The organism is Ruminococcus sp. YE282 (assembly GCA_900101355.1).
Taxonomy (GTDB): domain Bacteria; phylum Bacillota; class Clostridia; order Oscillospirales; family Acutalibacteraceae; genus Ruminococcoides; species Ruminococcoides bromii_A.
In genome coordinates this window covers 57,672-115,342 of the sequence record FMUV01000002.1, presented here as the reverse complement: position 1 = coordinate 115,342, position 57,671 = coordinate 57,672, and the positions used below count along the sequence as shown (strand labels likewise).

Genomic DNA, 57,671 nt, shown 5'->3' with positions numbered 1-57,671 from the left:
ATATGCCCGTAAGATGTAAAGAACTTCAAAAGAATCAGCATTTCACGCAACCGCCCGCACGCTATACCGAAGCGTCGCTGATTAAGACTCTTGAGGAGTACGGAATCGGCAGACCTTCAACTTATGCGGCAACAATCACAACAATTACAAGCCGTGAATATGTAAAGCGTGAGGCAAAAAGCCTTGTTCCTACCGAGCTTGGCGAAGTAATTACACAGCTTATGAAGAAAAGATTTCCGAATATAGTTAATGTAAAGTTTACTGCACAAATGGAAGAAAACCTTGATGAGGTTGAAAACGGCAAGGAAGAGTGGCAGGAAGTTCTTGAAGATTTTTACGGCGATTTTGAAAAAACTCTAAAAGAAGCAAAGACTGCCATGGAGGGTGTAAAACTCAAACTCAAAGAGGATGAAACCGACATCATCTGCGAAAAATGCGGAAGAAGAATGGTTGTAAAAACAAGCAGATACGGAAAATTCATTGCTTGTCCCGGATATCCCGAGTGCAAAAATATTAAGAAATATGTTGAAAAAACCGGAGTGAAATGCCCTAAATGCGGCGGCGACGTAATTGTTAAACACACTAAGAACAAGAGAGTGTTCTATGGTTGTTCAAATTATCCGGAATGTGATTTTGTCAGCTGGAATGAACCGACTAACGAACGCTGTCCAAACTGCGGCGAAGTGCTTTACAAAAAGAAAGGCAAAAAGCCTGCATTGTATTGTGCAAAAGAGGGCTGCGGTTATACTAAAACGATAACAACGGAAGATAAATAATGTATATAAATGTAATAGGCGCAGGTCTTGCCGGGTGCGAAGCCGCAATGCAGATTGCATCACGAGGCATAGAAGTTCATTTATACGAAATGAAGCCTGCAAAAAAATCTCCTGCACACAAATCAGATATGTTCGGCGAACTTGTTTGTTCAAATTCCTTAAAGGCAATGCGGCTTGAAAGCGCAGCAGGACTTTTAAAGGAAGAAATGAGACGCCTCAATTCGTTTCTTATGAAGTGCGCTGACAAATGTCAGGTTCCCGCAGGCGGTGCGCTTGCCGTTGACAGAAACTTGTTTTCTGCTTATGTAACCGATGGCATTAAAAACAATCCGAATATAAAAATATACAGTGACGAAGTAACCGAAATCCCGTCGGACGCAATTACCGTCATTGCAACGGGACCTTTGACTTCCGACGCTCTTGCAGAGACGATAAAGCAAAGATTTGGCGATTCACTCTCGTTTTTTGACGCTGCGGCACCGATTGTAACCTCAGAAAGCATTGACCGTGACTTTTCTTTTTGCGCTTCCCGATATGACAGAGGCGGAGAAGATGATTACATTAACTGCCCTATGGACAAAGAAGAGTATCTAAGATTTTACAACGCTCTTGTCAATGCCGAGCGTGCACCTTTACATGATTTTGACGTTAATAATCCAAAGGTTTATGAGGGTTGTATGCCTGTTGAGGTAATGGCTCAGCGTGGCGAAAACACCTTGCGGTTCGGTCCTATGAAACCGGTCGGACTCGTTAATCCAAAGACAGGTCATCGTCCGTGGGCTGTTTTGCAGCTTCGCAAGGAAAATTCATCAGGCTCAATGTATAATCTTGTGGGATTCCAGACAAATCTCAAATTTCCTGAACAAAAGCGTGTATTTTCGCTTATTCCCGCACTTCACAAAGCTGATTTTGTAAGATACGGCGTTATGCACCGTAATACATTCCTAAATTCGCCAAAGGTTTTAAATGCTGATTTTTCTACAAAGGAAAATAAAAAACTTTTCTTTGCCGGTCAAATTACCGGTGTAGAGGGATATATGGAGAGTGCGGCGTCAGGTATAATCGCCGGAATAAATGCGTGCAGAGTTCTTGAAGACAAACAAACGTTAATTTTTCCACGGCAAACTATGCTTGGTGCATTATCGGATTATATTTCTGATTCAAGCGTAAAGAAGTTCCAGCCTATGGGAGCAAACTTCGGTGTGCTCCCCGAGTTAGAGAACAGACCTCGTGACAAACGTGAACGTGGTGCCGCTTATTCGGAACGTGCAATTAACACAATGGAAAGATTTATTTCCGATAACAATATTGAGGTATAAAATGAAAATTATTGTTGACGCATTCGGCGGCGATAATGCCCCTCTTGAGATTATAAAGGGCTGCGCCGATGCGGTAAAAGAGTTTAATATTGAAATTATTCTTACAGGTAACAAACGCACAATAAAAGAAGTTGCCGCTAATAATAAAATATCTCTTGAACATATGAGTATTGTCCATTGTGATGAAGTTATTACGATGGATGACGATGCCGAATCCGTCCTTAAAGCCAAGAAAAACAGCTCTATGGCGGTTGGCTTAAAGCTTTTAAACGAAGATGCAGGTCAGGCATTTATAAGTGCCGGCAACAGCGGAGCACTGTGCTTTGGCGCTACCCTTGGCATAAAGCGAATTAAAGGCATAAAGCGCCCTGCGTTTGCCCCTGTAATGCCATCTGAAAACGGCTTTTTTATGCTTATAGACGGCGGGGCAAATGTTGAATGTCGCCCTGAAATGCTTCACCAGTTTGCCGTTATGGGTTCGGTTTATATGGAAAAGGTTATGAAAATCCAAGATCCGCGCGTGGGGCTTGCAAATGTCGGTACCGAGGAGCATAAGGGAAACGAGCTGTATCAGAATACCTATAAAATCTTGGCTGGCAGCAAGCTTAATTTTATCGGCAACGTTGAGGGACGTGATATTCCAAAGGGAGCATGCGATGTTTTGGTGTGCGATGGCTTTACCGGTAATCTTATTTTAAAGATGTATGAGGGTGTGGCGTTGACTCTGATGAAGCAAATTAAACATATTTTTGCCGATTCAGCCAAAGGTAAGCTTGCCGCAGCACTTGTTATGAATGACATCAAGGATTTTAAAACCCGTTTTGATTACAATACGTACGGCGGCGCACCGATTCTCGGGACGTCAAAGCCCGTTTTTAAGGCTCACGGAGATTCAAAGGCAAGAACAATCACGAATGCGATAAGACTTATGATTGACTATGTAAATGCCGAGGCTATTGATGAAATTTCATCATCCTTAAAATCTGTTAAGGAGAAGTAATATGACTGAATTAGAAAACAAAATCGGATATACCTTTAAAAACAGTGCATTGCTTAAAGAGGCGCTTACTCACTCCTCGTATGCAAACGAGCACAAGTCAAGACACATAAAATACAACGAAAGACTTGAATTTTTAGGCGATGCAGTGCTTTCGATAGTAGTTTCCGATTACATTTTTAAACATTGTCCCGAACTGCCCGAGGGCGAGCTTACAAAACTCAGAGCTTCTTTGGTGTGTGAAAAGACCTTGTTTGAATTTGCAAAAAAAATTGAACTTGGAAATTATCTTGTTTTAAGCAAAGGCGAAAGAAACAACGGCGGCGCAGAGAGACCGTCAATTCTGTCAGATGCTTTTGAAGCATTAATAGCCGCAATTTATATTGACGGCGGAATTGAACCGGTGTCAAAGCACATTTTGAATTTTGTTATTCCGGCAATCAAAAATTCAAAGAAGAAGATTGTAAAAGATTATAAAACTACTCTTCAGGAAATTGTTCAGAAAAACCCCGGAGAAAAATTAGAATATGTTCTTGTCGAAGAAAGCGGTCCTGACCACAATAAGCATTTTGTTGTTGAAGTTCACCTAAACAGCAATTCCATCGGCAAGGGCGGCGGAAGAAGCAAAAAAGAAGCCGAGCAGCAGGCGGCAAGAGAAGCTTTGGAGCTGATGGGCTATTAAACACGCTAATATTTCAATATTCATTCCGCATAACGGTTGTCCGCATCAGTGCAGTTTTTGTAACCAAAGAAATATCACGGGTCAACAGTATCAGCCTACCGCAGATGATGTGAAAAATACAATTGAAAAGGCAATCGGTGATTTAAAGCAAAATACCGCCAACACTGAAATTGCATTTTTCGGAGGCAGCTTTACCGCCATTGACAGGGAGTATATGTTGTCGTTGCTTGATGCGACAAAACCTTATATCGATAAACTTAAGGGCATACGCATATCCACTCGCCCTGACTATATTGATGATGAAATTCTGTCGGTCTTAAAAAGCTATAATGTAACTTCAATTGAGCTTGGTGCACAGTCTATGGACGATACCGTCCTAAAAGCCAACGAACGCGGGCACAGCTCCGATGATGTTGTAATTTCATCGAACAAAATAAAAAAATACGGATTTTCTCTTGGGTTGCAGATGATGACAGGCTTGTATATGTCAACGCCCGAAAAGGATTTACTTACAGCGAAAAAATTTATTGATTTGCAGCCCGATACCGTAAGAATATATCCTACCGTTGTTATGAAAAATACAAGGCTTGCCGATTTGTATCTGGAAAACCGATACAGACCGTACACTCTTGATACTTCGGTTGACTTATGTTCAAAGCTGATAACGCTGTTTGAATCAAATAATATAGCCGTAATTCGTCTTGGGCTTCACTATTCCGACAGCCTTGTTTCAAACAGCCTTGAGAGCGGATATCATCCTGCATTTAAGGAGCTTTGTGAGAACAAGATTTTTTATGATAAATTCCTTGAATCTGTCAAAAACACTGACGGTAAAATTACGGATGTGTATATTAACGAAAAATCTCTTTCAAAATTTTTGGGACAAAAGAAGTCAAATCTAAATAAATTGAAAGAGCTTGGGTATGAGATTAAAATTAATTTTGATAATACGCTTGCAAAATATGATTTATATATAAAATAGGGGTTATTGAATGCGTTTAAAATCATTGGAAATTCAGGGATTCAAGACATTTCCCGATAAAACCAAATTATCGTTTGAACAGGGTATTACTTCTGTTGTAGGTCCGAACGGTTCGGGCAAAAGCAACATAAGCGACGCAATACGCTGGGTTCTTGGCGAACAATCTCCAAAAAGTCTCAGATGTTCTAAGATGGAGGATGTCGTATTCAACGGAACCGATAAACGTAAAAAACAGGGTTATGCAGAGGTCACTCTCAATATTGATAATTCCGACAGGTTTCTTGATTTTAACGGCGACGAAATTGCCGTAACCAGACGTTATTACAGAAGCGGTGAAAGCGAATATTTAATCAATAAGGCTGCCGTAAGATTAAAAGATATAAACGAATTGTTTATGGATACGGGTCTTGGACGTGACGGCTATTCAATAATCGGACAGGGCAAGATTGACAGCATTGTTTCTTCTAAAGGAGAAGACAGAAGAGAAATTTTTGAAGAAGCGGCGGGAATTTCACGATACAGATACAGAAAAATCGAAGCTGAGCGAAAGCTTAAAAGCACAGAAGAAAATCTTTTGAGACTCAGAGACATTGTCACCGAGCTTGAGGGCAGAGTTGAGCCGCTCAAAAAACAATCCGAAAAAGCTCAGAAATTTTTGACCTATTCCGAAGAAAAACGAGGACTTGAAATTGCACTTTGGCTTTTGACCCTTGATAAATCACAGGAAAACCTTAAGCTTCAAGACGAAAAAATTTCAATTGTCAGGTCGCAGTATGAAGATGCGGTAAAGGCACTTGAAAATGTTGAGCAGGAAACGGAAGAAATTTATCAGAAGAACGGTGAGCTGTCCTCAAAAATTGAACAGTTAAGAACCGAAAGTAATCAGATTGAATCGGAAATAGCGCAAAAAAATTCGCAAATTTCCGTTGCCGAAAATGATATACTTCATAACAATGAAAATATTGAACGATTAAAAAATGAAATATCTCAGGCTGACCGCAATGCGGGCGAGCTTGAAAAATCAATTGCCGAGAAACAGGAGCAAATTGATATTCTTGATAAACAGGTTATTGAGAAGCAAAAACATTACAACGAGGTTTCGGAAAAGCTAAATATTATAAACCTTGACTCGAGCAAAAGCGGAGACAAGCTTCAGGAGCTTACATCAAAACTTTCTGTGCTTACTTCTCAGTCAGCCGATGCAAGAGTAATTGATATGACAAGCGAAAGCAGCATAAATGAACTTACTTCAAGAATTGCCGCTTTGAACAATTCAAACTCGGAAAGAAAAAGTCAGGTAGAAGATTTGAGCCAAATGCTTTCTGATTATCACCGTGACATAGAAACGGCTCAAAATGAAATAACTTCTTTCAAAAATTCAATTGACGGACTTGAACTTAAACTTTCTTCAAAAGAAAAAAAGCGCAATGAACTTAAAGCCGAAAGTGACAAGCTTGCACTTGATGTAAGAGAACATCAGAGAAAAATTTCGTTTCTCGAAAACCTTGAGCGCAATCTTGAAGGCTTCTCAAAGAGCGTAAAAATCATTGTTAACGCTTCTAAAAACGGTAAGCTTCACGGTATTTGCGGACCTGTTTCGCGAGTTATTTCGGTGCCGCCAAAATACGGCGTGGCAATCGAAACGGCTCTCGGTGCCGCAATGCAGAATATCGTTGTAAACAGTGATGAGGATGCAAAGCAGGCTATTCGTTACTTAAAATCAACCGACGGCGGCCGTGCAACATTTTTGCCTCTGAATACCATAAAACCACGTGAATTAAGAGAAAACGGGCTTGAAGATTGTTATGGCTTTGTCGGTGTCGCATCACAACTTTGCACTTGCGATGCAAAGTATAACGACATTCTCAGTTCACTTTTGGGCAGAATTGTAGTTGCCGATGATTTGAACAGTGCAACTTCAATAGCCAAAAAGTATTTTTACAAATTCAAGGTCGTTACGCTTGACGGTCAGGTGGTTAATGCCGGAGGTTCTCTGACAGGCGGTTCCTTAAACCGCAACACGGGACTTTTGAGCCGAGCTTCCGAAATCAAACAGTTAAAGGCTCAGACCGAGGACCTTTTGAAACTTGCAAAATCAGCCGAAAATCAAAGCGAAGATATTTCAAGAGAGTTTTCTGCAATTGAAGCAGAACTTTTGGGAATCAGAGCGGATTTGTCAAATAAACAGCAGGATTTTGTCAGACTTCAGGCTGAATGTCGTGCATGTGAAAATGAACTTGAAAATTCCAAAAAACTTTTGACAGGCTCGGCAAGCGAAGTTGAAGAATGTCAAAAGAAAATTGAAATTCTTAAAAAGAGCAGAGAACAGGCAAGAGAGAGACTTTCCGAACTTAACATAAAGATAGCCCAAGCCGAACAACACGTGAATGATGTGACAGGCAGCAGGGCAGAACTTACCAAAAGCAGAGAAGAACTTTCATCTTTACTTCAGAATATTCGTCTTGAAATTGTAACGGCACAAAAGGATATTGATGTACTAAACTCTGAAATTGTCTATGCCCGCAATACAGGCACAAACAATGATGAAAGAAAATCAGAGCTGTTTAATCAGATTCACAGCGTAGAATCTGTTATTAACGAAATAAGCGGCAGAATTGAATCTTATAAAAATGATGTTACATCACTTGAGAATACCCGTTCATCTGTTGCCGACAGAATCAACTCGTTAACTCAGCAAAAAGATTTGCTTGAAAAGCGCAGTATTGAGATGCGTGAGTCCGAAAGAAATAAGACAAACGAGCGTGAAACTTCAGGCAGAGAGCTTGCAAGACTTGAAGAACGCAAGCTGAACATTCAAAAGGAATACGATAATATTATTTCAAAGCTTTGGGAAGAATATGAACTTACAAAGCGTGAAGCCGAACAAACGGCAATTGAGATTGAAGACGCTCCAAAGGCTCAAAGACGTCTTAACGAGTTAAAGAAGAGTATTAAAAACCTTGGAAGCGTGAATGTTTCGGCAATTGAGGAATATAAAGAGGTTTCTGAGCGTTACCAATTTATGAGCGCACAGGTTAATGATGTCGAAAAGTCCAAAAAGGAGATTACATCGCTTATAACAAACCTTACAAAGCAAATGAAAGAGGTTTTTGTTGAAAGCTTTGACCAGATAAATAAAAACTTTACGTATACATTCAAGGAACTGTTCGGCGGCGGTACGGCTTCGCTCTCTTTGTCAGACCCCGAGAATATCCTAACAAGTGGAATTGACATCTTAGTTCATCCGCCCGGCAAAATCGTGGTACACCTTGACGCACTTTCGGGCGGAGAAAAAGCCCTTGTGGCAATCGCCTTATATTTTTCGATAATGAAAGTAAGGCCTGCTCCGTTCTGCGTAATGGACGAGATTGAAGCTGCCCTTGATGACGTTAATGTTTACAGATTTGCAAGCTATCTTCGCCGTATGACAGAGAAAACGCAGTTTATTCTTATTACGCACAGGCGTGGCACTATGGAAGAAGCCGACGTACTCTACGGTGTTACTATGCAGGACGAAGGAATTTCAAAACTTCTTGAACTTCGCTCAACCGAAGTTGCCGCAAAGCTTGGAATTGATACAAAGTAATTGTAAAGGAATGATATTATGGGATTTTTCAGTAAGATTAAAGAAGGACTAAAAAAGACAAGAGACGCAGTTATCGGTCAAATTGACAATATGCTGTGTTCGGCAACTGTAATTGACGAAGATCTTTTTGACGAGCTTGAAGAGATGCTTGTTATGGGTGATGTCGGAGTTGAAACATCACAAAAAATCAGACAAAAACTTGTTGAAAGAGTTAAAGAAGAGGGCGTTTCCGTTCCTTATCAGATTACAGGTCTGCTTGAAGAAATCGTAAGCGAGATGCTCAGCGGCGACAATGAGCTTAACCTTGAAACTCAGCCGTCAATTATTCTTGTTATCGGAGTAAACGGTGTCGGCAAAACCACTACAATAGGTAAACTTGCAAAAATACTTTCAAACCAGGGCAAAAAGGTTCTTCTTGCGGCAGCTGATACTTTCCGTGCCGCAGCAATAGAACAGCTTGATATTTGGGCAGAACGCAGCGGTTGCGAAATTATCAAACAGAGCGAGGGCAGTGACCCTGCGGCTGTAATTTTTGACGCAATATCCGCCGCAAAGGCAAGAAATGCCGACGTAATAATATGCGATACGGCAGGAAGACTTCATAATAAAAAATACCTTATGGACGAGCTTGCAAAAATAAACAGGGTAATAGACCGTGAACTTCCGAACGCTTCAAAGGAAAAACTCCTTGTGCTTGACGCCACAACAGGACAAAATGCGGTAAATCAGGCTGAGCAATTCAGAGATGCAACGGGAATCACAGGTATTGTGCTTACAAAGCTTGACGGAACAGCCAAGGGCGGCGTTGTGCTTGCAATCAGGGACGGACTTAATATTCCTGTTAAGTATATCGGCGTTGGCGAACAGATTGACGACTTGCAGCCGTTCAATGCAGAAGAATTTACAAAAGCTCTATTTACAAAAACGGAGAAGTAATATGAAGTTTATAATTGCAACAAACAATCCAAAAAAATTAGTTGAGCTTGAACGTATTTTAAATCCTCTCAGAATTGAAGCGGTTTCTGCCAAGGAAGCCGGCGTCGTTCTTGACGAGGTGAAAGAAACCGGAACAACATTTGCCGAAAATGCATTTTTAAAGGCTGACGCCGCTTTCAAAAAAACAGGTATGCCTGCGGTTGCCGATGATTCCGGACTCAGCGTAGACGTTCTTGACGGAAGACCGGGCGTTTATTCCGCCCGCTATGCCGGAGAAAACGCAACGGATAAGGACAGATACACAAAGCTTTTAAATGAAATGAAAGATGTTCCCGAAGATAAACGCAGTGCACATTTTACTTCTGCAATTTGCTGTATTTTGCCTGACGGTTCAAAGATAGAAGTAGAGGGCAGATGTGACGGTAAAATTGCATTTGAGCCTTTAGGAGACAAAGGCTTCGGCTATGACCCTGTATTCCTGTACGGGGATAAAAGCTATGCACAGCTTACAGCCGAAGAAAAGGACAAGGTAAGCCACAGGGGAAAATCTTTGAGAAAACTTCAGGTTGAACTTAAAAAATATTTTGAAAATTCGGACAAAGACTGAAAGGAATAAATATGTTAACAAGTAAACAGAGAGCTTATTTGCGCGGACTTGCAAATAAACTTGATACAATATTGATAGTCGGCAAGGGTGAAATCACAGATAACATTATTATGCAGGCTGACACAGCCCTGACGGCTCGTGAAATTATAAAGGGCAGAGTTTTGGAAAACAGCAGTTATTCGTCACGTGAATGTGCCGACTGCCTTGCCGAAAAATGCAATGCCGACGTAGTTCAGGTAATCGGTTCCAAGTTTGTTCTTTACAGACCAAATCCCGACGAACCCGTCATAGTTCTTCCTAAGGCAAAAAAGAAATGAAGAAAATTGGTATACTCGGCGGAACGTTTAATCCCATCCATAACGGACATATTCAACTCGCACGGTATTGTCAAAATAAGCTTGGTTTGGATAAAGTTATTTTTATTCCGACTTACACTCCGCCGCATAAAGCAAGTGTAAATCTTGCCGATTCCTCACACAGAATCAGTATGTGCAAGACTGCCGTTTTGCCTGATAATAATTTTGAAGTATCTGATATTGAAATAAGGCGTAAGGGAAAAAGCTATACGTTTGAAACTCTTAATTCACTTAAAGAATTATTTCCTGAGGATACATTGTATCTGATTATGGGAGCGGATATGTTTCTTACTCTTGCGGATTGGAAAAACCCGAAAGTAATCTTTAAAAATGCGATTATAGCCGCAATACCCCGTAATGATTCCGATAAGAGCGATATGACCGATTATTACAATAGGGTATTAAAACCTCTCGGAGCAAATGCCGTAATCCTTGACAACCCGGTTGAACAGGTTTCTTCAACATACATCAGGGATAACATTGACAAGCCTGAACTTGTATCGAACCTTTTGGACAAGAATGTTTATGAATATATAGCAAAGAATAATATATATCGGAAGTGATTTTTTGAGCAAGCAGAATTATTGTGAGATAATAAAGCCGATGATGGGCGACAAAAGATATACCCATTGCCTTAATGTTGCAAAAGAGGCGGTTTCTCTTGCAAAACAATACGGTGCCGACCCGGACAAGGCGTATACATCCGGTGTACTGCATGATATAACCAAGGAACTTAATCCCGATAAGCAGTTGCAAATTATACACGATGGTGGTATAATTTTAGACGATATTCAAAAAAAAGCGCCAAAATTATGGCATGGCATAAGCGGCAGTGTTTATGTAAAATCTCATCTCGGTATTACTGATGAAGATATAATTAATGCGATTCGGTACCATACCACCGGAAGGTCGGGAATGTCACTTCTTGAAAAAATAATTTTTATTGCCGACTTTACTTCGGCAGAGCGTGATTATAACGGTGTTGAAACTATGCGCCAAAAGTCTAAACTGAGCCTTGAAGAAGCGATGATTTTCGGCTTTCAGTTTACTTTTTCTGACCTTAGCTCACGTGAGCTTGCAATTCATCCCGATGAACTGAATTGTTATAATGAAATCGTTTTGAATAAACAGAAAGGATAAATATATGACTTCTTACGAACAGGCGATACTTGCCGCAAAGGCAATTGACAGCAAAAAAGGTCTTGATATTCAGGTTATTGAAATCAGCGATGTTTCCGTGCTTGCCGATTATATGGTAATTGCAACAGGTACAAGCTCAACACATGTCAAGGCTCTTGCAGATGAAATTGAGTATAAACTTGACGAGGCAGGCGTGTCTGTCAGTCATATAGAGGGATACAGGTCAAATACCTGGATATTGCTTGACTATGTTGATGTAATAGTAAACGTATTTTCCGACGAAGCACGCAAGTTCTATGACCTTGACAGATTGTGGCAAGACGGAAAACCGGTTGATTTGACGGGTATAATTGACTAATCGGAGGGATTAAATTGAAATACAATCATAAAGCAGTTGAACAAAAATGGCAAAAAATATGGGAGGATAAAGGTGTTTTCCACGCCGATCCTCACTCTGATAAAGAAAAATTCTATGCCCTTATAGAATTTCCTTATCCGTCGGGACAGGGACTTCACGTTGGACATCCGCGTCCTTATACGGCACTTGATACGGTTGCTCGTAAGAGAAGACTTCAGGGCTACAATGTTCTTTATCCAATCGGTTGGGACGCATTCGGACTTCCGACAGAAAACTATGCAATTAAAAATCATATTCATCCCGAAATCGTTACAAAGAAAAATATTGCCCGCTTTAAAAAGCAGATTCAGTCTCTCGGCATTTCCTTTGACTGGAGCAGAGAGATAAATACAACTGACCCTGATTATTACAAGTGGACTCAGTGGATTTTTATTCAGCTCTTCAAACACGGCCTTGCCTATAAAAAAGAAATGAATGTAAACTGGTGTACTTCCTGTAAATGCGTACTTGCAAACGAAGAGGTTGTAAACGGTGTTTGCGAACGCTGCGGAAGTGAAGTTGTTCACAAAGTAAAGTCTCAGTGGATGCTCAAAATCACCGAGTATGCCGACAGACTTATCAATGACCTTGACCTTGTTGATTATCCCGACCGTGTAAAGGCTCAGCAGAAAAACTGGATTGGCAGAAGTACGGGTGCCGAGGTTGATTTTAAGACAACAACAGGCGATACACTTACGGTTTATACCACCCGTCCCGACACACTCTACGGTGCTACATATATGGTAATTTCTCCTGAGCACCCGCTGATAGAAAAATGGTCAGGCATAATCTCCAATATTGACGCTGTAAGAGAATACCAGGCTGCCGCTGCACGTAAATCCGACTTTGAACGTACAGAAGTTGCAAAGGAAAAAACAGGCGTTAAACTTGACGGAGTAAAAGCTGTTAATCCTGTAAACAATAAAGAAATTCCCATATTTATTTCAGATTATGTACTTGTATCATACGGTACAGGTGCAATTATGGCTGTTCCTGCTCACGATACACGTGACTGGGAGTTTGCAAAGAAATTTGACCTTCCTATCATCGAGGTTGTAAAGGGCGGAAATGTTCAGGAAGAAGCATTTACCGACTGTGCGACCGGAGTAATGGTAAATTCAGGTATTCTTGACGGATTAAGCGTTGAAGACGCAAAGAAAAAGATAATTGAATGGCTTACCGAAAACGGCAAGGGTCATACAAAGGTTAATTACAAACTGCGTGACTGGGTATTCTCACGTCAGCGTTATTGGGGCGAACCTATTCCGATAGTACACTGCGATAAATGCGGTTATGTTCCGATAGATGAAAGCGAGCTGCCGCTGAGACTTCCTATGGTTGAATCATACGAGCCGACTGATAACGGCGAATCTCCGCTTGCAAAGATGACAGACTGGATAGAAACCACTTGTCCTCACTGCGGAGGAAAGGCATACCGTGAAACAGATACAATGCCGCAGTGGGCAGGTTCATCATGGTACTATCTGAGATATATGGACCCTCACAATGACAAGGCTCTCGCATCAAAAGAAGCTCTTGAGTATTGGTCACCTGTTGATTGGTACAACGGCGGTATGGAGCACACAACTTTACATTTGCTTTACAGCCGCTTCTGGCACAAGTTCCTCTATGACATCGGTGTGGTTCCAACAAAAGAGCCGTATGCAAAACGTACTTCACACGGTATGATTCTGGGCGAAAACGGCGAAAAAATGAGTAAATCAAGAGGAAACGTAGTTAACCCCGATGATATTGTAGATGAATACGGCGCAGACACAATGCGACTTTACGAGATGTTTATCGGCGACTTTGAAAAGGCTGCTCCGTGGAGCCAGGCAAGCATAAGAGGATGCCGCAGATTTGTAGAGCGTTATTGGAATTTGCAGACAATTCTCATTGACGGTGATAAAATTCGTCCCGAGCTTGAGAGTGCGTTCCACAAGGCAATTAAGAAGGTTGGTGAAGATATTGAAAATATTAAGTTCAATACTGCTATCGCAACCCTTATGGCATTAATTAACGATATTACAAACGTCAAGTCAATCAATAAAGAAGAGCTAAGAATTTTCTCGATTTTGCTTAACCCATTTGCTCCTCACGTAACCGAAGAAGTATATGAGGCTTGCAAACTCGGAAACGGTATTCTTGCAGAGGCTGAATGGCCAAAGTATGACGAAAGCAAATGCGTTGACGACACTGTTGAAATTGTTGTTCAGGTTAACGGAAAGATTAAGGCAAAACTTAATGTTTCTGTTGATGCAACAAAGGAAGAAATCCTTGAGCTTGCAAAAGCTGACGAAAAGGTTGCTAACGCAGTTAACGGAATGAATATAATCAAAGAAATTGTTGTTCCTAAAAAACTTGTGAACATTGTTGTTAAACCTTAATCTATTGGCTTAATTTAACAACAACATAAATTATTTTATTCTAAATTTCTACATTTCTATTGACAATATTCGCTACTTAATATATAATATATCTGCAATTATATGCATATTACCCATGCTGTATGGCAGATGGGAGGGAAAATAGATGGCTGAAATTAGATTAAAAGAGAATGAATCACTTGAAAGTGCTTTAAGAAGATTCAAGAAGCAGTGTGCCAGAGCTGGCGTTATTGCTGAGGTACGCAAGAGAGAAGCTTATGAAAAGCCCTCTGTAAAGCGTAAAAAGAAATCCGAAGCAGCTCGCAAACGCAAATACAGGTAATCAAACAGGCGGACAGAGCATTCTGTCCGCTTTTTGTTTTATTCAATTATAATTTGGGTGAGTTTATGAAAAAAATACTTGTTCTGCTCGGTCCGAACCTTAATATGGTCGGAGTACGGGAAAAAGGAATTTATGGCGAGGAATCTGCACAAAGTATAGATGCACAGATTAAAGACTATGCTGAAAAATGCGGCTTCTCCGCTGATGTCTTTCAGTCAAACCATGAGGGTGACCTCATAGATAAAATTCACGCTTCCAAAGACAGTTATGCAGGCGTTGTAATTAATGCCGGTGCTTTAACACATTACAGCTATGCTTTGCGTGATGCAATAGCTTGTGTAAAAATCCCCTACATTGAAGTTCATATGTCAAATATTCATGCAAGAGAAGAGTTCAGACATACTTCTGTTATAGCTCCGGTTTGCGTCGGACAAATTGCAGGATTCGGAAAGAACAGTTATTTTCTTGCAATAAATGCACTGAAGGACTTGATTTAATGGAAAAACAATTTGAATCCAGAGTGGATTCTTTAAGAAAAATTCTGAAAAATTCCGATGAAGCTGTTCTTTTAACAAACGAGGTCAATGTCGGATATTTTTCCGGCTTTTTACACAGTGAGGGCGTTATGCTCATCTCTTCAGACAAGTCATATTTGTTTGTTGATTTCAGATATTTTGAAGCTGCACAAAAGTGTGCCGAGAATTGCGAAGTGGTTTGTTTCAAGAAACTGTCATCGGATGTTTCCGATGTGTGCAAGTCGTTAAACGTTAAATCTTTGTATTTTGAGGCGTCCGCAATCACCGTTGCTCGTTTTGAGCTTTTTAAAAACGCCTTTGAAAAGGAAGGAATAGCTTCTTTTTCGAGTTCGGAGCTTGACAATTTGATTTCTGAAATAAGATGCATTAAAGATGAAGTCGAAATTGACAAAATACAAACAGCGCAGAATATTGCGGAAAATGCGTACTTGGAGACTCTCAACTACGTTAAGCCCGGCGCAAAAGAAAGCGATATTGCTGCCCGCCTTGAATATTATATGAAGCTTTACGGCGCACAAAAGGCTTCGTTTGATTTAATTACAATTACCGGAAAAAAGACTTCGTTGCCGCACGGTGTTCCGTCGGGAGACAGAATACAGGAGGGCGATTTCTTTACCTGTGATTTTGGCGCTGTGTATGACGGCTATTGCAGTGACACCACCAGAACTGTTGCGGTGAAAAGTGCAAGCGATGAAATGCGTTCTGTGTATAATATTGTGCTTAATGCTCAGCTGACTGCACTGAAATCCGTTAAGCAGGGAGCTTTGTGCAGCGATGTTGATAACGCCGCACGCAATGTGATAAAGCAGGCAGGATACGGCGATTATTTCGGTCATGCAACAGGACACGGTGTAGGACTTGAAATTCACGAGGCACCAACCGTATCTTACAGAAGCAATACGGTTTTAAAAAGCGGAATGATAATAACCGATGAACCGGGAATTTATCTTCCGAACAAATTCGGCGTAAGAATAGAAGATATGCTTTGCGTTACCGAATACGGCTGTCACAACTTTGTGAATTTGCCGAAAGAACTCATAATACTATAAAATGCTTGCATTTTTAATTAGTTTTATGTATAATGTTATTTGATATTGTTACAGTGAATTTTACTGTATAAAATATAATCAGGAGGTTATAATAATGATTTCAGCAGGTGATTTCAGAAACGGCGTTACATTTGAAATGGACGGACAGGTTGTTTCAATTATTGAATTCCAGCATGTAAAGCCGGGTAAAGGTGCTGCTTTTGTAAGAACTAAAATCAGAAATGTAATTACAGGTGCAGTTGTTGAAAAAACTTTCAACCCTAATGATAAATATCCTACTGCATTTATTGACAGAAAGGATATGGAGTACAGCTATTCAGACGGTGATCTTTATTACTTTATGGATACAGAAACTTGGGAACAGCTCCCTATAAACAAAAGTGTTCTCGGCGACAGCTTTAAGTTTGTTAAAGAAAATATGGTTTGTAAGGTGCTTTCATACAAAGGCAATGTGTTCGGTGTTGAGCCGCCAAACTTTGTAGAACTTAAGGTTACAAAGACTGATCCGGGCTTCAAGGGCGACACAGCCACAAACGCAACAAAGCCGGCTGTTCTTGAAACAGGTGCAGAAATAAAGGTTCCTCTCTTTATTGACGAGGGCGAAGTTATTCAGATTGACACAAGAACAGGCGAGTATATGGGCAGAGCTTAATCTCTGCGGGAGAAAAATATGAATTTAACTGAAAAAATTTCTTACATCAAAGGTCTTGCCGAAGGACTTAACCTTGACGAGTCAAAGCCGGAGGTTAAGGTTATCAACGCAATCCTTGATTTGCTTGACGATATCTCATATTCAGTAAATGATATGGAAGATTTGTATGACGATTTAAGCGGTCAGGTTGATGAAATTGACCAGGATTTGGCTGATGTCGAGACTGAGCTTTTTGATGATGATTGTAACTGCGGTTGCGATGATTGTTGTGATTGTGACGATGAAGAAGATTATGAAGACGAAGAAAATCCTTTTTATGAGGTAACCTGCGGTTCTTGCGGACAGAAGCTCAATGTTTCAGAAGATGTTCTTCTTGAAGGCGAAATTGAGTGTCCAAACTGTGGTGAACTTCTCGAGTTTGATTTTTCGGATCTCTTTGATGAAGATGAATGCGGCCACGGTTGTGATTGTGAGGAATGTTCTCATACAGCTGATGACGCTGAAGCAGACGTTGAATAAAACTTAACATAATTACACCCTTTGTATATTATATACGAGGGGTGTTTTTTTTGATTTATCGCTGTAAACGGAAGAAAAGGTTTTTCAGGCTTAAAAGATTTGTTTTCAGATTGTCTGTAATTCTTATTACCTTTACGGTAGGATTAATTGTTCTTTGCGAAAGTCAGCTTGAAGAATTTGTGCCTGAGTTTGTACGTGATCAATCGGAAATTATGTCCAGCAGAGCAATCAGCCAAGCAGTAAGTAATGCCCTTGAGAAACTAAATTACAGTTATAACGATATTGCATTGATAAAATATTCTGAATCAGGTAATGTGCAATCAATAGAGACCGATACCGTAAAGCTTGACAAAATCAAGGTAGCGGTCACTGAATCCGCTCAGGAAGAGATTGCAAAAATTTATGATTGCGAAGTAAATATTCCTTTTGGAGCCTTTACAAATATTTCGATTTTGTCGGGTGCAGGTCCTATGTTAAGTTTTAGCACGAGTATTACAGGAAGCTTCAATTCGGAAATTATCAGTACATTTGAACACGCAGGAATAAATCAGACCGTTCATCACATAAAGCTTCTTTTAACTTCCAAGATTAATACAGTTTCTCTTGATTATATGGGTTCCATTACTTACACAACAGACTATGAGATAGCTCAAACGGTAATTGTCGGTTCGGTTCCGTCGTCCTACGGCAATCTTTATCAGATGAAGTAATTAAATATTTTACTGCCAAATTAGGTTGAAAATCTATATATCTTGTGGTATAATAGCAAAGATAATACTAATAATGGGTTAGGAGGCATTTATTTGGCTGAAACTCTTGTCCAACCGGATAAACTGTCTGATTCGCAGTCAGAATATATGAAATTGATTGCGGAAATTATGGAAATACGAAAAAGGGGAGAAAAGCCCCTTGCTTATATTCGCACCTACGGTTGCCAACAGAATGTTGCCGACAGCGAAAAAATAAAGGGTATGCTAAGCGACTCAGGATTTGACTTTGCAGATTCTCCGGATAACGCCGATTTTATCCTTTTTAACACCTGTGCGGTTCGTGAACACGCAGAAGACAGGGTTTTCGGCAATGTCGGCGCACTCAAAAACCTAAAGCGCAAACATCCCCAGATTTTAATTGCGCTTTGCGGTTGTATGATGGAGCAGGAGCACGTTGCAAACAGAATTTATAAAAGTTTTCCTTTTGTCGGTCTTGTTTTCGGAACACATTCTCTGCATCATTTTCCTGAGCTTATGTACAATTCACTTGTAAACGGCAAGCGTGTGTTTGAACGCGGTAATGACGATAATAAGATATACGAGGGGATTCCCGTTCGCCGTGACGGCACTTTTAAGGGTTGGCTTCCAATAATGTATGGTTGCAATAATTTTTGCACATACTGTATTGTGCCGTATGTACGCGGCAGAGAACGCAGCCGTGAAAAGGATATTATTATAAGCGAAGCAAGTCAAATGATAAAGTCCGGGTATAAGGATATTACATTGCTCGGTCAAAATGTCAATTCTTACGGCAAAACCCTTGAAAACAAGGTGTCGTTCGCTCAGCTTCTTAAGAGCATTGATTCAATTGACGGCGACTATTGGCTCAGATTTATGACTTCGCATCCTAAGGATTGCTCAAAAGAATTGATTGACGCAATTGCCGACGGAACTCATATAAGCAGACATCTTCACCTTCCTTTTCAAAGCGGTTCGGACAGAATCTTAAAAGCTATGAACCGCCATTATGACAGAAAGAAATACCTTGAAACAATAAATTATGCCAAGGAAAAGATTGACGGTCTGTCACTTACAAGCGATATAATTGTCGGTTTTCCGGGTGAAACCTATGAAGATTTCAAACAAACTCTTTCGCTCATAAAAGAAGTTGAATTTACTTCATTGTTTACATTTATTTTTTCACCAAGAAAAGGTACTCCGGCTGAAAAAAAGGACGACCCGATTCCTTATGAAGAAAAATCGAAATGGTTCAGAGAATTGCTTGACGTGCAGGAAGAAATTGCTGCAAAACGCTGTTCTTCAATGGTCGGAAAAACCGAAAAGGTTCTTATTGAAAAGGAAACCGGTAAAAATAACGAGCTTGAGGCTCGTACAAGCGGTAACATAATTGTTGAGCTTGAAGCGCCGAAAGAATTAATCGGCACATTCCAAAATGTAAAAATCACAAAAGCCCGCAATTGGATTTTAAAGGGCGAATTAGTATAACGGAGGTATAAAATGAATATTATTGCATTGGCAAGAGAACTCGGAAAGGCTATTCAGCAGGAAGAAAGCTATATTAAGCTTCACGAAGTTCAGGATAAGGCTGACGCCGATATAGAACTTCAGAGCCTTATCGGTGAGTTTAACCTTAAAAGAATGTCAATAAACAATGAGGCTTCCAAAAAGGAAAGAGACCAGGACAAGCTTTCTCAGCTAAACACTGAGATGCGTGAGGTATACTCAAAGATTATGTCCAACGAAAATATGATTGCATACAACTCTGCAAAAGAAGAGTTTGATGCGGTTGCCAACAGAGTGCTTGCAATAGTACAGCAGTCTGCTGAGGGTGCAGACCCTGATACTGCCGATTATTCACAGTCGTCTTGTTCAGGCAGCTGTGAAACCTGCGGCAGCTGTCACTGATTAACGGCATTTAGTATAGTTTAGGGGAGTGAGAATATGGCGGAGTTATCTCCAATGATGAAACAATATTTTAAAATAAAAGAAGAAAACAAGGATAGTATCCTTTTCTTTCGACTTGGAGATTTCTACGAAATGTTCTATGATGACGCCAAGCTCGCTTCAAAGGAACTTGAACTCACACTGACAGGCCGTGACTGCGGACAAGAAGAACGTGCCCCGATGTGCGGAGTTCCTTTTCACAGTTGTGAGGGATATATTGCCCGCCTTGTTGCCAAGGGTTATAAGGTTGCGATATGTGAGCAGACCGAAGACCCTGCAAAGGCAAAAGGTCTTGTAAAGCGTGATATAATTCGTGTTATTACTCCGGGAACGGTTCTTGAGCAAAGTATGCTTGACGAGGGAAAAAACAACTACATTTGTTGTATGTTCTCCAAAGATAAAAAGCTTGGTTTGTGTTTTTGCGATATTTCCACAGGAGAATTATATGCTACCGAGGTTTCGGGAAAAGGCTTTTATAATGTTCTTACAAGCCAGCTTTCAAGTTATAATCCACGTGAAATTTTAATTGGCGGAGACATTGTAAATATTAAGGAACTTCCGTCGTTTATCAAGAACAAACTTTCCGCCGGTGTTGAGATGCTTGAGGATTCTAAATTTGACTTTGAAACTTGCCTTAACACCGTTCAGAATCAGTTCGGCGACGAATCGCAAAATGTTGCGGACAAAACCTCCCTTGTATCTGCAATCGGTGCACTTATTAATTATTTGAAAGACACGCAGAAAAGCGGTCTTGAGAGAATAAGTCATATTGAGCTTTTCAGTGAAAGCCAATATATGAAACTTGATTATAATACTCAGCGCAATCTTGAACTTACGCAAACAATGCTTACAAAAGAAAAAAAGGGTTCGCTGCTTTGGGTAATAGATAAAACAAAAACAGCAATGGGCAAGAGGCTTATTCGTTCGTGGCTTGAGCACCCGCTGATGAACATAACCTCAATAAATAACCGCCAGAGTGCTGTTGAGGAACTTGTAAATAACAATGTGCTAAGGCTTGAAATTACCGAGGAAATCACAGGCATATTTGATATAGAAAGACTTATGACAAAAATTGTCTACGGTTCTGCCAACGCAAGAGACTTGCGTTCTTTGTGTTCGGCAATTCAAACTTTGCCCAAAATTTCCGAGCTGACTTCGGGCTGTAATGCCGCATATCTGAAATATATACATAAAAATATTGACATACTTGATGATATTCATACTTTGATTGAAAGCTCAATTGTTGACGATCCGCCGTTTACCGTGCGTGAGGGCGGAATGATAAAGCGAGGATATAATACCGAGCTTGACAGCGTAACGAACGATATGAATAATTCAAAGGAAATCCTTGCCCAAATTGAGGCTGAACAGCGTGAGGCGACAGGAATTCCCAAGCTCAAGGTCGGATATAACAGAGTGTTCGGTTATTACATAGAGGTTTCCAATTCGTACAAATCTCAGGTTCCCGATACTTATATCAGGAAACAAACTCTTACTAATTGTGAGAGATATATAACTCAGGATTTAAAAGAAGTTGAATCCAGAATACTCGGTGCAAAAGACAGGTCTGTCGCAATGGAGTATTCAATTTTTGAATCCGTCAGAACCCAAGTTGCCGAAAATCTTGAACGTATTCAGAATACCGCAAAGGCAATCGCAACCCTTGATGTAATTACTTCGCTTGCAAATGTTGCTTCCGATAATTGCTATATTCGTCCGTATGTCAATCAATCGTCATCAATAAAGATTAAGGATTCACGTCATCCTGTGGTTGAGGCTCTGCTTAAAGACGCGCCGTTTGTACCGAATGATGTTTATCTTGACAGCAATTCCGACAGAGTGGCAATAATAACCGGACCGAATATGGCGGGCAAATCAACGTATATGAGGCAAATTGCCCTCATAGTTTTGCTTGCACAAATAGGCAGTTTTGTTCCTGCTTCGTCTGCCGAGATTGGTATTGTAGACAGCATCTTTACCCGAGTTGGCGCTTCCGATGACTTGGCTTCGGGTCAGTCAACGTTTATGGTTGAGATGAACGAAGTTGCAAATATTGTTAAGACCGCAACATCAAAAAGTTTGCTTATTCTTGACGAAATAGGCAGAGGAACTTCCACCTTTGACGGAATGAGCATTGCAAGGGCTGTTCTTGAATTTTGTGCAGATAAGAAAAAACTCGGTGCCAAGACTCTTTTTGCCACACATTATCACGAACTCACCGTTATGGAAGATTTGCTTGACGGGGTAAAGAATTACAGCATAGCCGTAAAAAAGCGCGGCGATGACATTACGTTCTTGCGCCGCATTGTAAAGGGCGGAGCAGACGACAGTTACGGAATAGAAGTTGCAAAACTTGCAGGCGTACCGCAGTCGATTATTAATCGTGCAAAAGAAATTTTGTCCGAGCTTGAAAGCGGAAAATCTGAAATTAAGACCGAAAAGTCTCATGAAAGTGACGATATGCAGCTAAGTCTTATATCGTCTGCACAGACGCCGATTATTGATAAGATTAATTCAGTTGATATAAACACGCTTACTCCGATTGAAGCTTTGAATTTGCTTTATGAACTTAAAAAAATGATTTAATTTCGATGGTCTATATAAAAGGTGGTGACGCATATGGGAGTTATTAATGTTCTTGATAAGCATGTTGCAGAATTAATTGCAGCAGGCGAAGTTGTTGAACGCCCGGCATCTGTCATAAAGGAATTGGTTGAAAATTCAATAGATGCAGGCTCAAAACACATTACGGTAGAAATCAAGCACGGCGGAACTACCTTTATGCGTGTTTCCGATGACGGCTGCGGAATTGCAAGAGATGATGTAAAGGTTGCTTTTTTGCGCCACGCCACAAGCAAAGTAAAAGTGGAAACCGACCTTGAAAGCATTTCAACACTCGGCTTCAGGGGTGAAGCGCTTGCTTCCATTTGTGCGGTATCACGCCTTCAACTTATAACTAAAAATATAAATGATGAAATAGGCACTTCATATATTATTGAGGGCGGAGAAGAAAAAAGTTTTGAAGAGGCAGGCTGTCCTAACGGGACAACATTTGTTATAAGAGACCTTTTTTATAACATTCCGGCTCGTGCCAAATTTTTGAAAAAGGATATTTCAGAGGGGAACGCCGTATCAAATATAATTGATAAAACAGCCCTTTCTCATCCTGAAATTGCATTCACATATATTCGTGACGGAAAACAGGTTCTTAAAACTTACGGTGACGGAAAGTTAATGTCTGCAATATATTCGGTGTTCGGACGTGATTTTGCTAATGGACTTATTCCTGTTGACTACCAGCTTGATTCAATTAAAATAACAGGCTATATTTCAAAGCCTGTCTATTCACGTCCCAACAGAAATATGCAGAATTTCTTTATTAACGGCCGTTATGTTAAGACCAGAACTGCAATGGCTGCAATTGAGGAAGCTTTCAAAGGCTCAATTATGGTTGGCAAGTTCCCGTCATGTGTTCTGAACATTGAACTGCCGTATGAGCTTATTGACGTAAATGTTCACCCTGCAAAAATCGAGGTTAGGTTTATTAACGAACGCCCCGTGTTTGACGCAGTGTATCATGCGGTAAAATCGTCATTGATGAAATTCGACGACAGAAAGCAGGCTGTGTTCAAAACAGACTCCGCTTTTAATTATATTAAAAAATTCAATCCGTTTGAAAATGCGGATGTTGTTCTTAAACATCAAAATACCAACAGAATCACAGAACAAAAACAAAATCAGGAAATCAAACTCAAAGCGCAAAATCTCAGACAGAATAATGAGTTTAATCCTTTTGAATCCGTTGAGTTTACCGAGCCTAAGCCAAAGCTTCAAAAAACGGTTAATATTGATAATTTAAAAGTTTCAGACAGTCAGGCTCCGTTTGATTTGTATTCAAAGCAGGCAATTAATAACGCAAAAAGAGAACAAAGCTACTCTAAAAATGCAGACATTAATATATTTGTTGATGAATCCGAATCAAATGAAGTTAAAAATATTGATATTCCTTACAATCCTCCTGTGATTACGCAGGAAAAGCAAGCTGAATCAAAAGTTGAAGTTAAAGATGATAACGAAATTAGGCTTATACAAAAAGACGAAAACGTAATCAGATATATCGGCGAGGTTTTCGGTACATACATAATTGCGGAAAAAAATAAAAACGAGGTTATTTTTATTGATAAACACGCTGCTCACGAACGAATGATTTATGAACAGTTAAAGGCAGAAAAAGCGGCATCCTTTTCTCAGATTCTGCTTCAGCCGGTAACGGTAACGCTTGGAAAGGCAGAATATGATGCCGCAATTAATAACCTTGAAATGTTCAAAAATTGCGCCTTTGATGTTGAAGATTTCGGAAACAGCTCCGTAATAGTACGCAGTGCTCCGCAGTATCTTGACGCTTCTGAAATAACCGACAGTATTGTTGAAATGTCTGATTATATTGCACAGGGCAAAAATGACATCTTTACAGAAAAAATGGATTGGTTTTATCACAATGTTGCTTGCCGAACAGCTATTAAAGCAGGCGACAGAAGCACTCCGGAAGAGTTGATTGATATTGTAAAAAGACTTGAAGATAATCCTAATATCAAGTATTGTCCTCACGGAAGACCTATTTGTTTTGTTATGAAAAAAAGTGAGCTTGAAAAACAATTTGGCAGGGTGTGATTTTTTTGGACAATTCAATAAATTTAATCTCTGTAATAGGTCCCACTGCATCCGGAAAAACCGGACTTGCGGTTGAGCTTGCAAAACATTTTAACGGTGAAGTGGTTTCTGCCGATTCAATGCAGATATATAAAGGTATGCAAATTGCAACCGCAAAACCTACTATTCAGGAAATGCAGGGAATAAAACATCATCTTATTGATTTTTTGCAGCCTGACCAAACCTATTCGGTGGCAATGTATGTTAATGATGCAAAAAAATGCATTAATGATATTCATTCGAGAGGAAAGCTGCCGTTTGTTGTCGGCGGAACAGGACTTTATGTGGATTCGCTGCTTAATAACGTTAAGTTTAGCGAGGAAGAAAGAGACCGCAAGATTTGTGACGAACTAAATGAAATTTACAAAACACAGGGTGTAGACGCCTTGCTTGATATTCTTTCCGAGTTTGATGATAAGTCGGCACATAGGTTAAAAGCCGAGAAAAATCCAAAGCGAATTATAAGAGCAATTGAATTTTATAAAACAACAGGAAAAACTATTACCGAACAAATTGAAAAATCAAAACTTGAACCGAGTCCTTATAATACAATAAAATTAGGTCTTAATTTTAAAGACAGACAGGTTTTGTATGACAGAATAAATAAAAGAGTTGACCTGATGCTTGATAACGGACTGCTTGATGAAGCGAAAAAAGTTTTGTCAAATGATTTGAGTCAAACTTCTGTTAAGGCAATTGGTTACAAAGAACTTATTCCATATTTTAATTGTGAAAAAGCATTGGAAGATTGCGTTGAAAATTTAAAACGTGAAACTCGCAGATATGCCAAACGTCAGATAACATGGTTTAAACGGGATAAAGAAATCAACTGGCTTTATGTTGATGAATTATCACCTGACGATTTGCTGTCAAATGCAATTGAAATTATTAGCAAAGGACATTTGTATGGATAAATTATTATTTAAAAGAATACTTGTTTTTGCGCTGACGGCTCTTGCAGTCATCTATGTTGCATATTTGCTGATAAGTGCAAATTTTGATATGTATCCTACCGAGAATGCTGTTTTGGCGACGGTAACAGATAAAATTGTTTCAAACGGTTTCATAATTCGTGATGAAAACGTAATTAACAATAGCTCGTCGGGAGTTTTGTCTTATTCGTGTTCCGAGGGTGAGCAGGTTCAGTCCGGCGGTGAGATAGCCAAGGTATATTCAAGTGAAAGCGATGCTGTTTCACAGACAACCGCCGCACAGCTCCAAAAGAAAATCGAAAGTTTAAAGGAACTTCAGCAGACAAGTCTTACCGGCTCGGTTGGAATAGATGTAATCAATAATATGATTGAAGACAAGATTATAACATATCTTGACGATATAAATGACTCTGATATAAATCTTGCAAAATCAGACAACGATAATTTGCTTAATTCCATAAATCAGAGACTGCTTTGCACAGGCAAAATTTCAAACTTTAATTCTGAAATTTCCCAGCTTCAGTCTCAACTTGATTCATTGACTAGCTCATCCGGCAAAAGCACGGGAACCATTACAACCGACAAAGCCGGATATTTTACCGAGTTTTGCGACGGTTATGAAAACGCTTTTGATTATTCAAAGGTTTCGGATATGACATTAGCTGATTTGAAGGATATAAAAAAATTATCTGTGTCTGACAATACCGCAGGAAAGGTTGTAAGTGACATCGTATGGTATGTTGCCTGCGAAGTTACATCGGACGAAGCTGCAAGCTTGTCAACATGGGACAGCCAGGTTTCTTTGCTGCTTTCAGAAGCGTCATCCGAATCTATGCCTGCACAAATTTATAAGATACATCATAATGCCGATGATGAAAATGCACTTGTGGTTTTAAAGTGCGACTATATGAACGAAAGTATTCTTGAGGCAAGACAAGAGCCTGTTGAAATAGGAATGGGAACATATACCGGACTGCGAATCAGCAGAAAAGCAATTCACGACGATTATGTAACCAAGGTTACCTATGATGACAACGACCAGCCGCATAAGGAAGAAAAGAAGGTTCAAGGCGTTTATGTCCTTTACGGAAGCGAAGTTCAGTTTAAGCAGATTTCAATCCTTCATTCCGATAAAGATTATGTAATTTGTGATACGTCACCGGCAGACGGAATTTTGTTTAACGGTGAAACAGTTTCGCTGTATGATAAAGTAATAGTTAAGGGGGACGATTTATATGACGGCAAGGTCATTAAATGATGTTGAATATAATTACAAACTGATAAACGAGCGAATTGCCGAGGCTGCTCAAAAAGCAGGCAAAAGCAGGGAGGACATAACCTTTCTTGCTGCCACCAAAACCGTTGAACCCGAGGTTATCAATCACGCAATTTCACTTGGGCTTGACCATATCGGCGAAAACAGGGTTCAGGAACTTCTTTCAAAATATGAAGCATATAATCTCAGCAATTGTTCACTTCAGTTTATCGGTCACCTTCAAACCAATAAGGTGCGCCAGATTGTTGACAAGGTAGATTTGATTCAGTCTGTCGATTCATTAAAGCTTGCAAAAGAAATTTCAACCCAGTCTTTGAAACATAACAAGACAACCGACATCCTTGTTGAGGTTAATATTGGCAGAGAAGAAAACAAATCGGGAGTTTTTGAGGAAAACTTGGTAGAATTGCTTTGTCAAATCGCTCAACTTGAGGGCGTTACGGTTAAAGGTTTAATGTCAATACCGCCAATTTGTGATAATAAACATAAAATTTCAAATTATTTTCATAATATGCACAAGTTATTTATTGACATATCGCAAAAAAAATTAGATAATATATATATGACTATTCTATCAATGGGTATGTCTGCCGATTATTACGAGGCAATACTTGAGGGCGCCAATATGGTTAGAATAGGTTCGGCACTGTTTGGCGCAAGAAATTACACATAATTTAGGAGGAAATATAATATGCCAGGATTTGTAGATAAGTTTAAACGTATGTGGGATGCTCCCGAAGACGAGTATGAGTACGATGAGTACGGATATGCTGACGAAGATGAAGATGATTATGAGGAGCCTGCTCCCAAGTCAAGAGATAGAGACAGAGTTCAGGGAATGGGTTCAAAAAATAAAGTTGTAAATATTAACGCAACAGCAAAGCTTCAGGTAGCAATTTTTAAGCCTGAGCGTTTTGGTGAAGAGACTCGCACAATTGCCGACGAACTTATGCATACAAATACTGTTGTTCTTAATCTTGAGGACACCAACAAAGATATGGCAAGAAGAATCCTTGACTTCCTCAGCGGTGTTGCATATGCTAACAACGGTAAAATTAAGAGAGTTGCTACTAATACATATATTATTATTCCGAGCAACGTTGATTTGACCGGTGATGACCTCCTTGACGAATTAGAAAATAGCGGTGTATATTTCTGATAAGGACAAGCTGTTTTGTTCAAAAATTGATGATGCAGTCGAGTTATGCCTAAAATGGCAAAAGCCGTATTTTTTCTCTTTTATGAGTGAAAGAAAGCAGTATATAGCTGATAATTATCTTAAATCAATATATTTTCAAAACTATTCTTTTTTTGGCGGTTACGAGAACAGCGAACGAAAGGTTCTCGGATTGTTCTATGATGATGCCGTGGATTTTCCCGTATCGGCGGTTGAGTTTGTATACAGAAAATGTGACAAGCTCAGTCACAGAGACTTTTTGGGAGCATTGATGTCATTAGGCATTGAACGAGAAACGGTCGGTGATATATTGGTTGAGGACGGCAGATGTGTTGTGTTTGTTAAGTCCGAGGTAAAGGATTATATAGTTTCCCAGGTTTCCAAGATAGGCAGGGTCGGCGTTAAGATTTGCGAAGCCGACCTTAACAATCTTCCAAAAGGCAGAGGCTTTGAAGAACTCGGATACATTGTGTCATCAATGCGACTTGATAATATTGTTGCGGCAATCACCGGACTTTCCCGTGAAAAGACCAAAGGTCAAATATTGTCAGGCAATGTATGTTTAAATTATTCGGAAGCCCGTAATATAAGCCAGAATGTTTGTCAGGATGACTGTATTACTATTCGGGGCAAAGGCAAATATATAATCAAAGCTGTTGTGGGATACACAAAAAAACAGCGTATAAGAATTTCGATAATTCATTTTAGATAAGGAGTGCATTTTAATGCTTACAATTGATGAAATTAAAAACATCAGCTTTAGAAAGGCTACCTTAAGCGGCGGTTATCGAGCTGAAGACGTTGACTCATTCATTGATGAAGTAATTGCTTCGTTTGAGCAACTGAAAAAAGAAAAGACTAATCTTGTTCACAAGATTGATGTGCTTGCAACTCGCGTTGAACAGTACAGAGCTGATGAAGAAACAGTAAGAAATGCACTTCTTGCTTCACAAAAGGTTTCTGATGCATGCATTAAGGAAGCCAAAGAAAAGGCTGCAAAAATCGTTAGAAATGCAGAAGAAAAGGCTCAGACTCTTGTTGCTGACGCAAACGCAATGACAGCGCTTGAAAAGGAAAATTACCTTAGCCTTAAAGCCGATGCAGTAGCTTTGCGCGGCGAACTCATTGAGTTGTATAAGAATCATATCAAAACCATTGATGATTTGCCGACTTCGGTAAATCTTGAAGATACTAAAAAAGCTCTTGATGACAAGTTCCCGACTAATGAAGTTGCACAGCCTGTACAGGAAACTTCTGACGAAGAAAATAAACAGCCGCAAGAAATCACCACAGAAACAAGTTCAGATGATGAAAAGCAGGCAACAATTCCTGAAAAAACTTCATCTGAACCGTCTGAAACTAAAGACGAACCGTCAGACGAAAATTCAAAGGATAACGCAAAAGCATCTCCTCGCCACGGCAAATTCAGTCAACTGAAGTTTGGCGACAACTATGATGTTTCTGCAGAATAAATAATTAAAATATACATTATACTATATCTGATTAATATAGCATAAATTATTGATATTGGAGAGAGTAGAAAATGTCCCAGGATTATAATTCAACACTTAATCTTCCGAAGACCGATTTTCCTATGCGTGCGGGATTGCCAAAGAGCGAACCTGTTACTCTTAAAAATTGGGAAGATGAAAAAGTATATGACAAACTTATGGAACTTAATGAGGGCAAACCTTTATTTGTCCTTCACGACGGACCTCCATATGCTAACGGCAGTATTCACCTTGGAACGGCGTTAAATAAAATTTTAAAAGATTTTATTGTAAGATATAAAAATATGTCAGGCTTCAAAGCCCCATATGTTCCGGGTTGGGATACTCACGGACTTCCGACTGAACTTAAGGCAAGAAAAGAAGCCGGTGTTGGCAGTTCTGCTGACATTTCGGTGCTTGAACTCAGAAAGATGTGCCAGAAGTTTGTTGAACAGTCGTTAGATGAACAAAGAACACAGTTCAAAAGACTTGGTGTAATCGGTGAGTGGGACAATCCGTACATTACTCTCACACGTGAATTTGAAGAAGAACAAATTAAGATATTTGCCGAAATGGCTTGCAAGGGCTATATATATAAGGGATTAAAGCCTGTTTATTGGTGCCCTGAATGTAAAACAGCTCTTGCTGAAGCAGAAATTGAATACGCAGAAGACCCGTGTCATTCAATTTATGTAAAATTCAAGGTAACCGATGATCTCGGAAAACTTTCAGCATTGGGTGCAGACCTTGACAAAACATATTTTGTAATTTGGACAACCACAACTTGGACATTGCCTGCAAACGTTGCAATTTGTGTAGGACCGTCTTTTGATTATGTTGTTGTTAAAGCTAACGGCGAATTTTACGTAATGGCTGAAGAGCTTTACAAGAAAGCTTTTGAAGATGCAGGCATTTCAGAATATGAAGTTGTCGGTACAATAAAGGGTTCTGAGCTTGAATATATGAAGACGGCACATCCGTTTATTGACAGAACATCTCTTGTAATTGTCGGCGATCATGTTACACTTGAAAGCGGTACAGGCTGTGTTCACACAGCTCCCGGACACGGTATTGACGACTATAACGTTTGCCTTAATTATCCTGAAATTCCGATAATTGTTCCCGTTGATGAAAACGGTATTTTAACCGAAGAAGCAGGCGAGTTTGCCGGATTGAAAACCGCCGATGCAAATAAACCTATTGCAGAACATCTTGAAAAAATCGGTGCGTTGTTTGCTATCAAGAAAATTGTCCACCAGTATCCTCATTGTTGGAGATGTAAACAGCCGGTATTGTTCCGTGCAACCAACCAGTGGTTCTGCTCAGTTGATGACTTTAAGGATGAAGCAGTAAAGGCAATTAATGATGTTGAGTGGATTCCGTCTTGGGGCAAAGACAGAATTACATCAATGGTAAGAGAAAGAAAAGACTGGTGTATTTCCCGTCAGAGAAAATGGGGTGTGCCGATTCCGATTTTCTACTGCAAAGAATGCGGCGAACCGTTGATTGATAAAGACGCTATGCTTGCAGTTGCAGATTTGTTTGGCAAAGAAGGCTCAAATGCTTGGTTTACACACAAAGCAGAGGAAATTTTGCCTGAAGGCACAAAATGTAAAAAGTGCGGCTGCCATTCTTTTGAAAAAGAAAAAGATATTATGGATGTTTGGTTTGACAGCGGTTCTTCACACGCTGCCGTACTTAAGAAACGTCCGTATTTAAAGTGGCCTGCTGACCTTTATCTTGAAGGTGCAGACCAGTACAGAGGCTGGTTCCAGTCATCACTTTTGACCTCTGTTGCTACCCAGGGCACAGCTCCGTACAAGGCTGTTCTTACACACGGCTGGGTTGTTGACGGCAAGGGAAGAGTAATGCATAAATCTCTCGGAAACGGTATTGACCCTCAGGATGTTATTAAGCAATACGGTGCCGATGTTCTCAGACTTTGGGTTGCTTCTTCCGATTACCACGCCGATATAAGAATTTCTCAGGATATTCTTAAACAGCTTTCAGAAGCATACAGAAAAATCAGGAACACAGCAAGATATATTCTCGGCAATTTGTCTGACTTTAATCCTGACACCGATATGGTAAGCACTGATGAGCTTATGTCAATAGATAAATGGGCTTTGGCAAAACTCAATGAGCTTATGGATAAGGTTAAGGTTTCTTATGATAAGTATGAATTTCATATAGTTTATCACAGTATTCATAATTTCTGCGTTGTTGATATGTCTAACTTCTATCTTGATGTACTTAAGGACAGATTATATACAGAAAAAGCAGACAGCAAAGCACGCAGAGCTGCTCAGACAACAATTTATATCATTCTTGACGCTATGACAAGAATGATTGCTCCTATCCTTGCATATACTTCTGATGAAATCTGGAAATATATGCCTCACTCCAATAATGATGTTCATGAGCACATTGTGTTCAATTGTATGCCTGAAAAAGTTGATGTTGCAATTGACAGTGACTTTATGGCTTATTGGGATAAAATTCATGAGCTGAGAGACGAGGTTAAAAAATCTCTCGAAACTTATATAAAGGATAAGACAATTAAGGGTTCGCTTGAAGCAAAGATTATACTTTCCGCAAACGGTGAAAATCTTGAGTTCCTTAAAAAGGCAAAAGATGAACTTGCAGCTGCGTTTATTGTTTCTGAAGTTGAGATTACCGAGGGCGGCTCAGAGCTTGAAATCAAGGTTGAAAAAGCTGAGGGAGAAAAGTGCGAACGTTGTTGGACAATCAGCAAGACTGTCGGTGAAAACAGCGAACACCCAACACTCTGCGCACGTTGCTGCGAAAATTTAAAATAAAATACAATCAATGTGTTCTTAGACATTGATTTTGGCAGCACCGCATTGAGTGCATTAATTAAATTTTGCGGTGCTGCCTTATTTATTTGGAGGATAATATGCCTTTTGTTGCATTGATAATCGGTGCTGTAATCGTGGCTGCCGATCAGATTATAAAATATTTTGTTTCGTCAAATCTTCAACCCATCGGTTCGGTCAGCGTGATTGATAATCTTCTTAAATTTACATACGTTGAAAATAATGGTGTTGCTTTCGGAATGTTTGCGGATATGAGGTGGATATTTGTTGCTCTTACATCTGCTCTGTTGATTGCAATTATAATTGTTATGTTTGTAAAACATCCAAAAGGAAAAATGTTTTATATTTCTGCCGGACTGATTATCGGCGGAGGTATAGGCAATCTTATCGACAGAATATTCTATGGTTATGTTATTGATTATATCAGCTTGTCATTTTTTCCTCCTGTATGTAATTTTGCCGATTATGCCATAACTATCGGCACAATTCTGCTTATTATATATGTGCTTTTCTTTTCAAACACTTTTGATAATTCTGAAAAGGTTGCGAAAAAATGACCGAGCATAAAATTATTTGTGCTGAAGACAACATAAGAATTGACAAGTTCATTTCTGCTTGTGATATAGGTCTTTCAAGAAATGCGGCAGTTAACCTTATTGATAAAGGCTTGGTTGTTGTAGACGGAAAAAAAGTAAACAAAAAGTATAAACTAAAGATAGGACAGACTGTCTCGGTAAGCATTCCCGAGCCTGTACCTTATGAGGCTAAACCCGAGAATATTCCGCTTGATATTGTGTACGAAGACAACGATGTTTTGGTAGTCAATAAGCCAAAGGGAATGGTTGTTCATCCCGCTGTGGGAAACTATGACGGAACTCTTGTGAATGCATTAATGTATCACTGCGGCGACAGCCTCTCCGGAATAAACGGGGTTATGCGCCCAGGAATTGTTCACAGAATAGATAAGGACACAAGCGGTTTGCTCATTGTTGCAAAGAATGACTTTGCCCATACTTCTATTGCTAAACAAATAAAAGAACATTCGTTCACAAGGGAATACGAAGCGGTGGTTTTCGGCAATATAAAGGATGAAGACGGAACAGTTGATGCGCCAATCGGAAGAAATCCCAACGACCGTAAGAAGATGTGCGTAATTGCAAAAAACAGCAAAAACGCTGTCACACATTATTCGGTAATCAAAAGATATAAGGGGTACACCCATATAAGATGCAGGCTTGAAACCGGGCGCACTCACCAAATCAGAGTTCATATGGCGTATATCGGTCATCCGGTTGCCGGTGACTTGGTGTATGGTGTAAAAAACGAAAAAGTTGATTTTGTGGGGCAGTGCCTGCACGCAAGAAAAATTGGCTTTGTACATCCTGTAACCAATGAATATTTAGAGTTTTGCTCCGATTTGCCGGACTATTTTATCAATTTTTTGAATAAACTTGATAAAATAAGCAAATAATTGATGTTTATATACCTTTTTTTGAAAAAGGACTTGAATTGTACTTGTTTTTATGATATTATATACAAGTATTTGAAACTGTCGTTACTCTCGACACGGTCAAATAACGGCAAATGCCGTATTTTGAAGCTGATAGTCCGCTGCATAATGCAAGAATATCGGGAAAATTAGGAGGATAAAAATGGACGCATTAAAAACAATTGCTGCCGGCTCAGTAAAAGATACAACTCCTGAGTTCGGTATCGGTGATACTGTAAGAGTATCAGTAAACATTCGCGAAGGCGAAAGAGAAAGAATCCAGATGTTTGAAGGCACTGTTATTGCTAAAAGAGGCAGCGGTGTTGCTGAGACATTTACTGTAAGACGTGTAGCCTACGGCGTTGGTGTTGAAAGAGTGTTCCCACTTCATTCACCAAACGTACAGGACGTAAAGGTAATTCGTTACGGTAAAGTTCGCAGAAGCAAGCTTTATTATCTCCGTGACAGAGTTGGTAAGGCTGCTAAGGTTAAAGAGCAGATTCGTAAATAATTCTCTAATAATTAAAAGGGGACTTTAATTAGTCCCTTTTTTATTAATTACAGCAGGTGAAGAAATTGAGCGATATAAACACAAATGAACACACTTCACAATCCAATAATGATTCATCAGAAAAAGTGATTGAAGAAAAAACTACTGATAACGTAACAAACAACAGTACAGTCAGCAAAATCAAGGTTCCTAATTTTACGGTTGTAAGACCTGACGGAATCGCTTCAAATATTTTTGATTTTATGCGCTGCCTGTTTTTTGCAATTTCAGTCGTTGTAATTTGTTTAACATTTATTTTCAGACTTGTGGGTGTTGAAGGCTCGTCAATGGAGGATACCTTATCAACAAACGATAAGGTTATTGTCACTAATCTTTTCTATACTCCGACTAACCATGATATTGTTGTTATTTCACATGGTGCGGAATATGAAAAACCGATTATCAAGCGTGTAATTGCAACCGAGGGTCAAACCCTTAAACTTGATTATGAAAACGAGAGAATAATTGTTGACGGCGTTGTGCTTGATGAACCGTATATCAAGGGTACAACTTTCTCAGACAACTACGGCAACTATGATATTCCCGAAGTTGTGCCAAAAGGCAAAATTTTTGTAATGGGCGACAACAGAAAGGTTTCTCTTGACAGCCGCAGCACAGAAATTGGGTTGATTGACGTTGACAATGTAATTGGCAAGGCTCAGTTTGTGGCTTTTCCGTTTAACAATTTCGGCTATCTCTATTAATTTTTTAGTGTTGTATAAAGCTTATTTCTGTTTTATAATAGAAATAGGCTTTTTTTATTTTTATTATTTTGAGGTAACTTTTATGAGTGAAATGCAAACTATACAATGGTTTCCCGGTCATATGACAAAAACCAAAAGGCAAATTCAGTCAAGCTTGAAACTTGTTGATGCCGTGGCAGAAATAATAGATGCAAGAATCCCAATCAGCAGCAGAAATCCTGATTTAAATAAACTTATTCAAAATAAGCCTAGAATAATTTTGCTTAATAAGTGTGATATGTCAAATCAGACTGCAACCAAGATGTGGATTGATTTTTATAAGAAGCAGGGGATAACAGCAATAGCAGTTGATTGTAAAAGCGGCAGGGGATTGAATAAATTCCCAATGGCGGTAAATACGGTTTTGAGTGAAAGAACTGCAAGACTGAAATCAAAAGGAATGGTAAATCCGATAATGAGGATTATGATTGTAGGAATACCAAACGTCGGCAAATCTTCATTTATTAATAGAATAGCAAAGCAAAATCGTGCCAAGGTTGAGGACAGACCCGGTGTTACAAGGGGCAATCAGTGGTTTACAATCAGCAAAAACCTTGAAATGCTTGATACCCCGGGCGTTTTATGGCCGAAATTTGAAGATAAAGTTGTCGGCGAACATCTTGCATTCACAGGTGCAGTCAAAGACCAGGTGCTTGACATTGAATTTCTTGCCGTAAGACTGCTTGATTTTTTGAAAGTTTTAAAGCCCGCAGAGTTTATTTCCAGATTTAAACTTGAAAGTGTTGATTTGGAATCACTTGAATCGTATGAACTTTTAAAATTGATTGGAAAAAAACGAGGTATGCTTGTTTCAGGCGGAGAAATTGATACTGAGCGTGCGGCTATAATGTTGCTTGACGAGTTTAGGTCTGCAAAGCTTGGCAGAATTACGGTTGAAATGCCTGCAAAGGACGGAGAATAATGTTGAATTGGCTTGAATATGAGATTGAGGCAAAGTCTAAAGGATATAAAGCTGTTTGCGGTGTTGATGAAGCAGGCAGGGGACCATTGGCGGGACCTGTTTGCGCCGCTGCTGTAATTTTGCCTGAGAACACAATAATTGACGGCGTTAACGATTCAAAAAAACTCAGTGAAAAAAAGCGTGAGGCGCTCTTTGATGTAATAAAATCTTCGGCACGTTCATATTGTATAGCGTATGCAACAGTTGAGGAAATTGAGAGTATGAATATATTAAATGCAACTATGCTTGCGATGAAAAGAGCTGTTGAAGGTCTTGATGTAAAGGCTGACTATGCAATGATAGACGGCAACCGTTTGCCTGATTTGAAAATTGACAGTGAATTTATAATCAAAGGCGATGCAAAGTCTATGTCAATCGCTGCGGCTTCAATACTTGCAAAGGTGTCGAGGGACAGGCTTTTGCGTGAAAATGCAAAAGAATATCCTGAATATCAGTTTGATAAACACAAGGGATACGGAACAAAAGCCCACATAGAGGCGCTAAAAAAATATGGCCCCTGCCCGTATCACAGAATGAGCTTTTTGGGAAAAATATTGGGAAATGATTAAGCATAAAACAAAAGAAATCGGTGACATCGGCGAAGAATTTGCGGTGAAGTATCTTAAAAAGAAAAGGTACAGGATTGTTGACCGAAACTTCCGTAAAAAATACGGCGAAATTGATATTATTGCAGAAAACAAAAATTATCTTGTTTTTGTTGAGGTTAAGACACGTCACTCAAATTCTATGACAACCGCTTCCGAGGCTGTTGATAAGCGAAAACAACTGAGAATAATTAAGACTGCATCGGCTTATCTTCTTGAAAACGATACCGAAAAATATTGTCGTTTTGATGTATGCGAAGTTTATGTAGACAAAGTCAGTTTAAAGCTTGAATCCATTAATTACATTGAAAACGCATTCGAGTTGGAGGATGGATATGCAGGTTGTTGATTTGCATTGTGATTCGCTATACAAGTCGGTGACTCAAAATATCGGGCTTGATTCCGATAAGCTTGAGGTGAAGCTAAACCTCAATAACGATGACAGAAGATTGCAGTGTTATGCAATCTGGCTGCCCGATAATTTAAGCGGAGAAGAAGCCGAGAGCCTATTTTTAAAGGCTCATAAAAAATTAAATGATGAGTGCAAAAGATGTCAAATTAATCTTTTAAAAAGAGGAGATAACATCCGAGCTTTACTTAAGCAGAATAAATATTGTGCCTATTTTACAGTTGAAAACGGCAGTGCTGTCAACGGCAAGCTTGAAAATATAAATAAATTTGCTCAAATGGGCGTAAAGATGATTACATTAACTTGGAACGATTCAAACATTATCGGTGACGGAGCCGAGGTTGCTAATCCAAAAGGTCTTACTTACTTTGGCAAGTCGGTAATCGGTGAAATGGAAAAATGCGGAATAATAGTTGATGTTTCTCACGCCTCCGAGAAATTATTTTACGACGTTGCTGAATTATCAAAGCTGCCTTTTGTTGCCTCTCATTCAGATTCAGCCAAAATTACGCCGCACAAGCGAAATTTGACAGATGAACAATTTAAAATTATTGCAAAAAGGGGAGGATTGGTTGGCATTAATTTTCATAGAGAATTTTTGTCACAATATCCTCAAACATCAAATAAGTATGATATCATAAGGCATATAGACCACTTTTTGTCGCTGGGAGGAGAAAATACAATTTGTCTCGGAAGTGATTTTGACGGCTGTGATTTGCCCGATGATATAAGCGGAAGCGACTTTTTTAGCGAATTATACGAACATTTGCTTAGGCATAATTACAAAGAACGTCAGATTGAAAAGATTTTTTGTGATAATGCTCTTAATTTCTTTGAAAACTTTGACAATCAGCGAATTATGTAGTAAAATATTTGATGTTTAAAGTCATTTGAAAGGAAGATTTCAATGTTATATAACAGTACCCAAAATAAGAATGAAGTAGTATCTTCTGCACAGGCTATCGCACAGGGAATTTCAAAGGACGGCGGTTTGTTTGTACCTCAGGAATTTCCGCAGTATGACGAAGCTGCGCTAAAGTTGTTTTTAAATACCGATTATAAGGGCAGGGCAAAGAAGATTTTTGCTGATTTTCTTTCTGATTTTACTGAGGAGGAAATTAACGATTGCGTAGAAAAGGCATACACAGCTCAGAAATTCGGCGGCGAAAATCCTGCACCTTTAGCCTTTTGTAATCTTGACGACAAGGCTCTTAATATATTGGAATTATGGCACGGTCCTACTTGTGCTTTTAAAGATATGGCTCTTCAAATTTTGCCTCACCTGCTTACAAAGTCATTAAAAAAGACTTATGACGGCAAAGATGCGGTTATTCTTGTTGCAACTTCCGGCGATACAGGCAAGGCTGCGCTTGAAGGCTTTAAAGATGTTGACCACACAAAAATTATTGTTTTCTATCCCGTAAATGGCGTAAGCCCAATGCAAAAACATCAAATGGATTCACAGGAAGGTCAGAACGTTAAGGTTTGTGCAATTGAAGGCAACTTTGACGATGCTCAGACCGGTGTAAAGAGAATATTCACAACTCCTGAAATTGCCAAGAAGCTTGAAGATAACAATATGCTGTTCTCTTCGGCAAACTCAATCAACTGGGGCAGACTTCTTCCTCAGATTGTATATTATGTATCTGCATACTGCGATATGGTTAACGAGGGCAAAATCAACTTTGGTGAAAAAATCAATGTGGTTGTTCCGACAGGTAATTTTGGTAATATACTTGCTTCTTATTATGCAAGCCTTATGGGACTTCCGATTAACAAATTAATTTGTGCTTCTAATTCAAACAATGTATTGACTGATTTTATCAGAACAGGCGTTTATGATAAAAACCGTCATTTCTATACAACTATGTCTCCGTCAATGGATATCCTTGTTTCAAGTAACCTTGAACGTTTGTTGTACAAGCTTTCCGGAAACAGCGATGCTTTCACCAAGGAATGGATGACCTCACTCAAGACAACAGGTAAGTACGAAGTAACAGATGAAGTTAAGGCTGTTATTAAAGACAAATTCTTCGGCGGATTCTGCGACGATGAGCAAACTCAGGCTACAATAAACAAATTGTTTAAAGAGAACGGCTATTTGTGCGACACACACACTGCAGTTGCAGTTAATGTTTATGAGCAGTATGTTAACGAAACAGGCGATAAAACTCCTGCTGTTATTGCTTCAACGGCAAGTCCTTATAAATTCTCAAGGTCAGTTCTTCAGGCGGTTGCTCCTGAAACCGAATTGCCAAATACTGAATTTGACACTGTTGATAAGCTTAATGAGATTACAAAAATGCCTGTTCCTGCTCCTTTGGCAGGACTTAAAGACAAAAAAGTTCGTTTTACAGATGTAACCGAAGTTGATAAGATGCAGAACTATGTCCTTTCTGCACTTGGAATCGAATAATGTCTCTGTTCGCAATTGCTGACTTGCATTTGTCGCTCGGCGAAGACAAGCCTATGGATATTTTTGCCGGTTGGAGTAACTATGTTGAGCGGCTTGAGGACAATTGGAGAAAATTAATAACCGATGATGATACTGTTGTTGTCGGCGGCGACATTTCCTGGGCAATGAAGCTTGAAGAAACTTTTGTTGATTTTAGCTTTATTGACAAACTTCCGGGGAAAAAGTTGTTTCTTAAGGGAAACCACGATTATTGGTGGGGAACAAAAAGCAAAATTGATTCATTTTTGAGTAAAAACGGCTTTGATTCAATTTCAATCATCTTTAATAATTCTTATGTTTGTGATTATTACGCCGTCTGTGGAACACGCGGATGGTTCCTTGAAAATGATACCGAACAAGACATAAAGGTGTTAAACCGTGAGGTCGGACGTTTAATAATGTCAATTGAATCTGCCCTTAAAACAGGAAAAGAACCGGTTGTATTTCTTCACTATCCGCCATATTATAATGGTATTGAATGTAAAGAAATTATGGATGTGCTGTTAAAATATAACGTAAAAAAATGTTATTACGGTCACATTCACGGGCGTAACAATTTTAAATATGCTTTTGAAGGAGAATACAAGGGAGTTAATTTTAGGCTCATTTCTTGCGACAAGGTCGGTTTTATGCCGGTTTTGGTGAGATGAAATAAAATAATTATTGTTTTCTATTGGCAAATCAATTTAATTATGATATAATTAACTGATATATTCTCAAAATAAAACTTTTGGAGGAATTTTAAATGGCATTAAAGGAAAGTACTAAAAAAGAACAGGCTAATTCTTACGAATTAGTAGTGTCGGTTGACGCTGATACCTTTGAAAAGGCAGTTAACGCTGTATATAAAAGACAGGTAAAGAAAATCAATATCCCCGGCTTCAGAAAGGGCAAAGCTCCCCGTCATATGATTGAGAAGATGTACGGCTCTGAAGTTTTCTATGAGGACGCTATGCAGGATTGCTACCCTGAGGCTCTTTATGAGGCTGCAAAGGAAGCTAATCTTAAGATAGTTGCCGTTGAGTCTCTTGAGGCTGTTGAAGCAGGAAAAGACGGTTTCACCTTTAAAACATCTATAATCGTAGAGCCTGAGATGGAAATCAAGGATTATCTCGGTATTGAAATTGAAAAGAAGTCAACAGAAGTTACTGATGAACTCGTTGACGAAGAGATTGAAAGGGTTAGAGACCGTAACTCAAGAATGGTTACTGTTGAAGACAGACCTGCCCAGGACGGCGATACTGTTGTAATCGACTTTGAAGGTTTTGTTGACGGTGTTGCATTTGACGGCGGCAAGGCTGAGAACTATAATCTTGCACTTGGTTCAGGCAACTTTATTCCGGGATTTGAAGAGCAGATTGTAGGTCATAATACCGATGAAGAATTTTCAATTAATGTTAAATTCCCTGAGGAATATCAGGCTGAGGAGCTCAAGGGTAAAGACGCTGAGTTCAAAATCAAGCTTCACGAAATTAAAGCCAAAGAGCTGCCTGAGGTTGATGACGATTTTGTAAAGGACGTTTCTGATAAAGAAACCCTTGATGAGTATAAAGAGGAATTAAAAGAAACTCTTGCAAAACGTCTTGAGGACGAAGCTGAAAAGGACGTTGACGATCAGATTGCCAACAAGCTTATTGACCTTGTTGAGGGTGAAATTCCGGAAGCAATGTATGACAATCAGGCTAACGAAATGATCAGAGATTTTGATATGCGTTTGCGTTCACAGGGTATGAGCATCGAAACTTATATGCAGTATATGGGAGTAGACCAAAACGCACTCAGAGAAATGTATAAAGAGGAAGCTAAGAGAAGAGTTAAACTCAGACTTGCTCTCGAAACTATTACTAAGAAAGAAAACATTGAGGTAACAGAAGACGATCTTAACGCTGAATACGATAAGATGGCTGAAAATTACAAGATGGAAGTTGAAAAGGTAAAGGCTGCTGTTCCTGCCGAGTCACTTTCAGATGACCTCAAGGTTCAGAAAGCTCTTGAGCTTGTTAAGGAAAAAGCAGTAATCAAATAATTTGTTTGTATAATATTCAATATTTTGCCAACTATTTATTAAGAAAGGTTTTGATATTATGGCATTGGTACCTTATGTAGTAGAGCAAACCAACCGTGGCGAACGCTCATACGATATTTATTCACGTTTGCTCAACGACAGGATTATTATGTTAACCGAAGAGGTAAATAGTGCCAGCGCAAGCGTTGTTGTTGCACAGTTGTTGTATCTTGAAAGTCAGGATCCCACAAAGGATATCAGTCTTTATATCAACAGCCCCGGCGGAAGTGTAACAGACGGTTTTGCAATTTATGACACAATGAATTACATTAAGTGTGATGTTTCAACTATTTGTATGGGTATGGCTGCAAGTATGGGAGCTTTCTTGCTTGCTGCCGGCACAAAGGGCAAGCGTCTTGCTTTGCCTAACAGCGATATTATGATTCATCAGCCCTCAGGCGGTGCCCAGGGCCAGGCAACTGATATGGAAATTCATACAAGACATATTCTTGATATTAAAAAGCATCTTAATCAAATTTTGTCTGATAACACCGGACAGCCGCTTGATGTTATTGCAAGAGACACTAACCGTGATAATTTTATGACTGCTCAGCAGGCACTTGAATATGGTCTGATTGATAAGGTAATCGAAAAAAGATAAGGTGAGGATTGGCTGATGGCTAATAAAAACAACGACAAGGATATTTATTGTTCCTTTTGCGGTAAACCGCAGGAAATGGTTGGCAGACTTATTGCCGGAAACGGCGTTTATATCTGTGACCAGTGCATTGAATTATGTATGAATATTCTTGAGCAGTCCGGAGAGCTTGAACATGAATGTGACAGAAATAACGGCGTTCATACAGATGAACCGACTGCTTCAATTGCCGAGCTTTTAAAACCAAAAGAAATTAAAGCCATTCTTGACGAGTATGTAATTGGTCAGGATTCTGCCAAGATTACATTAAGCGTGGCTGTATACAACCACTACAAAAGAGCGTTTTCACGTGATGACAGCGTTGATTTTGCCAAGAGCAATGTTCTGTTGCTCGGTCCTACCGGCGTTGGTAAAACTTTGCTTGCACAGACCCTTGCAAAGGCGCTTGACGTTCCTTTTGCCATTGCGGACGCCACTACTCTTACAGAAGCAGGTTATGTTGGCGAGGACGTAGAAAACATCTTATTAAAGTTAATACAAGCCGCTGATTTTGACATTGCAAAGGCTGAATGCGGTATCATTTATATCGATGAAATCGACAAGATTGCAAGGAAGTCCGAAAATCCGTCAATAACACGTGATGTCAGCGGTGAAGGTGTACAGCAGGCTTTACTAAAAATTGTTGAGGGTACTGTTGCAAATGTTCCGCCACAAGGTGGTAGAAAACATCCTCAGCAGGAATTTTTACAAATTGATACAAAAAATATTCTTTTCATCTGCGGCGGTGCTTTTGACGGTCTTGAAAAGATTGTTGAAAAGAGAAAGGGCTCGTCTGTAATCGGATTTGAATCCCTTGTCACATCAAAAGTTGAACTTGATGAAACCGACTGGATGAAAGAAGTAACAGCGCACGATCTTGTTAAATACGGCATAATACCTGAGTTGATTGGAAGACTGCCTGTAATTACAGCACTGAGTGGGCTTGATACAGAAGCTCTTGTTAAGATTTTGACTGTTCCCAAAAATTCTATTGTTCAGCAATACAAAAAGCTCTTTGAGCTTGACGATGTAGAGCTTTACTTTGAGGATGAAGCCCTTGAGGCAATTGCTCGCAAAGCACAGGAACAGCATACGGGAGCACGTGGACTCAGAGGTATAATGGAAGATATTCTTACAGACCTTATGTTTGAAACGCCTTCTGACAACACTATTGAGAAGATTATTGTTACAAAAGAAACCGTAACCGATAATGCCAAGCCGCAGATAATCCGCAGGAAAGAGAAAAAATCTTTGCCGCTTAATTTAACAAAAAAAGATGCAACGAAGCGTCCAAAACGTAACACAGCATCTTAATAATCTAAAATGAAGCTGTATTGCAAAATCAATACAGCTTTTACTTGTTATATTGGCATTTGAAAGGAAAACATATGGATATTGAAGCTAATAACATTTTGACAGTACCGGTTCTGCCTTTGCGAGGACTTGTGGTATTTCCAAAAACTCTTATCCACTTTGATGTAGGCAGAAAAAAGAGCATCACTGCAATTAATACTGCAATGAAAGATAATCAGACGATTTTTCTTGCTGCACAAAAGGACGCTGCAAAAAATGAGCCGTCAATAATAGATTTATATATAGTAGGAGTTATTGCAAAGGTTGTTCAGGTGCTTAAACAACCCGAGAATACTACACGAATTGTAATTGAGGGAATAAAAAGAGCGAGAATAATTTCTCCTGTGTTTGACGAAAATTGTCTTATGGCAAGCGTTGAACCTATTGAAGAAATAATAGAACCGGCTTCTGCAAGGGATTCTGCTGTTATAAGAACAGTTAAAAGTGAATTTGAAAAATATCTTGAGTTGTCTCCAAAAATGCCTCCGGATATTATTTTTAAGGTTGCTTTGTGCAAATCCTCGGGTGAACTCGCAGATTTTATTGCATCAAACTTAGTGATTGATTACCAGCAAAAGCAATCTGTCCTTGAAATTCTTGACCCTACCGAACGTTTGTCCTCATTGCTTGATGTTCTTGTAAATGAAAATTACATACTAAAACTTGAAAATGAGATAACACGCAAGGCAAAAATGCATGTTGACGACGGACAGCGTGAATATTTTCTAAGGGAGCAGAAGCGTGTAATTGAGGAAGAACTCGGCGAGGATGACAGTCCGTCAGATGAGGCGGATTCATATGCCCAGAGAATTGAAGAACTTCACCTTGATGAAAAATCTCAGGAGACACTTTTTAAAGAGTGCCGCAAACTTATGAAAATGCCGTATGGCAGTCAGGAATCGTCGGTCATCAGAACATATCTTGATACTGTTCTTGATTTGCCGTGGAATAAAAGTTCAAAGGAAAAGATTGTAATATCTAAAATTCGCAAAGAACTTGACAAAAGTCACTTCGGACTTGAAAAAATCAAAGAAAGAATTGTTGAACAGCTTGCAGTTAAAAAGCTGAGCGATAAGCAGAAAGGTCAAATAATTTGCCTTGTCGGACCTCCCGGTGTCGGTAAAACTTCCATTGCCCAATCAATTGCAAATGCAATCGGAAGAAAAAGCCAAAGAATTGCCTTGGGCGGCGTTAAGGACGAAGCTGAAATAAGAGGTCACAGGAGAACCTATATCGGTTCAATGCCCGGCAGAATTATGGCTGCAATTCAAAATGCGGGCACCAATAATCCGCTTTTAATTCTTGATGAAATTGACAAACTTTCAAGCGATTATAAGGGTGACCCGACTTCTGCGCTTCTTGAAGTGCTTGACAGCGAACAGAACAACAAATATGTTGACCATTTCATTGATATTCCGTTTGATTTATCAAATGTTATGTTTATTACAACGGCAAATGATTTGTCTGCAATTCCTGCGCCGTTGCGTGACAGAATGGAAGTTATTGAACTCAACAGCTACACACGTGAAGAAAAATATAATATCGCCAAAAAGCATCTTATTCCTAAGCAGCTTGATTTGTGTGGATTTTCTCCTAAAGAAATAAAATTCACTCAAAAGGGAATATATTCAATAATTGACTACTACACAAGGGAAGCCGGAGTACGTACCCTTGAACGCACAATAGCTTCAATCTTCCGCAAATGTGCCGTACAGAAACTTGAAAACGGCGTTGAATCATTTAAGATTGATGAAAAGGCAGTTGAGAAGCTGCTCGGCAATAAAAAGTATTTGCCTGAAACTTTTCTCAAAACCGATGAAGTCGGCGTAGTAAACGGTTTGGCGTGGACTCAGGTAGGCGGCGAATTGCTTCCTATTGAAGTTGCAGTTATGGATGGCAACGGAAAGTTGGTGCTCACGGGTTCACTCGGAGATGTTATGCAGGAATCGGCAAAGATTGCCATAACTTGTATAAGAAGCCACGCAGATGTGCTCGGAATTAATCCCGACTTCTATAAAACCAAGGATATTCATATTCACGCTCCTGAAGGCGCTGTACCAAAAGATGGCCCTTCTGCCGGTGTTACAATGGCTACGGCAATCTATTCGGCATTGTCGAATAAACCTGTCAGACACGATGTTGCAATGACGGGAGAGATAACGTTAAGAGGCAAGGTCTTACCAATCGGCGGTCTTAAAGAAAAAAGTATGGCTGCATACAGACATAAAATTTCTACCGTAATAATTCCTGAACAGAATAAAACCGACTTATCGGAAATTGACAACGCCGTAAAAGAAAACGTTGACTTTATTCCTGTTGATAATATAAAAGATATTATTTCAATCGCAACATTGGATTCCGAAAAAATATCAAATGCTAAGTGGAACAGAATTAACATTCCGTTTGAGAACCAAGAAAATACGCCGACTATAAGGCAATAGGAGAGATATAATGAATTTTAATGAGGTATCTTTTGAGTTTGCCGCCGGACAGGTTGCTCAGCTTCCAAAATCTGATTTGCCCGAAATTGTTTTTTCAGGTCATTCAAATGTCGGAAAATCATCGCTGATAAACAAACTTGTACAGCGCAAAGCCCTTGCAAGAGTCAGCGCACAGCCCGGAAAGACTGCGACAATTAATTTTTACAGGCTCAAAGAATTTAGAATGGTTGATTTGCCGGGATACGGATACGCCAAAGTTTCAAAAGCAGAAAAGGAACGTTGGGCAAAACTTGTTGAGGGTTATTTTGCTCAGGACAGAAAACGTGCTCTTATAATTCAGATTCTTGATTTGCGCCATCCGCCAACTGACGATGACCTGCATATGATAGACTTTCTTTACAGAAGCGGTTTTAACTTTGCTGCTGTTCTTACCAAAAGCGATAAACTCAAAAAGACGCAGTTTGAAGAACAATTGGAGTACTACAAAGATATTTTCAGCACAATCGAAGATATTAATCTTATTCCGTTTTCTGCAAAGACAGGTCTTGGCAATGAAGAAATAAGAAAACTGATAGAAGTTTCAATAAATGATTTAGTACAATCGGAGGTATGAAAAAATGTTTGTAAATGATTGTCTTAATACAAACGAAAAGGGACATCTTACTATCGGCGGATGCGACACCGTGGAGCTTGCAAAGGAATACGGCACACCGCTCTATGTTCTTGATGAAACAACAATCAGAAATACGATTCGTTCGTATGTAAGTTCATTCAATAAATTTTACGATGGCAACGGAATGCCTCTTTATGCGAGCAAGGCTTTATCATGCAAGGAGCTTTGCAGAATTGCAAAAGAGGAAAACATCGGTCTTGACGTTGTTTCAGGCGGTGAAATTTATACTGCTTTGCAGGCAGGTTTTCCTATGGAAAAAGTACATTTTCACGGTAACAACAAGACTGAGGATGAGATCAGATTTGCTTTAAAGTCTAAGGTTGGAAAGTTTGTTGTTGACAATCTTTATGAACTTGAACTTTTAAATAAAATTGCTGGTGAGATGAATATAAAGGCTGACATTTCATTCAGAATTAAGCCCGGTGTTGACGCACATACTCACAATTTTATCAGAACAGGTCAGATTGATTCCAAGTTTGGTTTTGCACTTGAAACAGGCGAGGCTTTTGAGGCTGTAAAAGAGGCTTTGAAGCTTGACAACGTTTGCCTAAAAGAATTGCATTGCCATATTGGTTCACAGATTTTCGATATTGAGCCGTTTGTAACCGCAGCCGAGATTATGATTGACTTTATGGCTAAAATAAAGTCCGAGCTTGGTGCCGTTATTTCTGAGCTTAACCTTGGTGGCGGCTTCGGAATTATGTATACAAGCGACGATGAGCCTGTACCGTATGAAAACTATATGGATAAGGTTTCTGTTGCAGTAAAAGCAAAGTGTGCCGAACACGGACTTCCTGTTCCGTTTATTTACATTGAGCCGGGCCGTTCTGTTGTCGGTGAAGCCGGAATCACACTTTATACAGTAGGCGGCAAGAAAGAAATTCCGAATGTCAGAACCTATGTTTCAATTGACGGCGGAATGACAGATAATATCAGATATGCTCTTTATCAGTCCGCATACACGGTTGTGAATGCTTCCAAGGCAGATAAGCCTGCCGACGAGATTGTTACAATTGCCGGCAAGTGTTGTGAAAGCGGCGATTTAGTTCAGGAGCATACAAAAGTAGCAGATGTTCAGGTTGGAGATATTCTTGCAGTACTTTCAACAGGTGCATACAATTACTCAATGGCTTCTAATTATAACAGAATCCCAAGACCTGCCATAGTTATGGTAAAGGACGGAAAGTCAAGAGTTATCGTTAAGCGTGAAAGCTACGAAGATATTGTCAGAAATGATGTTTAAAATCTGACATTTTATATAATACAAGTTAGATAATACAAAACAATGGCTGCCGCAAATCTTTTGATTTGCGGCAGCCATTAATTATAAGAAGTAAATTACGATTTGTTATTCATTCTGTAACACAAGGTCATCAGATTATCGCTTAAATGAACATTTTCAACAACAGTATCATTGTATCTTGCATTTATGTCGTAGTGACTGAAATTCCAGTAATTTTTAATTCCAAGTCCGTATAACGTATCAAGAACGTTTTCAACTGCGGTTCTCGGAATACATAAAAATGCTGTATCAACGTGATTTTGACTGCAAAAGCTTTCAATCTCAGAGTCGTGCTTTATGCTGATATTGTTCAACTGCTTACCGACCTTTTCTTTGTTTTTGTCAAAGCAGGCAACAAGCTCGAATCCGAGTTTTTCAAAGTTCATATGCATTGCAACAGCTTTTCCAAAGTTGCCAACGCCAATCAAAATAGCTTTATAGTTGTTGTTAAGTCCCAGAATATTCTTAATTTCATCCTTTAGCTGGCTTACGCTGTATCCGTAGCCCTGTTGACCAAATCCGCCAAAGCAGTTTAAATCCTGCCTAACTTGTGAAGCGGTCACATTCATTATCTGCGCTAACTTGGTTGAAGAAATTCTGTCTACATTTTGTTCATTAAGTTCCGACAAAAAGCGGTAATATCTTGGCAAACGCCTGATAACCGACATTGAAATGCTGTCACTCTTAGACATTACACACTAATCTCCTTTAGCAAAAAGATTAAAGGGTAGCCTTTAGACGCTCGTCAATTGCCTTGAGGAAGTCTTCTGTGTTGACCTTTTTCTTGTTTTCAAGTGAAGAAATAGCATACAGGTCACCTGTCATAACTCCGTCCTCAATTGTTTTGATTGTAGCCTTTTCAAGCTTATCGGCAAATTCCATAAGTTTAGGAAGCTTGTCGAGTTCTCCGCGCTTTCTGAGAGCTCCTGTCCACGCAAACAATGTGGCAACTGAGTTTGTAGATGTTTCTTCACCTTTGAGATACTTGTAATAATGGCGCTGTACAGTACCGTGAGCTGCTTCGTATTCATAAATTCCGTCAGGAGATACAAGCACGCTTGTCATCATAGCAAGAGAACCGAATGCGGTGGCAATCATATCACTCATAACGTCGCCGTCATAGTTCTTGCAAGCCCACATATATCCGCCTTCGCTGCGAATAACTCTGGCAACGGCGTCGTCAATAAGTGTGTAGAAGTACTCAATGCCTGCGTCGGCAAATTTATCCTTATATTCATTTTCAAATATTTCAGCAAATATATCTTTGAATCTGTGGTCATAAGTTTTGCTGATGGTATCTTTTGTTGCAAACCAAACGTCAAGCTTTTGGTCAAGTGCATAGTTAAAGCAAGAACGGGCAAATGAAGAAATACTCTTGTCAATGTTGTGAATACCCTGAATTACGCCGTCTGACTTAAAGTCAAAAATCAGGCTTCTTTCTTCAGTTCCGTCGGGCTTTGTAACGCAAAGCTCAGCTTTGCTGCCGCCCTCAACACGCATTTCAGTGTTCTTATATACGTCTCCGTAAGCGTGACGGGCAATGCAAATCGGTTTTTTCCATGTAGGAATATAAGGAGTAATGCCCTTTACAAGAATCGGGCTTCTGAATACTGTGCCGTCAAGAATAGCACGAATTGTTCCGTTAGGTGATTTCCACATACTCTTGAGGTGATATTCATCCATTCTTGCAGCATTAGGGGTGATAGTTGCACACTTTACAGCTACGCCGTATTTTTTGGTTGCGTTTGCACTGTCAACAGTTACCTGGTCATCGGTTTCATTTCTGTGCTCAAGACCAAGGTCATAATATTCACTCTTCAAGTCAACGTACGGAAGAATAAGAATATCTTTTATCTGCTGCCAGATAACTCTTGTCATTTCGTCTCCGTCCATCTCAACGAGGGGCGTAGTCATTTTAATTTTATCCATTAGCTGTTCTCCTTTGTGTAATCAAGTAGTCCGCCTGCAAGAATTATTGCTCTTGTTCTGTCAGAAAGGTCGCAATCTGCCTTAATGGTTTCACCGTTTGTCTTATTAATTACGGTAATGTCGGAACCGTTTGAAATTTCCTCTTTAACATTCGGAAGTTCAAGCATATCTCCGAGTTTAATCTTGTCATAATCTGCTGTATCCTTAAATGTAAGCGGCAGGATACCTGCGTTGATGAGGTTACTCTTGTGAATACGGGCAAAGCTCTTTACCAGCACAGCCTTAACTCCGAGGAAGAGAGGAGCAAGTGCTGCGTGCTCACGAGATGAACCCTGACCGTAGTTTTCTCCGCCTACAATAATGCTCTTGACAAGTGTTTTGGCACGTGTCGGAAATTCCTTATCGCATACTGTAAAGCAGTGTTCTGAGATTTTTGGAATGTTAGATCTCAACGGAAGAATCTTAGCTCCGGCAGGCATAATATGGTCGGTTGTAATATTGTCGCCAACCTTGAGTGAACATGAAGCTTCAATGCTGTCGGTAAGAGGTGAAGTCTTTGGATATGACTTAATGTTAGGACCTCTGAGAATTTCAATGTTATCCATCTCTTCAACAGGAGCCGGTGCGATAACCATATTATCGTTGATAAGGAATTTCTCCGGAAGCTCAATTTCTACTGCGTCGCCGAGCACTCTCGGGTCGGTAAATACGCCGTTGATTGCTGAAACGGCAGCTGTTTCAGGTGATACAAGATATATCTGACCGTCTGCTGTACCGCTTCTTCCTTCAAAGTTACGGTTAAATGTTCTCAGCGAAATACCTTTGCTGTTTGGTGATTGTCCCATACCGATACAAGGACCGCAGGCACTTTCAAGAATTCTTGCGCCTGCTGCAATAAGGTCACCCAATGCTCCGTTAAGTGCGAGCATATTAAATACCTGCTTACTGCCCGGTGCAATTGCAAGTGAAACATTGTCTGCAACTTTTTTACCCTTAAGAATGTGAGCTACACGCATAAGGTCAAGATAACTTGAGTTTGTGCATGAACCGATGCAAACCTGGTCAATCTTTTGACCTTCAAGCTCTCTGATAGGTTTAACGTTATCAGGAGAGTGCGGACAGGCTGCAAGAGGCTCAAGTTCTGACAGGTTAATTTCGATTACTTCGTCATAAACTGCATCTTCATCTGCACTGAGCTCACGATAATCTTCTTCACGATCCTGAGCCTTTAAAAATTCTCTTGTAATTTCGTCAGACGGGAATACAGAAGTGGTTGCGCCAAGCTCTGCACCCATATTTGTAATTGTAGCTCTTTCGGGAACGGTAAGAGTCTTTACGCCTTCTCCGCCGTATTCTACAATTTTTCCGACGCCGCCTTTAACGCTCATAACTCTGAGAACGGCAAGAATAATGTCTTTTGCCGAAACCCACGGGCTGAGCTTTCCTGTCAGGTTTACTCTGACCATTTTGGGCATAGTAATATAATAAGCGCCTCCGCCCATTGCAACAGCAACGTCAAGTCCGCCCGCACCGATTGCAAGCATACCGATTCCGCCGCCTGTTGGGGTGTGGCTGTCTGAACCAATCAGTGTTTTGCCTGGCTTGCCGAATCTTTCAAGGTGAACCTGGTGGCAAATGCCGTTGCCGGGTCTTGAAAAATATATTCCGTGCTTTTTGCACACAGACTGAATGAATCTGTGGTCGTCTGCATTTTCAAAACCTGTCTGTAATGTGTTGTGGTCGATATAAGCTACGCTTTTTTCTGTCTTAACACGTGGAATACCCATAGCCTCATATTCAATGTAAGCCATTGTTCCTGTTGCGTCCTGAGTAAGTGTCTGGTCAATCTTGATTCCGATGTCGTTACCGACAACCATTTCACCGCTCAGAAGATGTTCTTTAATGATTTTCTGCGCAATTGTGTATCCCATAAAATACCTCCAAATTTTAATGGATTTTGTTTTCATTTATATATTATAACAAAAACAACTATGTTAATTATATAACAATCTTTAGTGGATGTAAAGAAAAAATTGCGCCTGAAAGCACAAAATATTGAAAACCCGACTATTCAAAAGTTATATCGGAAAATTGTTCAAAATATATCGTATATTGTCATAAAAGGTGATGAAATTTACAAATTGAAATTGAAATGCTATAATGATATAATTATAACGTATGTAAAACAAATTGATTTTTAGGGGACGTAAATATTATGGACGTAAGAGAAGATTTAAGAAATATTGCAATTATTGCCCACGTTGACCACGGCAAAACTACTCTTGTTGACCAGCTTTTAAAGCAAAGCGGTGTTTTCAGAAGCAATGAAACGGTAGAAGACAGAGTAATGGACTCCAATGACCTTGAGCGTGAACGCGGAATCACAATTCTTTCAAAGCCGACAGCCATAATGTATAACGGTATTAAAATCAATATCGTGGATACTCCGGGACACGCTGATTTCGGCGGCGAAGTTGAGCGTATTCTTCAGATGGTTGACGGCGTTGTACTTCTTGTTGACGCTTTTGAGGGCTGTATGCCGCAGACTCGTTTTGTATTAAAGAAAGCTCTTGGATTAGGCAAAAAGCCTCTTGTAGTGCTTAACAAAATCGACCGTCCGGGTGCTCGTCCCGAAGAAGTAGTTGACGAGGTTCTCGACTTGTTTATTGAGCTTGGTGCTGATGAAGACCAGCTGGAATTTCCTGTAATATATGCTTCTGCACGTGACGGATATGCAAGCACGGATTATAACAACCCCGGCACTGATATGAAGCCGCTGTTTGATGCGATTGTAAATGAAATTCCTGCTCCTCAGGGAGAACTCAATGCAGGTTTGCAGATACTTATTTCTAACATTGATTCCGATAAATTCGTAGGAAGAATCGGCGTCGGCAGAGTTGAAAGAGGTATTGCTAAGAACGGTCAGACAGCTGTACTGTGCCATACCGACGGCACAACACAAAATGTAAGAATTGCAAAGCTGTATCAGTTTGAGGGACTTAAAAGAATTGAGTGCGACGAGGCAAAGCTTGGCGATTTGGTTTGCATAAGCGGTGTTCAGGACATTAATATAGGTGAAACCATTTGTTCAACAGATTGTGTAGAGCCGCTTCCGTTTGTTAAAATTGACGAACCTACCGTATCAATGAACTTTATTGTTAATAATTCTCCGTTTGCCGGCAGAGAAGGTAAATACGTAACTTCAAGAAATCTGCGTGACAGACTTTTTAAAGAAACAGAGACAAACATTGCGCTGCGTGTCGAAGAAACAGACAGTGCCGATACATTCAAGGTTTCGGGCAGAGGTGAGCTTCACCTTTCAATACTTATTGAAACAATGAGACGTCAGAATTATGAATTTCAGGTTTCACGTCCTCAGGTAATTACCAAAACCATTGACGGCAAACTTTGCGAACCGATGGAATTTCTTATCATCGAAGTTCCGGATTCATACGTAGGTGCCGTAATGGAAAAACTCGGTTCCCGTAAGGCTGAGCTTATTAATATGGGTACACGTGACGGCGGAGTTACTCACATTGAGTTTAGAATCCCTGCAAGAGGACTTATGGGTTATAGACCTGAATTTCTTACAGATACAAACGGCAACGGAATTATGAATCACGTGTTTGACGGTTATGAACCGTTTAAGGGCGAAATTATCACCCGTCATCAGGGTTCTTTGATTGCGTTTGAAACCGGCGAAACTGTAACCTACGGTTTGTATGCTGCTCAGGAAAGAGGCAGATTGTTTATCGGACCCGGTGTGCCGGTTTACGAGGGTATGATTGTGGGTGCAAGTCCAAAAGCAGAAGACATAACAGTTAACGTATGCAAGAAAAAGCATATTACAAATACGCGTGCTTCAGGTTCCGATGACGCTCTTAAGCTTACGCCTCCGACTCAGATGTCACTTGAGCAATGCCTTGAATTTATCGCTGATGATGAACTTGTTGAGATAACTCCTGAGAGCATAAGAATGAGAAAGCGCATACTTTCAAAGGAACAGAGAATGAAGCAGGCTTTCCGTAAAAAATGAACTATATAATACTTGATTTAGAATGGAACGGTTCATACAGCAAGTCTGAACGAAAATTTATAAACGAAATAATTGAGTTTGGTGCAGTTAAGGTTGATAATGATTTTAATATAATTGATACATTTTCAACCTTGATTATACCTCAGATAGGTAAAAAAATTTGTAACCGCGTCAGTGAACTTACCAAAATTACTAATGATGAACTTAAAGATAACGGTATCACCTTTCAGCAAGCATCCGAAATGTTTACCGAGTTTTCCTCAGATTGCGTAATTATGACTTGGGGCAATTCGGATATTCACGCTTTGATAGATAATTATATGTATTACTATAATGATTATCATGTGCCGTTTCTTAAAAAGTACTGTGATATTCAAAAATATTGCGAAAAGTCAATGGGTATATACAATGCATCTCAGCAGATTGGTCTTTCAACCTGTGCCGAAGAACTCAAAGTTGGTTTTTCAGAGGAAGAACATCACAGGGCGACCGCCGACGCGGTGCTCAGTCTCAAATGCGTTAAAAAGCTGATTGATAAGTATCATATACAGGATTACATTGAAGACACTGATAATGATGATTTTTATCATAGGATTAAATTTAAGGCTCATTTTATCACTGACTTAAATTCTCCTGAAATTGATAAAAGCCAACTTGAGTTTAATTGCAAACTGTGCGGAGGTACCGCCAAACGCACTTCAAAGTGGAAAAGCAGAAATAAGGGCTTTTCGGCAAATTTTGAGTGTAACGATTGCAAAAGAGCCTTTATAGGCAGAGTATACTTTAAAAAGAAATATGATGGTATACAGGTTAATAAAAAGGTGTATTACAAACCTGAGCCTGATGAAAATACCGATTGTGAGTCAAAGGGAAATAAGACCGGCGATAATTAAACAGATTGTGCGAGCAATCTGTTTTTATTTTAAAATGTATAATATCTCACAATATTCATAATCATTTCAATGTGAGTTCATATAATTTTCACTTTTCGGCTTTATTATTAAGCCATCATAAAGAACAACAAGTGCTGTTCAGACTGGAGGAATTAATTATGGCAGATTTTTATGAATTTGATAAAGACTTAAACGGCGAAAATATAGAACCTAACAGCGAGCCAAACGATAAGACAGATAATTTTGAAGACATCAAAAGTTCATCGGCTGATACACAGGAACAGTCTTCTGAGCAGGAGAATGCTTCGGGCGAAAGTTCCTATGAATGGAATTCCGATTCCACACAGCAGCAAACTTCAAGCAATGAATATCATTATTCATACGTAAACGGAAATAATGAAAACGCTTCTCATAACCCGAACAACTATGATAATGCGTATTCATCAACAAGCTACAATCCTTATTCATCATCCGACACATCTTCAACGTCAAACCAAAGTTCTTCATACGGCGACTCGTATAACTATAATAACCAGCAGAGCACATACAACGGATATTCTTCTAACCCCAATTACGGCGGAACAACATATTCTCAGTACAATGCTCAGTCGGCTCCCAAAGCAAAAGGCAAGCCAAAGAAGAACAAGGTTAAAAAGCCCAAAAAGCCTGTATCAAGAGGTTTTATCGCAGCAATGCTTGCAGTAACAGTTGTTGCTTCGGGTGCAGTCGGATTCGGCGGAGGATACCTTGCAAACAGCCTCGGCAACGGAAATTCAAACGGCTTGACAGTAAATCAGGTATCTGCAAGCAATACATCGTCTAATGCGTCAAATTCAACTTCTACCACATCTGATGTAGTAAAAAAGGTTGCTGACAGTGTGGTTGAAATTGCTACCGAAGCAGTTGTAACCGGAAATTTTGCCCAGCAGTATGTACAGCAGGGTGCCGGTTCGGGTGTAATTATATCTGATGACGGTTATATTATCACAAATTACCATGTAATTGAAGGTGCTAACAATATCACTGTTACACTCAGAGACGGTACAACAAATTATACTGCAACTCTTGTCGGCGGCGACAAGGACAACGATATTGCGTTGTTAAAGATTGACGCAACAGGTCTTTCCCCGGCAACATTCGGCGACAGTTCAAACCTTGCAGTCGGCGATTATGTTGTTGCAATCGGTAATCCGCTTGGCGAACTCGGCGGAACTGTTACCGACGGTATTATCAGTGCACTTGCACGTGAAGTAAAGATTGATGATAACAATATGACTCTTCTTCAAACAAATGCCCAGATTAGCCCAGGTAACTCAGGCGGCGGTCTTTTCAATTCAAACGGCGAGTTGATTGGTATAACAAATGCTAAGGACAGTGCAACAGAGGTTGAAGGTATTTCGTTTGCTATCCCGATTAACAATGTTCTTGATATAATCAACGACCTAAAATCATACGGATATGTTACCGGCAAGATTGACCTTGGTATGCAGCTTACCGATATAAACTCAAATACCGCTTTTTATTACGGTATGAGTCAGACAGGATGCTATGTTTCATCAGTAACCAAAGGCTCAAATGCCGAGCAGGCAGGTTTTAAGGCTGCTGATTTGATTACCAAAGTTAATGATACCGAGGTTTCATCAACAAGCGATGTTGATAAGGCTCTTAAGGATTGCAAGGTAGGGGATAAGGTTAAATTTACTGTTAGCAGAAGCGGTCAGACTACCGAGCTTACTTTGACTCTTGCCGAATATGTTCCTACATCAAGCAATACTAAAAATTCATCAAAAACTACGCAAAACAGCAGTGCCGATTCAGATGATTCTGATTCAAACAATGACTTTTGGTCACAAATGTTTGGTTGGCAATAAATTTTAATAAAATACAATAATGTGTTTAAAAAGCATACTTGAAGCTTAATTGTTTCAGGTATGCTTTTTTGTTTTGTAAAATATAGATAAAACTTCAACGAAATGTTTGTTGACTATTTTGGCAGGATAACGTAAAGTTCGACAAAATGTGTTCAAAATATGTGTTATAATTAAATCGAATGATAAATATTAGACTAATTCATTTAATAAGATAGCAGATAATTGTTATTATTTAATAATTAAAGGGCCTTTTAAAATATTCTTTAAAATGAGGTGAGTCCAATGTACTTATATCTTGTGTTCGTGTTCAAAAGTATGAAGATGCAAATATAAAAAATTTATGGGAGGTTTAAGTATGAATTACAGGTTTATGAAACTCAGGCGAGTGGCATTGGTAGCCTTATCAGTTGTATGTACACTTTCAACTACAACGGCAATATGTGCAAATGCCGCATCAGAAAAATATACTCATACAGTAAGTGTCAATTCCGGTACCGGTTCAGATGATGCTGAATGGATAAGCATGAAGCAAGCAGCTAAGGTAACGGATGAGTTTGCCGGATATCCTACAATTTATAATACTAGTTCATCCACAAACAAGTCAAGAGCCGAACACGGAACAACCGGCACCAAAACTGCGTATAAGTCATTTACGTTATACGATGGCAGGTCGGCACCTGTTTCGGTTGATTACGGAAAATTGAATTATACAGGAAGTTGGCGACTGTATTATTATCATGTGAGCGGCGGTGGCTTTAGAGATTCGGTAACAACTATTAAGTGGTACTGATTCTACTAATTATTTATTCTTTGCCAATTATCGGCTTTTGCCGATAATTGGCATTTTTAAAGGGTGAATTCAATGAAATTTTCAAGCGTTAGATTTTTAGCTCGTGCTAATATAAAAGGAAATAAAAGGGGCAATTTGATTGTAGGTAT

54 protein-coding genes (2 of these 54 cut by a window edge) are annotated in these 57,671 nt (G+C 39.6%); 51 read left to right on the top strand and 3 right to left on the bottom strand.

Features of this window, described 5'->3' with window-relative positions:
* The 46 genes from topA to lysA form a co-directional block, all read left to right on the top strand.
* On the top strand, positions 1 to 776 hold the final stretch of the coding sequence (gene topA, locus BLP46_RS01775; RefSeq protein WP_092974677.1) for a type I DNA topoisomerase. It extends 1,315 nt beyond the left edge of the window; only the last 776 of its 2,091 coding nucleotides appear in the window; its start codon lies beyond the left edge, outside the window; it ends in the stop codon at positions 774 to 776.
* Positions 776 to 2,095 (top strand): methylenetetrahydrofolate--tRNA-(uracil(54)-C(5))-methyltransferase (FADH(2)-oxidizing) TrmFO, encoded by a 1,320-nt coding sequence (gene trmFO, locus BLP46_RS01770; protein ID WP_092974674.1) that lies wholly within the window; start codon positions 776 to 778, stop codon positions 2,093 to 2,095. The genes topA and trmFO overlap by 1 nt, the downstream gene beginning before the upstream one ends.
* Position 2,096: 1 nt before the next feature.
* Positions 2,097 to 3,095, top strand: a complete 999-nt coding sequence (plsX, locus tag BLP46_RS01765) for a phosphate acyltransferase PlsX (protein WP_092974671.1) — start codon at positions 2,097 to 2,099, stop codon at positions 3,093 to 3,095.
* Between the two features lies 1 nt (position 3,096).
* Positions 3,097 to 3,774, top strand: coding sequence for a ribonuclease III (rnc, locus tag BLP46_RS01760; protein WP_092974668.1), 678 nt, complete (start codon positions 3,097 to 3,099; stop codon positions 3,772 to 3,774).
* Positions 3,770 to 4,756, top strand: a complete 987-nt coding sequence (locus BLP46_RS01755) for an elongator complex protein 3 (protein ID WP_092974664.1) — start codon at positions 3,770 to 3,772, stop codon at positions 4,754 to 4,756. Before rnc ends, BLP46_RS01755 begins: the two co-directional genes overlap by 5 nt.
* Before the next feature lie 10 nt (positions 4,757 to 4,766).
* Positions 4,767 to 8,342, top strand: coding sequence for a chromosome segregation protein SMC (gene smc, locus BLP46_RS01750; protein WP_092974661.1), 3,576 nt, complete (start codon positions 4,767 to 4,769; stop codon positions 8,340 to 8,342).
* 18 nt (positions 8,343 to 8,360) lie between these two features.
* Positions 8,361 to 9,278 (top strand): signal recognition particle-docking protein FtsY, encoded by a 918-nt coding sequence (gene ftsY / locus BLP46_RS01745; protein WP_092974659.1) that lies wholly within the window; start codon positions 8,361 to 8,363, stop codon positions 9,276 to 9,278.
* A gap of 1 nt (position 9,279) precedes the next feature.
* Positions 9,280 to 9,885, top strand: a complete 606-nt coding sequence (gene rdgB / locus BLP46_RS01740) for an RdgB/HAM1 family non-canonical purine NTP pyrophosphatase (protein ID WP_092974656.1) — start codon at positions 9,280 to 9,282, stop codon at positions 9,883 to 9,885.
* 11 nt (positions 9,886 to 9,896) lie between these two features.
* Complete coding sequence (locus BLP46_RS01735; protein WP_092974653.1) at positions 9,897 to 10,202, top strand: YhbY family RNA-binding protein; 306 nt, start codon at positions 9,897 to 9,899, stop codon at positions 10,200 to 10,202.
* Positions 10,199 to 10,804: a nicotinate-nucleotide adenylyltransferase gene (gene nadD / locus BLP46_RS01730; protein ID WP_092974650.1), complete on the top strand. Its 606-nt coding sequence runs from the start codon at positions 10,199 to 10,201 to the stop codon at positions 10,802 to 10,804. The genes BLP46_RS01735 and nadD overlap by 4 nt, the downstream gene beginning before the upstream one ends.
* Positions 10,805 to 10,808: 4 nt before the next feature.
* Positions 10,809 to 11,381, top strand: coding sequence for a bis(5'-nucleosyl)-tetraphosphatase (symmetrical) YqeK (gene yqeK, locus BLP46_RS01725; RefSeq protein WP_092974647.1), 573 nt, complete (start codon positions 10,809 to 10,811; stop codon positions 11,379 to 11,381).
* 4 nt (positions 11,382 to 11,385) lie between these two features.
* Positions 11,386 to 11,739: a ribosome silencing factor gene (rsfS, locus tag BLP46_RS01720; RefSeq protein ID WP_092974644.1), complete on the top strand. Its 354-nt coding sequence runs from the start codon at positions 11,386 to 11,388 to the stop codon at positions 11,737 to 11,739.
* Positions 11,740 to 11,753: 14 nt separating this feature from the next.
* Positions 11,754 to 14,165, top strand: coding sequence for a leucine--tRNA ligase (leuS, locus tag BLP46_RS01715; RefSeq protein WP_092974641.1), 2,412 nt, complete (start codon positions 11,754 to 11,756; stop codon positions 14,163 to 14,165).
* A 145-nt stretch (positions 14,166 to 14,310) separates the two neighbouring features.
* On the top strand, positions 14,311 to 14,487 hold the full coding sequence (gene rpsU, locus BLP46_RS01710) for a 30S ribosomal protein S21 (RefSeq protein ID WP_015523801.1): 177 nt from the start codon (positions 14,311 to 14,313) through the stop codon (positions 14,485 to 14,487).
* Positions 14,488 to 14,552: 65 nt separating this feature from the next.
* Positions 14,553 to 14,984 (top strand): type II 3-dehydroquinate dehydratase, encoded by a 432-nt coding sequence (aroQ, locus tag BLP46_RS01705; RefSeq protein WP_092974638.1) that lies wholly within the window; start codon positions 14,553 to 14,555, stop codon positions 14,982 to 14,984.
* Positions 14,984 to 16,072: an aminopeptidase P family protein gene (locus BLP46_RS01700; protein WP_092974635.1), complete on the top strand. Its 1,089-nt coding sequence runs from the start codon at positions 14,984 to 14,986 to the stop codon at positions 16,070 to 16,072. The genes aroQ and BLP46_RS01700 overlap by 1 nt, the downstream gene beginning before the upstream one ends.
* Before the next feature lie 94 nt (positions 16,073 to 16,166).
* Positions 16,167 to 16,724 carry an elongation factor P gene (gene efp, locus BLP46_RS01695; protein ID WP_092974633.1) on the top strand — a complete coding sequence of 186 codons (558 nt, stop codon included), beginning with the start codon at positions 16,167 to 16,169 and terminating at the stop codon, positions 16,722 to 16,724.
* Between the two features lie 18 nt (positions 16,725 to 16,742).
* Positions 16,743 to 17,243 (top strand): CD1247 N-terminal domain-containing protein, encoded by a 501-nt coding sequence (locus BLP46_RS01690; protein ID WP_092974630.1) that lies wholly within the window; start codon positions 16,743 to 16,745, stop codon positions 17,241 to 17,243.
* 50 nt (positions 17,244 to 17,293) lie between these two features.
* Positions 17,294 to 17,953, top strand: a complete 660-nt coding sequence (locus BLP46_RS01685) for a sporulation protein YunB (RefSeq protein WP_092974627.1) — start codon at positions 17,294 to 17,296, stop codon at positions 17,951 to 17,953.
* Between the two features lie 93 nt (positions 17,954 to 18,046).
* On the top strand, positions 18,047 to 19,459 hold the full coding sequence (miaB, locus tag BLP46_RS01680; RefSeq protein WP_318259398.1) for a tRNA (N6-isopentenyl adenosine(37)-C2)-methylthiotransferase MiaB: 1,413 nt from the start codon (positions 18,047 to 18,049) through the stop codon (positions 19,457 to 19,459).
* A gap of 12 nt (positions 19,460 to 19,471) precedes the next feature.
* Positions 19,472 to 19,879, top strand: coding sequence for a YlbF/YmcA family competence regulator (locus tag BLP46_RS01675; protein ID WP_092974624.1), 408 nt, complete (start codon positions 19,472 to 19,474; stop codon positions 19,877 to 19,879).
* A 36-nt stretch (positions 19,880 to 19,915) separates the two neighbouring features.
* The gene (gene mutS / locus BLP46_RS01670) at positions 19,916 to 22,504 is read left to right on the top strand and encodes a DNA mismatch repair protein MutS (RefSeq protein ID WP_092974621.1); all 2,589 of its coding nucleotides are present in this window, start codon (positions 19,916 to 19,918) and stop codon (positions 22,502 to 22,504) included.
* A 33-nt stretch (positions 22,505 to 22,537) separates the two neighbouring features.
* The gene (gene mutL / locus BLP46_RS01665; protein WP_092974618.1) at positions 22,538 to 24,589 is read left to right on the top strand and encodes a DNA mismatch repair endonuclease MutL; all 2,052 of its coding nucleotides are present in this window, start codon (positions 22,538 to 22,540) and stop codon (positions 24,587 to 24,589) included.
* The gene (gene miaA / locus BLP46_RS01660) at positions 24,586 to 25,542 is read left to right on the top strand and encodes a tRNA (adenosine(37)-N6)-dimethylallyltransferase MiaA (protein WP_502685980.1); all 957 of its coding nucleotides are present in this window, start codon (positions 24,586 to 24,588) and stop codon (positions 25,540 to 25,542) included. Before mutL ends, miaA begins: the two co-directional genes overlap by 4 nt.
* A complete protein-coding gene (locus BLP46_RS01655) occupies positions 25,535 to 26,818 on the top strand; it encodes a biotin/lipoyl attachment domain-containing protein (protein WP_092974612.1) in 1,284 nt (427 codons plus the stop codon). The genes miaA and BLP46_RS01655 overlap by 8 nt, the downstream gene beginning before the upstream one ends.
* The gene (locus BLP46_RS01650) at positions 26,796 to 27,509 is read left to right on the top strand and encodes a YggS family pyridoxal phosphate-dependent enzyme (RefSeq protein WP_092974609.1); all 714 of its coding nucleotides are present in this window, start codon (positions 26,796 to 26,798) and stop codon (positions 27,507 to 27,509) included. The genes BLP46_RS01655 and BLP46_RS01650 overlap by 23 nt, the downstream gene beginning before the upstream one ends.
* A gap of 18 nt (positions 27,510 to 27,527) precedes the next feature.
* A complete protein-coding gene (locus BLP46_RS01645; protein WP_092974605.1) occupies positions 27,528 to 27,995 on the top strand; it encodes a cell division protein SepF in 468 nt (155 codons plus the stop codon).
* Complete coding sequence (locus BLP46_RS01640) at positions 27,982 to 28,725, top strand: YlmH family RNA-binding protein (RefSeq protein WP_092974603.1); 744 nt, start codon at positions 27,982 to 27,984, stop codon at positions 28,723 to 28,725. The genes BLP46_RS01645 and BLP46_RS01640 overlap by 14 nt, the downstream gene beginning before the upstream one ends.
* A gap of 13 nt (positions 28,726 to 28,738) precedes the next feature.
* On the top strand, positions 28,739 to 29,485 hold the full coding sequence (locus BLP46_RS01635; RefSeq protein ID WP_092974600.1) for a DivIVA domain-containing protein: 747 nt from the start codon (positions 28,739 to 28,741) through the stop codon (positions 29,483 to 29,485).
* A 71-nt stretch (positions 29,486 to 29,556) separates the two neighbouring features.
* Complete coding sequence (gene ileS / locus BLP46_RS01630) at positions 29,557 to 32,322, top strand: isoleucine--tRNA ligase (protein ID WP_092974597.1); 2,766 nt, start codon at positions 29,557 to 29,559, stop codon at positions 32,320 to 32,322.
* A gap of 98 nt (positions 32,323 to 32,420) precedes the next feature.
* Complete coding sequence (lspA, locus tag BLP46_RS01625) at positions 32,421 to 32,897, top strand: signal peptidase II (RefSeq protein ID WP_092974594.1); 477 nt, start codon at positions 32,421 to 32,423, stop codon at positions 32,895 to 32,897.
* Positions 32,894 to 33,811 carry an RluA family pseudouridine synthase gene (locus BLP46_RS01620; RefSeq protein WP_092974591.1) on the top strand — a complete coding sequence of 306 codons (918 nt, stop codon included), beginning with the start codon at positions 32,894 to 32,896 and terminating at the stop codon, positions 33,809 to 33,811. Before lspA ends, BLP46_RS01620 begins: the two co-directional genes overlap by 4 nt.
* 181 nt (positions 33,812 to 33,992) lie before the next feature.
* Positions 33,993 to 34,340, top strand: coding sequence for a 50S ribosomal protein L19 (gene rplS / locus BLP46_RS01615; RefSeq protein WP_092974588.1), 348 nt, complete (start codon positions 33,993 to 33,995; stop codon positions 34,338 to 34,340).
* A 65-nt stretch (positions 34,341 to 34,405) separates the two neighbouring features.
* Complete coding sequence (lepB, locus tag BLP46_RS01610; RefSeq protein WP_092974585.1) at positions 34,406 to 35,083, top strand: signal peptidase I; 678 nt, start codon at positions 34,406 to 34,408, stop codon at positions 35,081 to 35,083.
* Positions 35,084 to 35,165: 82 nt separating this feature from the next.
* The gene (gene ylqF / locus BLP46_RS01605; protein WP_092974582.1) at positions 35,166 to 36,044 is read left to right on the top strand and encodes a ribosome biogenesis GTPase YlqF; all 879 of its coding nucleotides are present in this window, start codon (positions 35,166 to 35,168) and stop codon (positions 36,042 to 36,044) included.
* Positions 36,044 to 36,652, top strand: a complete 609-nt coding sequence (gene rnhB, locus BLP46_RS01600) for a ribonuclease HII (RefSeq protein ID WP_092974579.1) — start codon at positions 36,044 to 36,046, stop codon at positions 36,650 to 36,652. Before ylqF ends, rnhB begins: the two co-directional genes overlap by 1 nt.
* Positions 36,645 to 37,037: a YraN family protein gene (locus BLP46_RS01595; protein WP_092974576.1), complete on the top strand. Its 393-nt coding sequence runs from the start codon at positions 36,645 to 36,647 to the stop codon at positions 37,035 to 37,037. Before rnhB ends, BLP46_RS01595 begins: the two co-directional genes overlap by 8 nt.
* Positions 37,024 to 37,962: a dipeptidase gene (locus tag BLP46_RS01590; RefSeq protein WP_167669139.1), complete on the top strand. Its 939-nt coding sequence runs from the start codon at positions 37,024 to 37,026 to the stop codon at positions 37,960 to 37,962. Before BLP46_RS01595 ends, BLP46_RS01590 begins: the two co-directional genes overlap by 14 nt.
* Before the next feature lie 42 nt (positions 37,963 to 38,004).
* Entirely contained in the window at positions 38,005 to 39,513 is a 1,509-nt protein-coding gene (thrC, locus tag BLP46_RS01585) for a threonine synthase (RefSeq protein WP_092974570.1), read from the top strand.
* Positions 39,513 to 40,202 (top strand): metallophosphoesterase, encoded by a 690-nt coding sequence (locus BLP46_RS01580; protein WP_092974566.1) that lies wholly within the window; start codon positions 39,513 to 39,515, stop codon positions 40,200 to 40,202. The genes thrC and BLP46_RS01580 overlap by 1 nt, the downstream gene beginning before the upstream one ends.
* 95 nt (positions 40,203 to 40,297) lie before the next feature.
* Complete coding sequence (tig, locus tag BLP46_RS01575; RefSeq protein ID WP_092974563.1) at positions 40,298 to 41,578, top strand: trigger factor; 1,281 nt, start codon at positions 40,298 to 40,300, stop codon at positions 41,576 to 41,578.
* Positions 41,579 to 41,636: 58 nt separating this feature from the next.
* Positions 41,637 to 42,218, top strand: coding sequence for an ATP-dependent Clp endopeptidase proteolytic subunit ClpP (clpP, locus tag BLP46_RS01570; protein ID WP_092974560.1), 582 nt, complete (start codon positions 41,637 to 41,639; stop codon positions 42,216 to 42,218).
* A 15-nt stretch (positions 42,219 to 42,233) separates the two neighbouring features.
* Entirely contained in the window at positions 42,234 to 43,568 is a 1,335-nt protein-coding gene (clpX, locus tag BLP46_RS01565; protein WP_092974557.1) for an ATP-dependent Clp protease ATP-binding subunit ClpX, read from the top strand.
* Between the two features lie 74 nt (positions 43,569 to 43,642).
* The gene (gene lon / locus BLP46_RS01560; RefSeq protein WP_092974554.1) at positions 43,643 to 46,048 is read left to right on the top strand and encodes an endopeptidase La; all 2,406 of its coding nucleotides are present in this window, start codon (positions 43,643 to 43,645) and stop codon (positions 46,046 to 46,048) included.
* Positions 46,049 to 46,058: 10 nt separating this feature from the next.
* Positions 46,059 to 46,661, top strand: a complete 603-nt coding sequence (gene yihA / locus BLP46_RS01555; RefSeq protein WP_092974552.1) for a ribosome biogenesis GTP-binding protein YihA/YsxC — start codon at positions 46,059 to 46,061, stop codon at positions 46,659 to 46,661.
* A 4-nt stretch (positions 46,662 to 46,665) separates the two neighbouring features.
* Positions 46,666 to 47,964, top strand: coding sequence for a diaminopimelate decarboxylase (lysA, locus tag BLP46_RS01550; RefSeq protein WP_092974549.1), 1,299 nt, complete (start codon positions 46,666 to 46,668; stop codon positions 47,962 to 47,964).
* A gap of 95 nt (positions 47,965 to 48,059) precedes the next feature.
* On the opposite strand, the gene BLP46_RS01545 is transcribed toward lysA, so the two are convergent.
* From BLP46_RS01545 to BLP46_RS01535, 3 genes are read right to left on the bottom strand one after another with little or no spacing between them, the layout of a single operon-like run.
* A complete protein-coding gene (locus BLP46_RS01545; RefSeq protein ID WP_092974546.1) occupies positions 48,060 to 48,695 on the bottom strand; it encodes a redox-sensing transcriptional repressor Rex in 636 nt (211 codons plus the stop codon).
* A 28-nt stretch (positions 48,696 to 48,723) separates the two neighbouring features.
* Positions 48,724 to 49,932: an NADP-dependent isocitrate dehydrogenase gene (locus BLP46_RS01540; protein WP_092974543.1), complete on the bottom strand. Its 1,209-nt coding sequence runs from the start codon at positions 49,930 to 49,932 to the stop codon at positions 48,724 to 48,726.
* On the bottom strand, positions 49,932 to 51,863 hold the full coding sequence (locus BLP46_RS01535) for an aconitate hydratase (protein WP_092974540.1): 1,932 nt from the start codon (positions 51,861 to 51,863) through the stop codon (positions 49,932 to 49,934). Before BLP46_RS01535 ends, BLP46_RS01540 begins: the two co-directional genes overlap by 1 nt.
* Positions 51,864 to 52,147: 284 nt before the next feature.
* Between BLP46_RS01535 and typA the strand changes: the two genes are divergently transcribed.
* The 5 genes from typA to BLP46_RS01510 form a co-directional block, all read left to right on the top strand.
* The gene (typA, locus tag BLP46_RS01530; protein WP_092974537.1) at positions 52,148 to 53,968 is read left to right on the top strand and encodes a translational GTPase TypA; all 1,821 of its coding nucleotides are present in this window, start codon (positions 52,148 to 52,150) and stop codon (positions 53,966 to 53,968) included.
* On the top strand, positions 53,965 to 54,861 hold the full coding sequence (locus tag BLP46_RS01525; RefSeq protein WP_092974534.1) for a 3'-5' exonuclease: 897 nt from the start codon (positions 53,965 to 53,967) through the stop codon (positions 54,859 to 54,861). Before typA ends, BLP46_RS01525 begins: the two co-directional genes overlap by 4 nt.
* Positions 54,862 to 55,019: 158 nt before the next feature.
* On the top strand, positions 55,020 to 56,732 hold the full coding sequence (locus BLP46_RS01520) for a S1C family serine protease (protein ID WP_092974531.1): 1,713 nt from the start codon (positions 55,020 to 55,022) through the stop codon (positions 56,730 to 56,732).
* 355 nt (positions 56,733 to 57,087) lie between these two features.
* Positions 57,088 to 57,522 carry a hypothetical protein gene (locus BLP46_RS01515; RefSeq protein ID WP_092974527.1) on the top strand — a complete coding sequence of 145 codons (435 nt, stop codon included), beginning with the start codon at positions 57,088 to 57,090 and terminating at the stop codon, positions 57,520 to 57,522.
* Between the two features lie 72 nt (positions 57,523 to 57,594).
* Positions 57,595 to 57,671, top strand: the beginning of a protein-coding gene (locus BLP46_RS01510; protein ID WP_092974525.1) for an ABC transporter permease. The gene runs 1,294 nt beyond the window's last position; only the first 77 of its 1,371 coding nucleotides appear in the window; the start codon lies at positions 57,595 to 57,597; its stop codon lies beyond the right edge, outside the window.

What these genes read in the sequence shown, in the direction of transcription:
- smc (WP_092974661.1), top strand. Translation starts at nt 4,767, where the DNA reads ATGCGTTTAAAATCATTGGAAATTCAGGGATTCAAGACATTTCCCGAT.
- typA (WP_092974537.1), top strand. Translation starts at nt 52,148, where the DNA reads ATGGACGTAAGAGAAGATTTAAGAAATATTGCAATTATTGCCCACGTT.
- rplS (WP_092974588.1), top strand. Translation starts at nt 33,993, where the DNA reads ATGGACGCATTAAAAACAATTGCTGCCGGCTCAGTAAAAGATACAACT.
- mutL (WP_092974618.1), top strand. Translation starts at nt 22,538, where the DNA reads ATGGGAGTTATTAATGTTCTTGATAAGCATGTTGCAGAATTAATTGCA.
- BLP46_RS01735 (WP_092974653.1), top strand. Translation starts at nt 9,897, where the DNA reads ATGTTAACAAGTAAACAGAGAGCTTATTTGCGCGGACTTGCAAATAAA.
- rnhB (WP_092974579.1), top strand. Translation starts at nt 36,044, where the DNA reads ATGTTGAATTGGCTTGAATATGAGATTGAGGCAAAGTCTAAAGGATAT.
- plsX (WP_092974671.1), top strand. Translation starts at nt 2,097, where the DNA reads ATGAAAATTATTGTTGACGCATTCGGCGGCGATAATGCCCCTCTTGAG.
- BLP46_RS01595 (WP_092974576.1), top strand. Translation starts at nt 36,645, where the DNA reads ATGATTAAGCATAAAACAAAAGAAATCGGTGACATCGGCGAAGAATTT.
- BLP46_RS01525 (WP_092974534.1), top strand. Translation starts at nt 53,965, where the DNA reads ATGAACTATATAATACTTGATTTAGAATGGAACGGTTCATACAGCAAG.
- tig (WP_092974563.1), top strand. Translation starts at nt 40,298, where the DNA reads ATGGCATTAAAGGAAAGTACTAAAAAAGAACAGGCTAATTCTTACGAA.
- BLP46_RS01690 (WP_092974630.1), top strand. Translation starts at nt 16,743, where the DNA reads ATGAATTTAACTGAAAAAATTTCTTACATCAAAGGTCTTGCCGAAGGA.
- BLP46_RS01535 (WP_092974540.1), bottom strand. Translation starts at nt 51,863, where the DNA reads ATGGGATACACAATTGCGCAGAAAATCATTAAAGAACATCTTCTGAGC.
- lspA (WP_092974594.1), top strand. Translation starts at nt 32,421, where the DNA reads ATGCCTTTTGTTGCATTGATAATCGGTGCTGTAATCGTGGCTGCCGAT.
- yihA (WP_092974552.1), top strand. Translation starts at nt 46,059, where the DNA reads ATGAATTTTAATGAGGTATCTTTTGAGTTTGCCGCCGGACAGGTTGCT.
- BLP46_RS01655 (WP_092974612.1), top strand. Translation starts at nt 25,535, where the DNA reads ATGGATAAATTATTATTTAAAAGAATACTTGTTTTTGCGCTGACGGCT.
- lysA (WP_092974549.1), top strand. Translation starts at nt 46,666, where the DNA reads ATGTTTGTAAATGATTGTCTTAATACAAACGAAAAGGGACATCTTACT.
- mutS (WP_092974621.1), top strand. Translation starts at nt 19,916, where the DNA reads ATGGCGGAGTTATCTCCAATGATGAAACAATATTTTAAAATAAAAGAA.
- rsfS (WP_092974644.1), top strand. Translation starts at nt 11,386, where the DNA reads ATGACTTCTTACGAACAGGCGATACTTGCCGCAAAGGCAATTGACAGC.
- BLP46_RS01700 (WP_092974635.1), top strand. Translation starts at nt 14,984, where the DNA reads ATGGAAAAACAATTTGAATCCAGAGTGGATTCTTTAAGAAAAATTCTG.
- ylqF (WP_092974582.1), top strand. Translation starts at nt 35,166, where the DNA reads ATGAGTGAAATGCAAACTATACAATGGTTTCCCGGTCATATGACAAAA.
- trmFO (WP_092974674.1), top strand. Translation starts at nt 776, where the DNA reads ATGTATATAAATGTAATAGGCGCAGGTCTTGCCGGGTGCGAAGCCGCA.
- BLP46_RS01590 (WP_167669139.1), top strand. Translation starts at nt 37,024, where the DNA reads ATGCAGGTTGTTGATTTGCATTGTGATTCGCTATACAAGTCGGTGACT.
- clpX (WP_092974557.1), top strand. Translation starts at nt 42,234, where the DNA reads ATGGCTAATAAAAACAACGACAAGGATATTTATTGTTCCTTTTGCGGT.
- aroQ (WP_092974638.1), top strand. Translation starts at nt 14,553, where the DNA reads ATGAAAAAAATACTTGTTCTGCTCGGTCCGAACCTTAATATGGTCGGA.
- BLP46_RS01520 (WP_092974531.1), top strand. Translation starts at nt 55,020, where the DNA reads ATGGCAGATTTTTATGAATTTGATAAAGACTTAAACGGCGAAAATATA.
- ileS (WP_092974597.1), top strand. Translation starts at nt 29,557, where the DNA reads ATGTCCCAGGATTATAATTCAACACTTAATCTTCCGAAGACCGATTTT.
- rpsU (WP_015523801.1), top strand. Translation starts at nt 14,311, where the DNA reads ATGGCTGAAATTAGATTAAAAGAGAATGAATCACTTGAAAGTGCTTTA.
- BLP46_RS01620 (WP_092974591.1), top strand. Translation starts at nt 32,894, where the DNA reads ATGACCGAGCATAAAATTATTTGTGCTGAAGACAACATAAGAATTGAC.
- lon (WP_092974554.1), top strand. Translation starts at nt 43,643, where the DNA reads ATGGATATTGAAGCTAATAACATTTTGACAGTACCGGTTCTGCCTTTG.
- BLP46_RS01635 (WP_092974600.1), top strand. Translation starts at nt 28,739, where the DNA reads ATGCTTACAATTGATGAAATTAAAAACATCAGCTTTAGAAAGGCTACC.
- rdgB (WP_092974656.1), top strand. Translation starts at nt 9,280, where the DNA reads ATGAAGTTTATAATTGCAACAAACAATCCAAAAAAATTAGTTGAGCTT.
- BLP46_RS01645 (WP_092974605.1), top strand. Translation starts at nt 27,528, where the DNA reads ATGCCAGGATTTGTAGATAAGTTTAAACGTATGTGGGATGCTCCCGAA.
- BLP46_RS01515 (WP_092974527.1), top strand. Translation starts at nt 57,088, where the DNA reads ATGAATTACAGGTTTATGAAACTCAGGCGAGTGGCATTGGTAGCCTTA.
- clpP (WP_092974560.1), top strand. Translation starts at nt 41,637, where the DNA reads ATGGCATTGGTACCTTATGTAGTAGAGCAAACCAACCGTGGCGAACGC.
- thrC (WP_092974570.1), top strand. Translation starts at nt 38,005, where the DNA reads ATGTTATATAACAGTACCCAAAATAAGAATGAAGTAGTATCTTCTGCA.
- BLP46_RS01650 (WP_092974609.1), top strand. Translation starts at nt 26,796, where the DNA reads ATGACGGCAAGGTCATTAAATGATGTTGAATATAATTACAAACTGATA.
- BLP46_RS01675 (WP_092974624.1), top strand. Translation starts at nt 19,472, where the DNA reads ATGAATATTATTGCATTGGCAAGAGAACTCGGAAAGGCTATTCAGCAG.
- BLP46_RS01580 (WP_092974566.1), top strand. Translation starts at nt 39,513, where the DNA reads ATGTCTCTGTTCGCAATTGCTGACTTGCATTTGTCGCTCGGCGAAGAC.
- nadD (WP_092974650.1), top strand. Translation starts at nt 10,199, where the DNA reads ATGAAGAAAATTGGTATACTCGGCGGAACGTTTAATCCCATCCATAAC.
- rnc (WP_092974668.1), top strand. Translation starts at nt 3,097, where the DNA reads ATGACTGAATTAGAAAACAAAATCGGATATACCTTTAAAAACAGTGCA.
- BLP46_RS01545 (WP_092974546.1), bottom strand. Translation starts at nt 48,695, where the DNA reads ATGTCTAAGAGTGACAGCATTTCAATGTCGGTTATCAGGCGTTTGCCA.
- efp (WP_092974633.1), top strand. Translation starts at nt 16,167, where the DNA reads ATGATTTCAGCAGGTGATTTCAGAAACGGCGTTACATTTGAAATGGAC.
- ftsY (WP_092974659.1), top strand. Translation starts at nt 8,361, where the DNA reads ATGGGATTTTTCAGTAAGATTAAAGAAGGACTAAAAAAGACAAGAGAC.
- BLP46_RS01540 (WP_092974543.1), bottom strand. Translation starts at nt 49,932, where the DNA reads ATGGATAAAATTAAAATGACTACGCCCCTCGTTGAGATGGACGGAGAC.